The sequence below is a fragment of the Streptomyces sp. NPDC002779 genome, assembly GCF_042888685.1.
Taxonomy (GTDB): Bacteria; Actinomycetota; Actinomycetes; order Streptomycetales; family Streptomycetaceae; genus Streptomyces.
The window spans coordinates 57672-113383 of sequence record NZ_JBIAQC010000014.1 but is presented as its reverse complement, the minus strand read 5'-3'; the positions used below and the strand labels follow the sequence as shown (position 1 = coordinate 113383).

The window sequence follows — 55712 nt, the reverse complement described above, 5'->3', positions numbered from 1 at the left end:
CCGCGCGTCGCCGACGCCGACACCCGTCCGCGGCGCGCTGCCAGATCGCCCAGGACCGCCCCCACGCAGTCCTCCGGCACGGTCACCGTCACCTCGGCTACCGGCTCCAGCAGCCGCAGCACGCAGGCCCGCAGGGCTTCCCGCAGTCCGAGCCGGCCGGCGGCACGGAACGCGAGTTCCGAGGAGTCCTTGGTGTGCGTGGCTCCGTCGGTGAGCGTGACCCGCACTCCGGTCACCGGATGACCGCCCAGCGGACCCTCCGTCAGCGCGTCCCGGCAACCGGCCTCGACCGCGCGGGCGAACTCCCGCGGGACCCGGCCACCGACCACCGTCGAACGGAACACGAAGCCGGCATCGCCGTCCGCAGAGTCCAACGGCTCCACGTCCAGCACCACATGGGCGAACTGCCCGGCGCCGCCGTCCTGCTTGACGTGCCGGTACAGCAGACCCGTCACCCCGCGGACCACGGTCTCCCGGTACGACACCTGCGGGCGGCCGACCGAGACCTCCAGGCCCCGGTCGCGGCGCAGTTTCTCCACCGCCACCTCCAGGTGCAGTTCACCCAGGCCCGACAGCAGCGTCTGGCCGGTCTCCGGATCGGTACGCACCACCAACGACGGATCCTCCTCCGCCAGCCTGGCCAGCGCCGAGGCCAGCCGGTCGGTGTCCTGGCCGCGTCGGGCCTCGACGGCCACCGACACCACCGGGTCGGCCGTGCCCGGCGGTTCCAGCACGATCGGCGCCGAGGGGGCGCACAACGTCGTACCGGCACGCGCCGACTTCGGACCGATCACGGCGACGATGTCCCCGGCCACGGCCAGGTCCGTCTCGGTGTGCCGGTCGGCCTGCACCCGCAGGATCCGGCCGACCCGTTCGGTGCGCTGGGCTCCCGTGTCCAGCACCGTGTCCCCCTTTCGCAGGACGCCGGAATAGATCCGCAGGTACGTCATCCGGCCGGTGGGCGCCGCGTGCACCTTGAAGGCCAGCGCGGCCAGGGGCGCGGCCGGATCGGCGGGACGCTCCTCTTCGGTTCCGTCGATCGTGCCGAGCACGGCGGGCACGTCCGCCGGCGAGGGCAGGTACGCCACCACTGCCTCCAGCAACGGCTCGATGCCACGGTTGCGGTACGCCGAACCGCACAGCACCACCACGGCCTCACCAGTGCCTGTGCCGGTCAGTTCGCGCAGCGCCGTACGCAGTGTTGTCTCCGCGATCGCTCCGACCGTGCAGTACTCCTCCAGCGCCCGCGGATGCAGTTCGGCGACTGCCTCCTCCAGCGCCCGGCGGCGTCGCAGGGCCTCGGCGCGCAAGTCCTCGGGCACCGGGCGTTCCTCGTACGCGTCCGTGTCCGGGGGCCACACCACGGCCCGCATCCGGACCAGGTCGACGACGCCCTCGAACCCCTCCTCGCGGCCGATCGGCAACTGCACCACCAGGGGTGTGGTGCCCAGCCGTTCCCGGATCGATGTAACCGCCGTGTCGAGGTCGGCGCCCGCGCGGTCCATCTTGTTGACGAATGCCAGGCGTGCGACCTGGTGCTTGTCGGCCTCTCGCCACACGGCTTCGCTCTGCGGTTCGACGCCGGCGACGGCGTCGAAGACGGCCACCGCGCCGTCGAGGACGCGCAGCGAGCGGGTCACCTCGTCGGCGAAGTCCACGTGTCCCGGGGTGTCGATGAGGTTGATGCGGTGTCCGTCCCAGTCGCAACTGACCGCCGCCGCGAAGATGGTGATGCCCCGGTCGCGTTCCTGGGAGTCGAAGTCGGTGACGGTGGTGCCCTCGTGCACCTCGCCCCGCTTGTGGACGGCACCGGTCAGGAACAGGATGCGCTCCGTCACGGTGGTCTTCCCGGCATCGACGTGGGCGAGGATGCCCAGGTTGCGGACGGCTTGGAGCGCGCGGAATGTGAGGTCGGTACGCACGGCCTTGAGGCCCTTCTACGTGTGTCGTGAGTGGTGAGAGGCAGCGCGATGGGCGGACGAAGCCTGCGGGGCGCACGCCTGCGCCGGGCCGCGACAAGTCACGGCGCGGCAGGGCAGGGGTCAGCGACGGTCTTCGACCGGGATCTCCAGTGCCGGCCGCGCGGCGGGCACCGGGCTCACGAAGACACGAGGATCACGTCGAACCGTGCCCAGGGGGAGACGACAGCGATGGCGGTACGCACTGTCGGCCTCCCCTCACATCTGAACTCGGAACACGTAGGACGCACGGGCCAGTTCGGGCCGGACGCGTACCGAGAGTGTAGGGACCGGAGTGAGCCTGGGCACGGGAATATTCCAGCAATGCGCATGCCAGGCCCAGCGTCTCCCCCGCCTCTGCGGACGGGAGCCGCTTGGTCCCGACGGTCCTGCGGTTTGCGACCGCAGCGGGTGGCCCGCCCCACGCACCGCCGGGCCACCAGGTACGGACCGCACCCTGGTCGGTACTTCGGACTACTGAGGCGCTGAGGAGGTCTTCGCGCCCGTCGCCCCCCGGGCCGCCCGCAGGGACCGCATCACGAGCGGGACCTGCAACGGCACCCGCGCCCAAGCCGCGGCACGCAGCGCCGGTGAGCGGCGCTGCCAGTCCACCGCCATCTGCACGTTGGCGGGGAGCACCGCGAGGAACAGCCCCGCCGCCAGCCAGCCGCCCGCGCGCCGGGTGCGTGGCACGGCGAGCGCCGCGGCGACAGCGAGTTCGGCCGCGCCGCTCAAATGGGTCCAGGTCCGCGGGCTGCCGGGCAGCCCGCGCGGCACGATCGCGTCGAAGGGCTTCGGCACGGCAAAGTGCGCGGCCCCCGCCACGGCCAGAAGTCCGGCAAGCTGGAGTGCGGACCGGTCGGCGCCGAGAGCGGCGGCGCGGTCGGGCGTACGGGAGGCGGTGGAGTCCACGAGTACCTCGCAACGTCGGGCGGAAGCTGACGGACAAGCTTCTTACTGGCCGGTAGGTTAGCGGACGCTCGGCGTCCCGAGCGGGCCGACCCCGCGGACCATGCTCTCCATCGGCGATGACAACGGCCGCGCTGACGGCCCTGGCCCGGCACAGCCCGCCCACACAGCGCGGCGTACGATCACCCGGATCCTCGCCCGGCAAGCTACAGGAGCCCGTCCGGTGACCGCCCTCGATCCGCCGACCCGCCACCGTGCGGGCCTGCCCGGCATGCAACACCTCACCCGCGTCGAGGACGGTGAGCGCCTGCACAGCCTGCTGTGGCGGCTGGGCGACGGCTGGCGGATGATCAGCAGCGCAGTGCTCGGCGGCGGCATCGGCGAACGCGCCTGGATCCTGAACGCTCAAGTCGGCCATGGCTACCGTCGAATCGACCCGGACCGCCACCTTGCCAGCCTGGCGCGGGCCGCCGGTGCTCATGGCCCGGGCGTCGGGTTGATGACCGCGGCCGATGTCCGCGCCTACGGGTACGCCCTCGACGGCGGGGTGCACGCCGTGGCCACCGCGGGGCTCGGGGTACGCGGATGGGCTGCTTCCCCGGCTGAGGGCACGGTCACGGCACCGCACGCCGGCACGATCAACATCGTCGCGACACTCCCCGTCGCCCTGACCGACGCGGCACTGGTCAACGCGGTGGCCACAGCCACGGAAGCCAAGGTGCAGGCACTGCTCGACGCGGGGTACGACTGCTCCGGCACCCCCACGGACGCCGTCTGCATAGCCGCCCGTTCCCCGCGCGCCGAATCCGAGGTCCACGCCTTCGCAGGCCCTCGCTCCCTATGGGGCGCCCGCCTCGCCCGCGCCGTCCACGAAGCCGTACGCGCCTCCGCCGGCAAGTGATCTGCTCCCCTGAACCCGGGCTACTGACCTTTCGCATGGAAGTGATCCCCCTCGACCCTGCCGGCCAGGCGAGGCAGGGGGCAGCCGGGTCATCCGCACCAGGAAGATCTCCTCACCTATGAGGCAACAGCGCCCAGAATCGTGCATCTCGCTATGAAAGGGCTCGTCGAGTGCGATAGAAGGGCGAGCGTGATCGAAGGTCTCGTCCAACATCTGCTCAAGCACGGCGCTATCCATGGTCGTGCACCACGGATATACCAACTACATACGTGATTACGATGGCACGCCCTGTACCCGGGAGCCAAACTCCTCCCTGAGTCCGAGGTGCGCATGGAAACCGACGCGCACAACGTGACCTTGCTCTTCTCGGAGCTTCAGGTGAGCGAGGTGGCGGTCGGATATGCACCTTTCGTCACCGAGTAAGTCCGTGTCAGTCGGAAACAGGCTCATCCGGTCAGGCAGCAGTCTCCGCATTTCGTGCCCGCCGGAGTGCGGTAGAAGAGGCAGCAGCTGCGGCGGCGGAAGCTGAGGTCGGCGGCGGTGAAGTGGCCGGTGCCGGACAGGCGTCCGGTGGCCAGGAGACCGGTGGTGAGCTCGGTGAGCGGGCCGCGCAGGTCCGGCCGTGCCGTCAGAAGCACCTGGGCGGTGCCGGCCAGTGCTGAAGCGGCGTTGCCGTCAAGGAGTCGGGGCGAGATCTTGACGCGGCTCCCGGCGGCCAGCGCGTCCAGGTGCTGCTCGACCACCACCTCGTACAACTTCTCGGTGAGGTGCGGGATTCGGTCGGCGGGCCAGCCGCTGGGGTTGGGCAGCCTCAGCGTGGGGCCCTCGTCGGCCCGGTGCAGTCCGGTCAGGTCGGGGACGATGCCGTGGAGGAGGGTGCAGGCCAGGACCGGGGACCACAGGCGGGCGGCGTGGCCGAGCTGCGCGATGGAGAGGCCGATGCGCGTCTCCCGGGTGTCGTACCGGTCGGTGATCACCTGCGCGAGGTCGGCAAAGCCTCGGGCGTAGGCATCGGTGACCGGGTGCCATCCCTGGTCGGGGCCGCCCAGGGTCAGGGTGAAGAAGCCTCCCAGCGCCGCTACGTCCTGCAGCGCGGCGGCGACGGCCCGGGCGGGCGCACGAGCAGGCACAGGTACCGGTGCGGTCATGTCTGCGTGGCTTCCTGTTCGGGTGCGGGCTGGTGGGCGGTGAGCGGGATCACCTGTGGCAGGCCGGTGCGGGGATGCTCGGTGATGTCCGCCTCGACGCGGTAGACGTCCCTCAACAGGGCGGGCCTGAGGACATCGCGGGGTGTGCCGTGGGCGACCACACGTCCGGCGTCCATCACGCAGAGGCGGTCGCAGAACGAAGCGGCGAGGTTGAGGTCGTGCAAGGCGACCACGGCGGTGACCCCGAGGCGGCGGACGAGGCGGAGCGCGTCGAGCTGGTGGCGTAGATCGAGGTGGTTGGTGGGTTCGTCCAGCACGATCGTCCCGGCCTGCTGGACGAGTGCGCGGGCGATCAGGACGCGCTGCTTCTCACCGCCGGACAGCCGGTCGAAGGGTGCCTGGGCGAGGTCGGTGACGTCCAGTTCCGTCAGGGCGGCCGTGACGATGGCGCGGTCGTCGGCGTCATCGCCCGCAAAGGGGCGCTTGTGGGGGGTGCGGCCCATGGCCACCACCTCATACACGGTGAGCTCGAAGTCCCCGGCGTGCTCCTGCAGGACAGCCGCCAACTGCCGGGCCAGTTGCTTGCCGGGCATCCGCCAGACGTCCGTCCCGTCCAGCAGCACACGACCCGACGTGGGGCGCAGTGCCCGGTAGACGGTGCGCAGGAGGGTGGACTTGCCGGCGCCGTTGGGGCCGACGAGCCCGACCATCTCTCCGGCGGACACCGTCAGAGAGACCTGATCGACCAAGGGCGCGCCGTCGACAACCACCGACACGTCGTCAATGTGCAGAATCGCGGGTGCCGTTGGCGGCCGTCCGGTCATCCCGGTCATCGCGCGCTCCTTCGCATCAGCCAGAGGAAGAAGGGGCCGCCGACCAGAGCGGTGAGGATGCCGACGGGGATCTCCTCGGGGCTCATCAGGGTGCGCGCGGCCAGGTCGGCGGCGATCAGGAAGGCCGCGCCGAGCAGAGCCGCGGCCGGGAGCGCTCGGCGGTGGTCGGCCCCGACCAGGAGCCGTACGACGTGGGGCAGGATCAGGCCCACGAAGCCGATCTGGCCGCTGACCGCGACGATCGTGCCGATCATCAACGCGACCAGGGTGAACAGTGCGGCACGGAAGCGGTGGACGTCCAGGCCGAGGGCGGCTGCGGCCTCTTCACCGGCGAGCAGCAGGTTCAGCGGACGGCTCACCCCGAGCAGGACGGCCGTACCGATCAGGACCACGGCGGCCGGGATCCACACGATCGTCCAGGTGGTACCGGCCAGTCCGCCGAGCATCCAGCGCATCGCCGACTGCGTCTTGTGGGGGTCGTTGGAGGTGACCACGAGGAAACTCGCCACCGCCGACAGCACCTCCGCCATCGCCACGCCCGCCAGGACCAGCCGTACGGTGGTCATCCGTCCGCCGGAGCGGGCCAGGAAGTACACCGCGACCAGGGCCGCCAGCGCGCCGCAGAACGCCGCCAGCGGCAGCGAGAAGGCTCCGAACAGCGTGACGTTGAGGACGAGGACCAGGACCGCGCCGACGCTCGCGCCCGACGACACTCCCAGCAGCATCGGGTCGGCGAGCGGGTTGCGGACCAGTGCCTGCAACGCCATGCCCGCCACCGTCAGGCCGGCTCCCACCACCGCGCACAGCAGTACGCGGGGCAGCCGGACGTCGGTGACGATCGTCTCCCGTACCGGGGGCCACGTCTCATCGGCGAGGGCGGGGTGCAGGTGGTGGAGCAGGATGCCCCACACCTCGTCGGCCGGGATCGTGACCGAACCGGCCGCGATCCCGAACGTCGCCGCCACCGCCACCAAGGCGGCGAGCCCGGCCAGCACCAGGGAGTAAGGGAGCCTGCGGCGGCCGGTGACGGCCTGCGCGGTCCCGGTCCTGGCAGAGCCCTTGCCGACCGTGTCGGCGGTTACCGGCGTCCTGCCCGTTGCGACGGCGTCGGTGCCGGCGGCGGCCGGTTCGCTCACGCCGGTCACCGGAAGCGGTCCGGGTGGAGCTGACGGGCCAGCGACGCAACGGCCGCGGGCACCCGTACGCCCACGACGGTGGAGGACAGCGGCAGCACCGCGAACCGCCGGTTCTTGATGGCGGGCACGTCCTTCAGCGCCGGATTGGCGAGCAGGAACTCCTTCTTCTTCGCCACGCTCTGGTCGCCGTAGTCGTAGATGACGATGACCTCGGGCGCCCGCTCGGCCACCTGCTCGAACGACACGTCACCGAACGGCTTGTCGAGGTCGGCGAAGAGGTTGACGCCTCCGGCGCGCTCGATCATGTCGTTGCCGATGCCCGCGCCGCCCGCGGTGAAGGCGCTCTTGTCGCCGCTGTCGTAGACGAACAGCTTTACCGGCTCCGCTCCGTCGAGTTTGCTGTCCACCTCCTCCAGGGTGGTGTGCAGCCGTTCGATCTGCCGTTCTGCCCGCTCGGGGACGCCGAAGACCTTGGCGACCTCGCGGATCTCCTTGTCCATCGCGGTCATCGTCACCGGCCCGGCCGGGCATTCCTCGATGTTGAGGCGGGTGTTGATGCCGGCCTGGGTGAAGGCGTCACGGGAGCGGCCCTCCTTCTCGTCGAAGGTGGAGGCCCAGCCGCCGTAGACGAAGTCGGGCTCGGCGGCCAACAGCGTCTCGTACGACGGGTACTGCTCCGACAGCACCTTGACCTTGTCGTAGGCGGCCCGGTACTCGGGGAGGATCGCGTCGTCGAGGTAGCCCGTGCCGACCATCGACTTCTCCAGCCCGAGCGCCAGCATCACCTCGGTCGCGTGCTGGTTCAAGGACACCGCGCGCTGCGGCGGGCGCTGAAACGTCGTTGTCACCCCGCAGTTGGACACGGTGACCGGGAATCCCTTCACGGCCGGTCCGTCGGAGCCCCGGGCGTTGTCCTGGGCGTTTGCACCGCAACTGGTGATGAGCACAGCGGTGGCCGTGGCCAGCAAGGGGGACAGCAGACGTCTGCCCGTCATGGGGAAGGTCCTCTCGTACGGGTGCTACGGACGGTCGGCGCGCAGGCTGCCGGTCTCAGCGGGCCGCGCGGCGCCGGGGCGGGGTGAAGGCGTAGAGGTCGAGGATCTCGGGCCGGGCAGCGATGCCGAGGCCGCCCGCGCTCGCCCAGGCGGCGATGTCCTCGGTCGCGGCGGGGTCGTTGACCAGGCCCAGCCGGACCGGCCGCGCCCCGGCGGTCCGTCCGGCGGAGGAGGGCTGCACGACGATCACGTTGGCCTGATCGCACACATCCAGGCAGGCGGAGACGCGTACGGGAGCGACCTCGCCCAGGCGCGCGGTCTGCGCGGTGTGATCGACGCCGGTCACCTCGGGACTGCCGCAGCAGCAGTCCCGGCACACAACGACCCGGCACGGCACCGGAGTTACCGGTCTTGTACCGACTGCGCCCACTGGGCTGCCGTACGCCTCCTCGGCCGGCCTCACGGGCATGCCGAACCACCCTCCTCCGGGGAAATCCGCCCCGGGTTCGTCGAGGAGGCGACCGCGTGAGTCTCCTGGCTCTCGGGTCGAAGCGCGTCCCGGCCTTCCCACCCGGCTTGGGGCAGTGGCCTGTTCGGGACTGGCTCGCCGATCACAGTGGCGGGACCGCGCCGGATTCACACCGGCTTCCTCGTCCGCCGTCGCCTTGTCGCCGGACATCATCGCACAGGGCTACCTGCATATGATGCGCAGATGCAGAACTATCGCATCAGGGCCGCCATGGCCGCCGACCTCGACGAGGCGCGGGCGGTGATGCTCGACACCGTCTACCGCGACTTCGGCACCGGCTACGTGCCGCGCTGGCACGCCGACATCATCGATCCGGGGTCGTTCTACGTCGCCCCGCCCCGGCACACCCTGCTGGTCGCCGTCGACGAGGAGGACGGGACGGTGGCCGCGACGGCCGCGCTCGACGCGCGGGGGCCGGTCCATCCGCCGAACCCGCGGTGGCTGGCCGAGCGGTACCCGTCGGGTGAGACCGCGCAGCTGCGGCGCGTGTACACGCGCCCGGAGCACCGGCGGCGCGGGCTGGCCCGGCAACTGGTGACAGAGCTGCTGGACTTCGCGCGGACGGACGGCGGTTACCGGTCCGTGTACCTGCACACCGACCCGCACTCCCCCGGCGCGATGGGTCTGTGGCGGACGCTGGGCAAGGCCGTCTGCGACGAGAGGGAGGACCTGCCCGGCGGCGGCAACGGCGTGGTGCACTTCGAGATCCCGCTTGCTTAAATGAAAATCATATTCATATGATGCTGGTCGTTGCCGGCCGACCGACCCGTAGGGGAACGTCCGCCCTATGGAAAGACAGAACGAGGACCATGAGATCTCCCCGCCGTCGACTCATAGCCGGCCTGCTGCTCGCCCCCGTGCTCTCCGGCTGCTTCGCCTCCACTGACGACGACTCGTCCTCGGACTCCTCCGGCTCGGGTGAGGCCGGGCGCCTGCGGGTGGCGTTCGCCTTCCAGCCGACGGAGAATTACTCGCCGTACGGCGGCCAGGACTCCTTCATCCTGTCCCGGCTCGGTGTGAGCGAAGGGCTGACCCGGCTGGACGCCAACGGCACCGCGGCCCCCGCGCTCGCCGAGTCGTGGAGCAGCCAACAGGGCGGAAAAAGCTGGGTGTTCACGCTGAGGGACGCCACCTTCCAGGACGGCAGTGAGGTCACCGCGAAGGCCGTCGCCTCCGCCCTCACCCACGCCGCCGCTGCCGACCCGGCGCCGACCGCGATCTCCGGCGTGAAGCTGACCGCCGAGGCCGTCGGGGAGGACCAGGTCAAGGTCGGCACGGGCGAGGCCGACCCGGTGCTGCCGCTGCGGCTGACCAACCCCAGCCTGGCGGTGTTCTCCCCCAAGGCGTACGGCAAGGACGGCGAGGTGAACCCGGCCGGCACCGCCACCGGCCCCTTCGAACTCACCCGGACCACCGGGGACACGGCAGCCGCCCTGGACCGCTACGACGACTACTGGGGCGGGCGCGCCCAGGCGTCCGGCATCGACGCGAAGTTCGTCTCGGACGGCACCGCCCGCGCCAACGCGCTGCGCACCGGGGACGTGGACATCGCCGAGGCTCTGCCCGTCGCGCAGGTCGCCTCCCTGGACGCGGACACCGTCCACGAGATCAACACCGCGCGGAACACCAGCCTGTACCTCAACACCCAGCGAGGTGCCTTCGAGGACGCGGGGCTGCGGGCCGCCGCGCGCGAGGCGATCGACACCTCCGCCGTCGCCAAGGGCGTGTACGAGGGGCACGCCGAGCCCGCCCAGGGCATCTACGGCCCCGCCCTGACCTGGACCGCGGGCAAGAGGACCGAGCCGACCGGCCGGGCCGAGGCCACCGACCCGGACGGCAAGCCCCTCACCATCGCCACCTACAACGACCGGGCCGAGCTGCCCGAGACCGCCCAGGTGCTCCAACAGCAGCTCCAGAAGGCCGGGTTCACGGTGAAGCTGGAGGTGCGCAGCTACGCACGCCTCGAAAGCGACCTGCTGGCGAAGAAGTTCGACGCCGCCGTCGCCTCCCGCAACATGATGCTCGACACCGGCGACCCGGTCACCGTCCTGGCCGGCGACTTCACCTGCGACGGCAGCTACAACCTGTCGTTCCTGTGCGACAAGGACGTCGACCGGCTGGTCGAGAAGGCCCGGGCCGAGGCCGATCCGGGCAGACGGCAGGACGCCGCGATGAAGGCGGAGGCCGCGATCATCGGCACCGACGCGGTGATCCCGCTGGTGCACCTGAAGGTCGTCACCGGCCTCGGTGCGTCCGTCCAGGGCGCGCTGCTCGACCCCTACGAGCGGCAGTTCGTCGGCACCGGGACCCGGCGCTGAACCCCTTGGCCAGTAGGCCCCTTGCCGCCGCCCTGCGCACACTCGCGCGGGGCGGCGGCCTCACCCTGCTGTGGCGGGCCCTTCTGACGGGTGCCCTGGTGTGCGCGATCGGTCTGCTGCCGTGGCTGTCGCGCACCGACCCGGCGCTGACCGTGCTCAAGGCCCGCTCGGCGGAACGCGACCCCACCCCCGAGACGCTGCGGGCCATCCGGGACGAACTCGGCCTGGACGACGGCCCGGTGGCACTGCTCGGCCGCTGGCTGGGCGGTCTGCTGCGCGGGGACGCGGGCCGGTCCTGGGTGTCGGACACCGAGGTGCTGCCCGCCGCCACGCAGGCCCTCGGCGCCTCCCTGCTGCTGATGGCGGGGGCCGTCGTCATCGCCCTGGTCACGGTCGCGGCGGTGTGCGCCCGCACCCTGTGGCTCGGCTCGCGGCGCCGCCTCGGCACCCGCGGCCCCGGCGGTACCGGATCGGCGGTGCTGGCCGCGCTCCCGGAGTTCCTCATCGCCTCTGTGCTGGCCTCGGTCGTCGGCGTACAGCTGGGCTGGCTGCCCGCCCTCGGCTGGTACGGCCCCCAGTGGATGATCCTGCCCTCGCTCGCCCTCGGCCTGCCCGCCGGAGCCGTCCTCGGGCGGATGCTGGACGACCTGCTGCCCGCGGCGTTCACCGAACCGTGGGCGCTGGCCGCCGCCGCGCGCGGCATACCGCCGGGTTCCGTCGCGCGGCAGGCACTGCGCCGGTGTGCGCCGGGACTGCTGCCCAACGCGGGACTGTTCGTGGTCGGCCTGACCGGCGGCTCGGTCGCCGTCGAGCAGATCTTCGACATCCCGGGACTCGGCCGGCTCACCCTGCGCGCGGCGCTCGCCCAGGACCTGCCCGTCCTGCAGACCGGCACACTCGCGCTCGTCGCGCTCGCGGCAGCGGCGGCTGTGCTGGCCCGGCTCGGCGTGCGACGGCTGATCGGGCCGGCACTGCGCGACGGCGCCCTGCACTCCCTGCACCGGCCCACCCCGCCCGCCGCACGCGTCGTACCCGTCGTCTACGCACTGCTGCTCGCCGGCGTCATCGGCCTCGGCCTGCCCCGCGACCCGCTCGCCCTGGACACGACCGCCAAACTCCAATCCCCTTCCGTCACCCACCCCTTCGGCACCGACGCGCTCGGCCGTGACGTCCTCGCCCGCGTCGCGCACGGCGCACTCGACACCCTCGGCACCGCCCTCGCGGTCGCCGCCGCCGCTCTGCTGACCGGCATGCTGCTGGGCCTGCTGCCCCGCCTGTCCGGACCCCTGGTCGACACCGTCAACGCCGTACCGCCGGTACTGGCCGCCCTTCTCGTCACCGGCATCGCGGGCAGCGGCCCCTGGACACCCGCCCTCGCCATCGCCGTCGTCGCCTGGTCCCCGCTGGCCACCCACTTCTCCGCCCTCCTGCGACAGGAGCGCGCCACCCTCCACCTGACCGCCACCCGCGCTCTCGGCGCCGGCCGCTGGTACCTGCTCCGGCACGAACTGCTCCCCGCCGTCCTGCCACCCGTCGTCCGCCACGCCCTGCTCCGGCTGCCCGGCATCGCCCTGAGCCTCGCCGCCCTCGGCTTCCTCGGCCTCGGCTCCCAGCCACCCTCCCCCGAGTGGGGCCTGCTGCTCGCCGAGAACCAGCCGTACGCCGAACGCGCCCCCTGGGCCGTCCTCGCCCCCGCCGCCGCCCTCGCCCTCCTCGGCGCACTTGCCGTGACCGCGGCGGGCGGGGTGCGTCTGTCCCGGCACAACCCGCCTCGCCCGCCGCGCTCCCGGCCTGACCCTCCCGCCCCCTCGGTCACGTCGAGCACCCGGCCTCCGCGTGCCGACACCCCCCTCATCGCCGTATCCGCCTCCCCCACAGAAACCCCATGACCAACCTGCTCCCCCGCACACACCCCCGCCGTCCGGCCGCGAAGCCTCCGCGCGAGCGGACCTGGAAGCACCTCTCCCCACTGCTGCGGCTGCTGATCCTGACCCAACTCGCCTTCAACGTCGGCTTCTACGCCGTCCTGCCGTTCCTCGCCGCACACCTCGGCACCGCCATCGGCATGGCGGGCTGGATGGTCGGCTTCGTCCTCGGACTGCGCACCTTCAGCCAGCAGGGCCTGTTCGTGGTCGGCGGCTGGCTCGTCGACCGCTACGGCGTACGCCCGGTCGTCCTCGCCGGGTGCCTGCTGCGCATCGCCGGGTTCGCCTGGCTCGGATACGCGCAACAGACCTGGGCGGTGATCGCAGCGGTGCTGCTGATCGGATTCGCCGCCGCGCTGTTCTCCCCGGCCGTGGAGTCGGAGGTCGCCCGGCAGGCCGTGGCGTGGGAGGCGGAGGGCCACGGCCCGCGTACCCGCGTGCTGGCCCTGTTCTCCGCCGCCGGACAGGCGGGAGCCTTCGTCGGACCGCTGCTCGGCGCCCTGCTCCTCGCCGTGGACTTCCGTACCGCCTGCCTCGCCGGGGCCGGCGTCTTCGTACTCGTCCTCACCGGGCACGTGCGGCTGATGCCGCAGCACATACCGGGCCGGATCCGCACCCTGGGGCGGGGCGGGCTGCGCACGCTGCTGCGCAACCGCCGCTTCCTCGCCCTGTGTTGCGCCTACGGCACCTACCTGCTCGCCTACAACCAGCTCTATCTCGCCCTGCCCGACGAGGTGCAGCGTGCGACGGGCTCGCAGTCGGCCCTGTCCTGGCTGTTCGCCCTCTCCTCTCTCCTGGTCGTCTTCACCCAACTCCCCCTCACCCGCTGGGCCGGTGACCGGCTCGACCTGCGCCGCTCCATGACGGCCGGCCTCCTTCTCGTCGCCGCGGGATTCGCGGTCGTGGCCGCTGCACGCCCCGCCGGCTGGACGGGCATCGCCGGGTTGCTGCCCGCCGCCGGGTACGTCGTCCTGCTCACCCTCGGCCAGATGCTGATCGTCCCGGCCGCCCGGGCCTGGGTCCCCGACCTCGCCGAGGACGGACGCCTCGGCCTCTACACCGGCGCGCTGTCCTCCGTCTCCGGCCTGATCGTCCTCATCGGCAGCTCCGCCACCGGATCCCTCCTGGACCTCGGCCTCCCTCCCGCGGTGCCGTGGCTGCTTCTCGCCGCGGTTCCCGCCGTGGCGGTGGCGCTGGTGCCCCGCTGCGCGGAAGGCGCCGGGGGCGCGGACCCGCAACGTTGAGGCCCACTCCTCCGCCGCGTCGCGCAGAGAGTCCAGCCAAGCCACCGAACTTATGAAAACGATTGTCATTGTGTTACGGTCATCGCACATCCGATCTTGACCGAGCACCACCCCGGAGTGTCCCCGTGCGCCCCCCTGCCCGTCCCCTCTCGCTCACCGCGGCCGCGACCGCCGGCTTCGTCCTCACCGGCTGCTTCTCCGCGGCGTCGGACACCGACGGCGCTTCGGGGGGCGAGAGCCGCCGGATACGCGTCGCGATGATGCAGCCGCCGCGCTCCGGGCTCTCCCCGCTCTCCGACGACGCGTTCAAGCTGTCCCGCTGGTCGGCCGCAGAGACCTTGGTGAAGCTGGACGCGGACGGCGACGCCGAGCCCGCGCTCGCCACCGAGTGGCAGCGCTCCGGGCGCAGTTGGACCTTCACCGTCCGGGACAGCGTCACCTTCCACGACGGCACCGACCTCACCGCCGAGGCCGTGGCCAACTCCCTCACCCGGGCCGCCACCGCCTCCCCCAAGCCACGCATCCTCGACGGCGTCGACATGTCCGTGAAGGCCGACGGTGACCGGGTCACCGTCACCACCACCGAGGACGACCCGCTCGTCCCGCAGCGACTCAGTTCTCCGCAGCTCGCCATCCTCGCCACCAAGGCGTACAAGGGGAAGACCGTCAACCCGGTCGGTGCCGGTACGGGTCCCTTCGAACTGACGAAGGTCAACGGCACTTCCTCCGCCACGCTCGACCGCTACGACGACTACTGGGGCGGCAAGGCGAAGGCCCCCGGTATCGACGTCAGGTTCGTACCCGACGGCACCGCACGCGCCGCCGCCCTGCGCAGCGGCGAGGCCGACATCGTCGAGGCGGTCCCCGTCTCGCAGGCCGCCGTGCTGGACCAGGACTTGATCACCGAGGTCCCCATGCCCCGCACCAACACCCTCTACCTGAACACGCAGAAGGGCATCTTCAAGGACGCCTCGCTGCGTGCGGCGGCGCGGGAGGCGATCGACGCGAGATCCATCGTGGACGGTGTGTACGAGGGACGCGCCGACGTCGCCGAGGGACTCCTGGGTCCGGCGCTCCCGTGGGCGGCCGCATTGCGCGAGCCGGTCGAGGAGCGGGCGAAGGCCGGCGACCCGGCCGGTAAGACCCTCACCATCGGTACCTTCACCGACCGCGCCGAACTTCCCGAGGTCGCCGCCACCCTGCAACAGCAGCTGCGCGAGGCGGGCTTCGAGGTGAAGCTGGAGATCCGCGAGTACGCGAACATCGAGTCCGACGCTCTGGCCGGCGAGTTCGACGCGTTCATCCTGTCCCGGGCGACCGTCCTCGACTCCGGCGACCCGGCCGCCTACCTCTACAGCGACTTCGGCTCCGAGGGGTCCTTCAACATCTCCCAGTTGGCCGACCCGGCCGTCGACAAGGCGCTGCAGAAGGCGTCCTCGGCGGCCACCGGTGACGCGCGGCGCAAGGCGATCATCGAGGCGGAGGCCGCCGTACTCGCCACGGACGCCGCGGTGCCCATGCTGCACGAGCGCGTCATCCAGGGTGACGCGGCCGGCGTCACGGGCGCGGCCCATGACCCGCGCGAGCGGGAACTGGTCACGGTCGACACCCACGTCAAGTGAGGTCCCGCATACGGTGGCAGGCCGGTGCGGCCACGCTGACGCGACTCGTCTGCCTCACCGCCGTACTGGCCGCCGTCGGCCTGCTGCCCTGGCTCTCCGGTCGCGATCCCGCGCTGACCGTGCTGCGGGCCCGGTCGGCTGAGCAGGAGCCCACCAAGGAGGCCCTGGACGCGGTGCGCCGCGATCTCGGCCTGGGCGCGGGTCCCCTGGCGCTGCTGGGCGACTGGCTCGCCGGACTGGTCCGCGGCGACCTCGGCACGTCGTGGGTGTCGGGCGCCGACGTACTGCCTTCCGTGCTTTCCGGTCTGCAGGTGTCGTTGAGTCTGATGGCCGCCGCCCTCGCCGTCGCGGTGCTGCTCGCGTGCGCGCTGGTCGCGCCGGTGCTCGTGCGCGGCCGGGGGTCGGCGGGCGCGTTCGGCGCCATGCTCGCCGCCGTTCCCGAGTTCCTGCTCGCCACAGTCGCGCTGCTGGTGTGCGGAGTGTGGCTGGGGATACTGCCGACCTCCGGCTGGCAGGGCCCGCAGTACCTGATCCTGCCAGCCGTTTCCCTGGGCGTCCCGGCGGGCGGACTCCTCGGCCGCCTGGTCGCGGACGCGCTGCCGCCCGTGCTGGACGAGCGCTGGACGGAACTGTGGCGGGAGGCCGGGGTCAGCAGGGCGCGCACCGCGGCGGCAGCGCTTCGGCGCGTCCTGCCGCCGCTGGTCCCGCAGTTCGGCATGGTGGCCGTCGGCCTGACCGGTGGTGCGGTCGCCGTGGAGACGGTGTTCTCGGTGCCCGGCATCGGCCGTACGGCGCTCGGGGCGGCGAAGTCCCAGGACCTGCCGCTGCTCCAGGGTTCCGTGCTTGCCCTGCTGGTGCTGGGACTGGCCGCGGGCGCGCTGGCCGCGCTCGTACGGCGTCGTCTGCTCGGCCCGGCACTGCGCGACGCGGGCCTCACGTTGCCCGTGCCGCGACCCGTACGCGCTCACCCTGCGGTCCCCGTGGCGCTGGGCGCCGTACTGCTGGCCGCCGTCGGCTGGGGCCTGCTGCGCGACCCGTACACCGTGGACATGACGGCCCGGTTGCTGCCCCCGTCGTGGACACATCCGCTCGGCACCGACGGGCTCGGCCGGGACGTGCTGGCCCGGCTCGGGCACGGCGCGACCATGACGGTCGGCACGGCCGTCGCCGTGTGCCTCGCGAGCCTGCTCCTCGCGCTGGCCCTGGGATTCCTGCCGCGCGTGACCGCCGGGGCCTCCGACATCGCCAACTCACTGCCGCCGGTGATCGTCGGCATATTGGTAGCCGCCGCCGTGGGCCCCGGTACGGGCGGCGCCGCCCTCGCGGTCGCGTTGGTCTCCTGGCCCCCGCTCTCCGCGCACGCGGCGGCCCTGGTGCAGGAGGTGCGCGCGTCGTCGTTCCTGACCGCCCAGCGTGCCATCGGCGCCACCCCGTGGTGGATCCTGACCCGCCACGTCCTGCCGTCGGTGGCCGGCCCCGTCGCCCGGCACGCGGTCCTCCGCCTCCCCGGCATCGCCCTCGCCCTGGCCTCCCTGGGCTTCCTGGGACTCGGCGCCCAGCCGCCCGCCCCTGAGTGGGGTCTGCTGCTGGAGGAGTCCCGCGCGTACGTGGAGCGGGCCCCGTGGGCGGCGCTCACCCCAGCGGTCGCCCTCGCACTGCTGGCCGGTCTCGCCGTGGCGACCTCGGCGTACACGCAGGGAAGCACCGTCCGCGCCCGCCGCACGGCATCCGACCGCGCAGCCGCTCGACCCGGCTCCCCCGCCCACCCCTCACGGAAGGAGGCCTGCCTTGACAGCGACGCCACCTGACGCCGACGTCCTTCTCTCGGTACGCGAACTCGGTGTCACCCTGCACGGCGTCCCGGCCGTCAGTGGGCTGGCCTTCGACGTGCGCGCCAGGGAAGTTCTCGCCGTGGTCGGCGAGTCCGGCGCGGGCAAGTCCCTCACGGCACGTGCGCTGCTGGGCTCGGCCCCACGAGGCGCCCTGGTGACGGGGAGTGTGCGGCTGCGCCGCACGCCGGGCTCGTACGACGAACTTGTGGGGGCCCCGGCCTCGGTCCTCGCCGCCCTACGGGGCCGCCGCACGGCGCTCGTTCCGCAGGACGCCCTGTCCGCGCTCTCACCGGTGCACTCCGTGGGTGATCAACTCGTCGCGGCCGTACGGTCCGTGGCACGCGTCTCGCGGATGGAGGCGCGCGCGCGAGCGGTCGCCGCGCTCGACCGGGTGGGCATCGCGGACGCCGCACGCAAGGCGCGGGCGTATCCGCACGAGTACTCCGGCGGGATGCGCCAGCGCGCCGTCATCGCCATGGCCACGATCAACGAGCCGGACCTGCTGATCGCGGACGAGCCGACGACCGCGCTGGACCCGGGCCTCCAGGAGCAGGTGCTGCGCGTCCTCGGGGAGCAGCGCGAGGCGGTGGGCGCCGCCCTCGTCCTGGTCACGCACGAACTGGGGACGGTCCGCGACCATGCCGACCGCGTGCTCGTGATGTACGCCGGACGCCAGGCCGAACAGGGCCCGGCCCGACGCGTATTGGACCACCCCGCGGCTCCGTACACAGCGGGGCTGCTGGCGTCACTGCCGCCGGGACGATCCGGTGGGCGCAGCGCGCGTCGGCGTCTCCCCACCATCCCCGGAGCCCCGCCCGCCTTCGACCGTCTCCCGCCCGGCTGCGCCTTCGCGGCCCGCTGTCCGCTGGCCGACGACCGTTGTCGACGCGAGGAGCCGCGGGCCCGCACGGTGGGCGACGGCCACGAGGTCTCCTGTCACCGCTGGGAGGACGTACCCCGTCCGGCGACCGAGTTGTTCCTGGAGCGGTCCGTATGAGCACGCCTGTGATCCCCCCGCAGCGCCGTACCGGGGACGATCCGCTGCTGGACGTTCGCGACCTGGTCGTGCGCTACGGTCCGGTCACCGCCGTGGACCACGTCTCCTTCGCCCTGGAGGCGGGCGAGACCCTCGCCCTGAACGGCCCCTCTGGATGCGGCAAGTCCTCGACGATCACCGCCGTGCTGCAATTGCGTCGCCCGGACGGGGGTGAGGTCCGCTTCGAGGGCCGGGAGCTGACCGCGCTCACCGAACGCGAGCTCCGTCCCCTCCGCCCCCGGATGCAGCCGGTGTTCCAGGACCCCTACGGATCACTCAGCCCTCGCCACCGCGTCCGGGACGCGGTGGCGGAACCATTGCGCGTCCAGGGACGCTGGGACGACACGGATGGCCCCGCCCGGGTCGCCGAGCTCCTCGAACGGGTCGGCCTGGACAGCGCCCACGGCGACCGCTTCCCGCACGAGCTGTCCGGCGGGCAGTGCCAGCGCGTGGGCATCGCACGGGCGCTGGCGTCCCAGCCCCGGCTCCTCGTCCTCGACGAGCCGGTCTCCGCCCTCGACCCGTCCGTCCGGGCCGGCATCCTCAACCTGCTCGCCGGACTTCAGGAAGACCTGGGGCTCGCCTACCTGTTCATCTGCCACGACCAGGCAGTCGTACGCCACTTCGCGGACCGTGCGATCGAGATGCGGGACGGGCGGCTCGTGGCGGGGTAGCCGTCAGCCGGTGCGACGGCCTGCCGGTCACCCGGAAGTTCGTAATGGGATCCATTTTCATGTAGCGTTCTGCTCGCACCCCCGAAGAGGGAGCACCATGGCCGTCCCCAAGACTGAGAGGAGCCCAGGATGACGCACGACCGGCTGCCGGTGACCGTTCTGTCCGGGTTCCTCGGCGCGGGGAAGACCACGCTGCTCAACCACGTGCTCGGTAACCGTGAAGGGCTGCGCGTCGCGGTCATCGTCAATGACATGAGTGAGGTCAACATCGACGCGGCGCTCGTGCGCGGCGGTGAGGCGGCGCTGTCGCGGACCGAGGAGCGCCTGGTCGAGATGACCAACGGGTGCATCTGCTGCACGCTCCGCGACGACCTGCTGGAGGAAGTGGAGCGGCTGGCCCGGGAAGGACGGTTCGACTACCTCCTCATCGAGTCCAGCGGCATCTCCGAGCCCATGCCGGTCGCGGCCACCTTCGCCTTCGCCCGCGACGACGGTGCCACCCTCGGTGACCTCGCGTGCCTGGACACCATGGTCACGGTCGTCGACGCCGCCAACTTCCTGCCCGAACTGGCCAGCGGCGATGAGCTCATCGAGCGCGGCCTCGACCAGTACGAGGACGACGAACGCACCGTCAGCGATCTGTTGATGGACCAGATCGAGTTCGCCGACGTCATCGTGCTCAACAAACTCGACCTGGTCGACGACACCGCCGCCGAGCGCCTGACGGCCACGCTCACCCGCCTCAACCCGGCGGCCCGGATCGTGCCCGCCGTGCACGGTCAGGTGGAGCTCAAGGAAGTACTCGGAACCCGGCTGTTTGATCTCGAACGCGCCCAGCAGGCCCCCGGCTGGGTCATGGAACTCAATGGCGACCACGTCCCGGAGACCGAGGAGTACGGTATCTCCTCCACCGTCTTCCGCTCCGAACTGCCCTTCCACCCCGGGCGTTTGTGGCAGTTCGTGACCGCGGAGATGGACAGCGGCGCGTACGGGCAGATCCTGCGCTCCAAGGGGTTCTTCACCCTGGCCAGCCGACCGCATGTGACGGGGCTGTGGTCGCAGGCCGGCTCCGTCGCCCGCTTCGAGCCCTCCGCCGCCCGTGACACCGACAGTCCGGCAGGCCAGGAGCTCGTCTTCATCGGCACACACCTGCACGCCGAGGTGCTCCGATCGGCGCTCACCGACTGCCTGATGGCGGACGGCGAGAGCCTCCCGGCCGACGATCCGTTCCCCGCCTGGGACACCTACGGCATCGACGACACCTGCGACCACGACCATCCCGAACACGCCGCACTCGTGGCGCGCCCCTGAGACTCCGGGCGGACGGTGGTCGCAGCCACGGCACCGCCCGCCCGGTACATCCCGTACCCACGGAGACCCAACCGGAAGGCGCGCATGACCTGCTGCCCCTGACTGGCGCGGTACTGCCCCCAGCCTGTTCGAGCGGTAAGTCGCGGACTTACTACGAGCCTTCACGCCCCGTCCGTGCTTGGCCTGAGGGCAAATTGCCGCGACAGAGTGCGGTGGCCCTGACATGCTGCCCGTGAGGCGGCTGCGTGGTGAGTGCCAGCCGTGTGCGGCGATACGGGAGTGCTGACTGATGAGTTGCACCTGGGGCCGGGAATGGTCGTGCTCGTCTACGGCTGCACCTTGGTGCTGGGACTGAGCCCGCACCGGCGGTTGCGCGTCCGTGCCGCCTAGCCAGCCTGCCACCGTGGCCCCGGCCCTGCTCGCAGGGCACCGCGGGTCAGGAGACGCAGAGACAGAATTCGTTGCCTTCAGGGTCCTGCCAGACTTGCCACAGGTCCTCGTGCATCTCTCCGACCGCCGTGGCTCCCAGCGCCGCGGCACGGGCGACGGCCTCAGGGAAATCATCGGCGACCAGGTCCACGTGGACGCGGTTCTTCGCCGTCTTCGACTCGGGGACGCGCTGGAGGGCAAAGCCAGGGCCGAGACTGATCCAGTCCTCCTCACGACGGGTCACCTCCAGATCGAGCAACCCACTCCAGAACCGGGCCAGACGATCGAGGTCCACAGCGTCGACGACGATGCCGCCAAGACGAATGCCCATGTTCTTTCCTTGTGTTGACGACCGACGACCTGGCCAGGACGACCAGGGTATCGATCTCCTCCGAACCGAGGAGTGCAGAGGATGATGGAGGGAATGACCAACGTGACCAGACGAGCCGAATTCTTCACGGGCAACGACGATGACCCCCGCTTCAGCGGCCCTGCGACCGGCGACGAGCGGCAGATGCTCGTCGGCATTCTCCAGGCACAGCGTGCGACTCTGGAGCTGAAGTGCGCCGGCCTGGAAGAGGAGTTGTCACTGCGGGCCGTCGAGCCGTCCACGCTCTCTTTGCTCGGTCTGGTCCGGCACCTCGCGGATGTGGAACGCCGATGGTTCCGGAAGGTGCTGGCCGGAGAGGACGCAGCACCTCTGTTCTCGTCGAAGGCGGACCCTGACGGGGACTTCGACGGTGCAGTGTCCGACCCCGCGGTCATCGCGGCGGCGTGGGAGGCGTGGCGCTCGGAAGTGACCTTCGCCGACCACTTCGTCGCCGAAGCACCTGACCTCGACGTCGAGGGCAGCGACGAGTGGCGCGGCACTGTCTCGCTGCGCTGGGTGCTCATACACATGGTGGAGGAGTACGCCCGACACAACGGCCACGCCGACCTGCTTCGGGAGCGGATCGACGGAGCGATAGGCGTGTAAGCGCAAGTCCCGATCCCGGCGAGGGAGGGTACGGAGCAGGACGGTGTGGAATCCGATGAGCGAGGAAGTCCTGCTCCGGTAGCCACGATGGGGCCGCTGTACAGGCACACCCACACCGCCCGTGTCACACTCCAGCACCACTGCGTAACGGTGCGTCGTGATCCGGGCGGTGTCCGCCTTCCGACGCGGGGCTGATCGTGAGCCGGACACGTGGCCCATTACGGTTGTCTCATGGGGACACCTAGAGGGCCGCGTGGCTCGTACGCGGCGGGGCAGGCGAGGCGGCCGCAGATCCTGGAAGCGGCCATGCGGCGGTTCGGCCAGGACGGCTACCACAACACCTCGCTCGCCCGCGTTGCGCGGGACGCCGGTCTCACCGACGCGGGGTTGCTGCATCACTTCGGGGGCAAGCAGCAGTTGCTCCAGGCAGTCGTCGAGTACTGGCACCACCAGATGGACGAACGGTGGCTGCGGGTGACCGGCTCCGTACGGGACGCCTTCCGGTGCCATGTCGAGGACATGGAGGAGGCGCTGCGCATGCCCGGCATCATCGAACTGTCCGTGGTGCTCGCCGCCGAGGCCACCGCGGAGGGCCACCCCGCGCACGACTTCTTCTCCGAGTGGCAGGAGAAGGGAGTCCGGGAGCTCACCGACCGGCTGCGCGCGGCGAGCGAGTCCGGTGAGCTCAAGCCCGATCTCGACCACGAGGCGATCGCGCGGGAGTGCGCGGCCGTCGACGCGGGGCTGCGGTTGCAGTGGCTGGCCAGCGGCCGTGCCTTCGACCTCGCCGGGGTCGCGCGTTCACATCTGGACCACCTGCTGCGGACCATCTCGGCCGACGGCAAGGGGCTGTGAACAGGCCGGGGCCAAGCTACACCCCCGGTTCACTCCCGCGGTGCGTAACGCAAGCCGTGCCCGAAGGCGAACAGCGGGTCGCGGCTCTCCTGCGGCACATCCGGCCGGCCGGCCCTGACCTCTGCCATCGACCGCGGCAGCTGGAACGGCAGCCGCCCCACGGGCTCGGCCCGGCCGAACAGTACGTCCAGCAGCGCCCGGTCGCCCGCGCCGAACGCGGCGAGCAACGCCGCGCAGCGGTCGGCGATCTCCGGGATGACGGCCGGCCGCTCCAGGTGGACGGCGACGACGGTGGGCACCGTGTCCAGCAGCGTGAGGATCTCCTTCAGCCGGTCCTCGTCGAAGTCGAGCCGCCCCGCGTGGAAGAAGGACTCGAACAGACCGGGGCGCGGCTCGTGCGGGGTGGCCAGCCGCAGCACCGCGAGGTCGGCGTCGGCGGGGTCGGCGACGAGTGAGGCGTACTCGGCGGCCACGGCCGGGTCGACGCCTTCGACGTACAGGCGCGGGGTCCCGGTCAGTGGCAGCAGGGCGTCGCCGTTCTTGATTAGCGTGAGGCCGGAGCGCTGGGCTGCCTCGCCGGCGGCGCGGAAGTCGGTGCGGCCGACGACGGCCTCGGCCGCGTCCACGTCGACGTAGCGCCGCTCGTCGAACAGGCCGAGGCGGAACTTCTCGGCGAGCAGCCGGGCGGCTGAGGCGTCCAGGCGGGACTCCGCGAGCTGTCCGTGCCGGACGAGGTCGGCGACCAGCTCGGAGCAGGATTCGCCGCCGATCTGGTCGGCGCCCGCGTGGAAGATCCGCAGGACGCGTTCGGCCGGGGTCAGGTCCTCCACGCCCCAGGCGCGGGCCAAGTGCGGTTCGCCCATGACGAGTTGGTCGGTGACCAGGCCCCAGTCGGTGCAGACGATGCCGTCGAAGCCGAGCTTGTCGCGCAGCAGTCCGGTGATGATGTCCTTGTTGAAGCCGAAGCCGACCTCCTCGTGGCCGGTGCCGACGGGCTTGCCGTAGTACGGCATCACCTGCGTCGCCCCGGCGGCGATGGCCGCCTCGAACGGCTTGAGGTGGTAGTCGAAGAAGCCGCCCGGGTACACCTGCTCCTTGCCGTAGGGGAAGTGCGGGTCCTCGCCGTCCTTCTGCGGGCCGCCGCCCGGGAAGTGCTTGACCATCGCGGCGACGCTGTCGTGACCGAGACCGCCGCCCGGTCCGCGCAGGCCCTCGATGTACGCGGCGACCAGGCGGGACGTCAGGTCGGCGTCCTCGCCGAACGTGCCGGAGATGCGGGCCCAGCGCGGCTCGGTGGCCAGGTCGATCTGCGGGTGCAGCGCGACGCGCAGGCCCACGGCCAAGTACTCGCGGCGTACGGTGTCCGCGTACCGGCGCACCAGGTCGGCGTCGCCGACGGCCGCCAGGCCGAGCGTCTCGGGCCACTGGGAGAAGGGCCCGGCCATCATCGCGGTGCCCGGGTTGTCGGTGAAGGCGTGCCGCGGGTCGGTGGACAGGGTGACCGGGATGCCCAGCCGGGTGTGGGCGGCCCGTTCCTGGAGCCGGTTGTGGAAGGCGGCCATCTCGCGGGGGGAAGCGGCGCCCAGGACGTTGAAGTGCGTCATCCGGCTCTCGGAGAGCATCTGCTCGGCGGTGCGCCCGGCCGGCGCGGCCTGCGGGCCGGGGCCGATCACGTGGTGGAAGACCAGCCCGGCCTTCTCCTCCACCGTCATGCGGGGCAGCAGGTCCGCGACGCGCTCCTGCACGCCGCGGGCGGGGTCCTGGTACGGGTGGGTCACTGCTGCTCCTCGGCGGCTGCGGGGATGGGGTGGGGGATGCAGAAGCTGTGGCGGCCCGGTCCGGCCTCGACGGGCTCGGCGCCCGGCAGGTGGACCTCGGCGGTGGTGCCGGGCGGTACCAGGACATCGGCGTGCAGGGAGGGCCCGGCGATGCGCCAGAACACCTCGGCGCGGCCGTACGGCGTGTCGTGTGCGGCCTTCGCCCAGGTCAGGCCGCCGCCGGGACGGGGCCGGACCAGCAGGCGCCGGTAGCCGGGCGCGGCCGGGGCGAGTCCGGCGACCGTGCGGTGGACGAAGTCGGCGACCGCGCCCAGCGCGTAGTGGTTGAACGAGGTCATCTCACCGGGGTTGACGTGCCCGTCGGGCAGCATGCTGTCCCAGCGTTCCCAGACGGTCGTGGCGCCCATGTCCACCTGGTAGAGCCAGGACGGGCAGGACCGCTCCAGCAGCAGCCGGTACGCCGTGTCCAGGTGCCCGGTGGCGGTGAGCGCGTCGCACACGAGCGGGGTGCCGAGGAAGCCGGTGCCGATGCGGTGGCCGCGTGCGGCGACCAGGGCGGCGAGCCGGTCACCGGCGGCGGCCCGCTCGGCCGGATCCTCCAGCAGACCGAAGCTGAGGGCCAGCGCGTACGCGGTCTGCGTCTCCTCGGTCAGCCGACCGCCTCCCGCGTGGAAGCGGCCGCGGAAGGCGTCGCGCACCGCGTCGGCGAGGGTGTCGTAGCGCAGCGCGTCGTCGAGGTCGCCGAGGACTTCGGCGCTGCGGGCGAGCAGGCGGGCGGAGCGGGCGAAGTAGGCGGTGGCGACCAGGGCGGAGGAGGTCACGGCCTTCCCCGGGGCCTCGGGAGGGGCCGTGGGGTCCAGCCAGTCACCGAACTGGAAGCCCTCGCCCCAGATCCGGTCCGGCCCGGCGATCTCCTCGACGGCGTCGACCCACGCCCGCATCGAGGGGTACTGCTCGCGCAGTGCGTCGGTGTCGGCGTACCGCTCGTACAGCACCCAGGGCACGATGACGGCGGCGTCGCACCACCCGGCCATCGGCAGGTTGCCGGGCGGCAGCGGGACGTCGGCGATGACCGGGATGGCGGGGGTGAACACCGGTGGTATGCCGTGCTCGTCCTCGCTCTGGTCGGCGGCCAGGTCGCGCAGCCAGGACCGCAGGAAGGCGCGCACGTCGTACAGGAACGCGGCCGTGGGGGCGAAGACCTGCACGTCTCCGGTCCAGCCGAGGCGCTCGTCGCGCTGCGGGCAGTCGGTGGGTACGTCGAGGAAGTTGCCGCGCATGCCCCATACGACGTTCTCGTGCAGCCGCTGCAGGGCAGGGTCGGAGCAGGAGAACCAGCCGGTGCGGCGCAGGTCGCTGTGGAGGACTACGGCGGTGACGTCGTCGGGTGTCACCGGGCCGGGCCAGCCGTCGATTTCGGCGTAGCGGAAGCCGTGGAAGGTGAAGCGCGGCTCCCACTCCTCCGCGTCCGTGCCGCCGCGCAGGGTGTACCGGTCGGTGGCGGCGGCGGTGCGCAGCGGCCGGACGCACAACTCGCCATCCTGATCGAGGACTTCGGCATGGCGCAGGGTGACCGTGCGGCCGGCCTCGCCGCGCACCCGGATGCGCAGGCGCCCGACGAGGTTCTGTCCGAAGTCCAGCAGCGCGCGACCGCCGGGCAGCGCGGTGACCGCGACGGGCCGGACGGTCTCGACGCGGCGCACGGGCGGGCTGTCGGCGGGGAAGAGGACGGTGGTGTCGAAGTCGAGGACGCGCACCGGGTGCCAGGCGCGGTCGTCGAAACCCGGCTCGCTCCAGCCGGGCTGTTCGCGGCGCGCGTCGTGGTGCTCGCCCTCGTACAGGCCGGCGGAGAGCACCGGGCCGTAACAGGCGCGCCAGTCGGGGCCGGTGGTGACGGTCTGGGTCGTGCCGTCGGCGTACTCCACGCGCAGTTCGGCGAGGAGGCCGGTGTCCGGGCCGTAGATGTCGCGGGTGCCGCCGTTGAAGCCGAGCCGACCCCGGTACCAGCCGTCCGCGAGGTGGGCGCCCCAGGCGTTCGCGCCGGTGCGCAGCAGCCCGGTCACGTCGAAGGAGTGGAAGCGGTGGCGGTGGCGGTAGCTGGTCCAGCCCGGGGCCAGGACGTGGTCGCCGACCACGCTGCCGTTGAGCTCCAGTTCGTAGACGCCCAGCGCGGTGACCGTCAGCCGGGCCGCTCGCACGCCTGGCCGTACGGCGAACTCGCCACGCAGCAGGGCGGCCGGGCGGGCCGCCGCCTCGGCGGACGGGCTCTCCTCGGGCGGGCGGGGGCTGATGACCTGGGCGGTCCAGTGGTGGTGCGACATCGGTGCCTTTCTCAGGGCCCGGCGCACACGGGGGTGTGGCCGGGCCGGACCAGGAGGGGTGCGTCAGACCGCGGAGGGTGCCTCTTCGGCCTCCTCCTCGGGTTCGCGCAGCGGGGGGATCAGCAGGCCGATGGCGAGGGCCAGCGCACTGAACAGGGCGCCGACCCAGAAGGCCGAGGTGTAGCCGCTGTCGCCGTAGAACGCGGTGCCCTCGAGGACCGTGCTGTCGGAGGCGAGGGCGGCGAACATCGCGGCGCCGAACATCGCGCCGAAGACGTGGGTGAGCATGGTGAGCATGCCGCTGCCCAGGCCCTGCTCGTCCGGGGAGACCGCACCGACGACCAGTACCGGCGCGGCGGCGACGACCAGGCCGCTGCCCAGGCTGGCCACGCACATCGTCCACGTCAGCTGGACCGCACCGTCGTGGTAGAGGCCCGCCAGCAGGTAGCCGAGGCCCATGATCGCGACTCCCGCCCACCAGATCAGGCGGGTGTCCACCCCGCGCAGGAAGCGGCTCGCGACCAGGCCGGTGACGAACAGCAGCAGATTCCAGGTGACGCCGACCGTGGCGCTGTGCTGGGCGGTCCAGCCGAAGCCGGCCGAGACGCCGGGGATGTGCGGATAGAGCGCCAGCAGGATGGCAACGACGGGGGCGGTGTAGGCGGCCGCCTGGGCGAGGGCGCCGGAGACGACGGTCGTCGCGACCGAGCGGCGGCGCAGGACCCCCAGGTCGAGGATGGGGTGGCTGCTCGCCCGTTCCACGAGGAGGAAGCCGGCCAGGGCGGCAACTCCGGCCGCGAGCCAGGCCAGGGTCTTGGCGCTGTCCCAGCCCCAGGACTGCCCCTGTCCGACGGCGTAGACAAGGATGGCCAGGCCGCTGCCGAGGACGATGCCACCGAGCCAGTCGAAGCCGGATTCGAAGGCGTGCTTGGGGGTCTCGGGCACGAGCGTCGCCACGAGGACGAAGGAGACGGCGGTGGCCCCGGCCAGGAACCACATGGCGCCCTTGTAGCCCCAGTCGTCGATCAGCCAGCCGGCCAGGAAGGGCGAGCCGAGGGCGACCAGGCCGAGGCTGCTGCCCAGGATGCCGCTGGCGGACTTGACCAGCCGGCCGGGGAAGATGTCGCGCACCGCGGGAAAGGCGAGTGCCGGGAAGGGGCCGTAGCAGGCGGCCAGGCCGCGGCCGACCAGCACCATCTCGAAGCTGCCCGCGGTTGCGGCGATGACGTCTCCCACGACGCCGAGGGCGATCATGCCGAGCATGATCCGCTTCTTGCCGTACAGGTCGCCCAGCTTGATGACGAACGGGCTCAGCAGGGCGGAGACCAGCGTCACGATGAGGGAGAACCAGGCCACCTGCGTCGTGTGGAAGCTCTGTGCCACGTCGGCGGTGGCGTTGGAGCCGAGGATGCCCACCGTCACCAGCAACTGCGTGGGCCAGATGAGGGCGATCAGGACGCCCACCAGTCGCGGGGTCCACTTCTGGCCATGCGGGGCGGGTGCTGTATCGAGCGAGGGGCTCGCTGACGTCGGTGTCACGAGTCCGCTCCTTTCAGGGATCAGCCGGGCGCAGGTGGGGGTGGTGAGGGCAGCGCCGTCGAGGGAAAGGCCATGTGGCCGCAACACGACAGAAACGTTTCAGCCGTGCGCTCGATGATGAATCCCAACACTTAGTGTGCACTAGGCTTTCACGGTGTGACTCACGTCACTCCGGGAGGCGTGGTGGGTTACTCGTGAAGGTGAGTGACCCGGCCACCACCGCACGACTCACGGCTTGCGGAACTGCTCCACCAGCGCCACGTATCCGCTGGCGCCGTGACCGGCGGCCGCCGCTCGCTCGGCCAGCGCCTTGACGAGCCTCGGCAGTTCGGCGTTGACGCCGAGCGACTCGCTCTCCTGGACCACCTGCGCCATCGCCGTCAGGTGGGTGTCGATGGTGCCGTCGTCGGCCGGGTAGACGCCGCTGTCGGCCTGCCGCGCGTAACCCGGCAGCCAGCCGGCCACCGTGTCGATCGCCGTCTGCGCGATGGGGAGATACGCCGTGGCGGACACACCGGTCGTGCCGAGTATCGCGGCGGCGTTGAGGAATCCGTCGAGCATGCCCCACATGAGGACGAGCGTGGCCATCTCGTGCGTGGCCGACAGTCCGGGGTCGTCGCCGAGGTGGAGGCCCGTACCCAGACTGCCCAGGGTTGACTCGTGGGCGTCGTACAGCGGTCGCGGCCCGCTGTAGGCGAGCACGGCGTCGGCCGTGCCGACGGCCTCCGTGACGGCCATGATCCCGCCGTCGAGATAACCGCCGCCGCGGCGCGCCACCTCCTGGGCGAGTGCTCTGGCGCGCGAGGGCGTGCCCGAGGTCAGGTTCACCACGACCCGACCGTCGAGCGGTCCATCGAGGACGTCCGCCACGGCGTCGTAGTCCGACACGCAGACCACCACGAGCGGGGCGGACGCAATCGCGGCCGCCGGGGACTCGGCGAGCACGGCGCCCCGAGCCACGAGGTCGTCGGCCTTGGCCGCCGTGCGGTTCCACACGGTCGTCGGGTGCCCCGCGCGCAAGAACGCCCCGGCGAGGGCGCCGCCCATCAGCCCGAGACCCAGAACCGTGACGGGTGTGCCAGTGCGCATCATGTGCTCCTTCGCTGATCGGTGGCACAATCGTCAACCTTCACACCGGTATGAAGGTCAAGGGGGAACGCGCATGCTGATCGGGGAGCTGAGCTGGCGGACCGGAGTGAACTCGCACCAACTGCGGTACTACGAGGCGCAGGGCCTGCTGGTGCCCGACCGCGCCGACAACGGCTACCGCGAGTACGGCGAGGACGCCGTGCTGACCGTGACCCAGATCAGGAAACTGCTCGACGCCGGGCTGTCGACCCAGGAGATCGGGTACCTCCAGCCGTGCGTCACCGGCGCGGCCCCCGATCTGAAGCCCTGCCCGGAGACCCTGGACCTGCTGCGGGCACGCATCACCGGACTGGACGAGCAGATCGACACGCTCGTCCAGTCCCGTCAGACATTGCGCGAGTACCTGGCGATCACGGAGCGGCGGATGGCTAGTTAGCACTCCACCTTGCAGTTCGGTGTCTCTGCTGGTCAGAAGCAGAGCTAAGGGCGCTGCCTCAAGCGGTCGACGATCGCCCAGTCCACCACGTGCGACAGCTGGACGTACGTCTTCTTCCCCGAACGCGAGGTCCGCTCGGCGCGGAAGCCCAGGAACTCATAGGACTCCGGGTCGAAGATGAGGTACTTGCCCTTCTCGGACGGGCCGTCAGGGTAGGAGATCCCCACCCCGCGGCGCCCGGCGGAGTCCTTCATCCGCGGGGTGGCCTTGACCCCTGGCACCAGGGCCAGCGCCGCGTACGCGGCCGGACGCAGGCCCTCGGGCAGCACCGGCCACTTCAACAGCTCGCCGAGCATGAAGTAGGCGTCGTACCAGTCCCAGGCGGTGAATTCGTCGATCGGCTTGTCGGACGTGCCGACGGCGATGATGCCCTGGATGAGCTGCTCGGGGTCAGTGGGCAGCTTCTTCAGCGCGCTCCATTCCCGAGGCGGCCACACGCCCTCGTTCTTCCCCATGGGCTCCTCCCAGATCACCCGGCCGAGCTCCATGGTCAAGGATCGCTGGGAACCGTCCACCGAGTCCCAGTTCACGTCCACATACGACTTGACCGCACCGGTCTGCTGCTCCGTCTCCTGGATGACGCGCTTCGAGTAGATGAACTGGTCATCGCGCGGCGCCACAGGCTTCTCATGCCTGCTCGCCAGCGCTGCTGCCCCGTTGAGCACCGTCACGGCGCCGGCGTTGCGCATCCGCGGGGCGTTCGAGCCCGGGTGGTCGGTGCGGCCGCCCTCGTCGGCGCCGTCCGGGGCGATCAGTACCGCCGTGCCCGTAACCGCCATGGTGACCACCGCGGCTGCCGCGAGGCGCAGCACATGGCGGCGGCCGGGTGCGGTGTCAGGGTGCCGCTGGGTGCGCGTCATCGAGTTGAGCAGTCGGTGGCGGGCCTGCGCCCGGGCCTCTTCGGTGAGCGGGGCCGCGTCCGCGTTCCAGTCCCGCAGGAGTTCAAGTTCGTCACTCATGGCCGGATGCCTCTCGCAAGATGGTGGGATCGGATCCGCCCAACGCTTCGCGCAGTTTGCTGCGAGCCCGGTGCAGCCGTGATCTGACCGTGCCGATGGGCACACCGAGGGCCTGGGCCACCTCCTCGTAGCCGAGACCGCCCCACGCCACCAGCAGCAGTACGTCCCGGTGCCGCGCGGGCAGCGCGGCCAGGGCCGCCGCCAGTTCACGGCGTACGGCCTGTGCCCCTACCCGGGCCGCGGCCCGGTCGGCCAGCGGCTCCTCGTGGTCGGCGGGAGCCGAGACGCGGGCCAGGGTCTTGAACCGGCGGGCCTCGGCGCGCCGGTGCCGGCCGACCAGGTTGGTCGCTATGCCGAACAGCCAGGGCCGGGCGTCGTCGCCCGTGGCGCGCGCGGGGTCGTACCGGTGCCGCTGCTGGAACGCAGTGGTGAAGGTGTCCGCCATGAGGTCGTCGGCCGGCTCGCTGCCGAGCCGACGGGCCAGGTAACGGTGTACCGCATCCGCGTGCCGGTCGAAGAGCACGGCGAATGCCTCGGGCTCATCCCGGGACCGCGCAATGACCAAGGCATCGCTCTCCGCCCCCGTGCGGACGCCTGGTTCGACGGTCATCGGGGCTCCTCTCATCTTGGGAATGCTTCGAAGGCTTGGGCTTTCACCTCTCTTTCGCCCCTCGCCCCGATCCAGTTCCCTCAGGCCCCTTGGCCCCTGACCGCTGGCCCCGCTACGGCGCCCGTGTCGGGCAGGCACTGCGGCTGAAGCGGGCAGCTCTGGGGGTGGACCGCGAACGCGTGGTGCCCCAGGGGCACTTCCCGGGACGGGCATCCCGGGGGCAGTGCGCGTGGCACTGGCGGTGGTACGGCAGGCAGCTGAACGGCGCGCGGCCACGGAGGCTGCTACGGGCACCCCGCCGCGATCGTCACGTCACGCCACTGAGGGAGCGTCGCCGGGGCGGGGCGGTCTCGTCGGTACTGGCAGATCCGCTGTCCGATCGGCCATGTTCAACACCCCGGCAGACGCGGAGGCGCGGGAGGTCCCAGCTCTCAGACAGCGGCCCTCGGATTCGTAGAGTGAGCGGCGCGGCGGTATTCGGCGTTGATGCGCTGGGCTTCCTCGAGCTGGTCTTCGAGAATCACGATGCGGCAGGCGGCCTCGATGGGCGTGCCCTGGTCGACGAGTTCGCGGGCGCGGGCGGCGAGGCGCAGTTGGTAGCGGGAGTAGCGGCGGTGGCCGCCGGCGGAGCGCAGCGGGGTGATGAGGCGGTGCTCGCCGATGGCACGGAGGAAGCTCTGGGTGGTGCCGAGCAGGTCGGCTGCCCGGCCCATGGTGTAGGCGGGATAGTCGTCGTCATCAAGACGGTCGAGGGTGGCGTCTGCTGTCATTGCACCTCTTTGCTCTTTTTATGGAACGCGTCGAGGGGTCCGGGTGCCGATACCGGCACCCGGACCCCGAAGGAACTGCTACACCATCCGCCGGCCTTGGTACTGCGCCGGCCTTCTTCTTCCGCCGACCCGACTGAACTGCTGTCGGGGACGCGGGGATCGCGGTTGCTTGACCGGAGACCACCTCACTATCGATGTCCTGCGGTACCCGGGCTCAGCAGTTCCGCCCGGGCGATCCTGATGGTGTCTTGCTCCTCCGTTCTTCCTCGGGTCAATCACTTGCACATACGGGGTACTGCGTACTGCTGGTGATGCGAACTGCTCCCGGTGCGCGCGTCCGCAGCCAACGCCTTCACCGAGGTACTGCTCACTGACTTCACTGCGGGGTCCTGCTCACGGAGGCCCCTGATCACTGCGGGCCACCCGGTCCGGTCGTCAGTCCCGTCACCGTCCTGCACAGCCCTGGCTTCGGAACTCCACCACCGCACCGTCCTGCGTACTGCAACTGCGGGTACTGCTGCCGGCAGTTCATCTCTGCCAGGCCTTGCTGTCTCTCTGGGTTACGAGAGAAACCATAACCAGACGGCAGGCCAATGTCTACTCCCGCCACGATAGATTTCTGCGCGTTCGACAGGGAGGTAATCCGCCTCGAACAGTGACGAGGGCGGCGCCTGTTGTCAGATGGGGGACCAAATCCTCGTTGTCAGAGGCCTGCTGGCAACAGCACCGCCATGAACGCCACCCGTACCACCCCGCCGCGGCCGGTCGACGTGCGCGCGGTCTTTCCTCAACTGGCCCCTCTGGCACGCACGGCGATCCGGTTGCACCCCCGGCCGGGCGCACCCTCACCGCAGGACAGTTCGATCGGCGGGCCGCTGCTGTGGCCCACCGACGAGCCGTGGCCGCATTGCGACGTCCCGCACACCGAAGCGTCCGACCTGCTGGCGGAGGTACGGCTGCGACGGCGACACCAGGCGAGGGTGGCGATGACCACGGACGGCGATCCGCGCGCCGCCCAGCACACGCCGGAGGAGCAGGCGCTCCTGGAGCAGATCGACGAGGACATCCAGTGACCCGACGGCCCGGTCCCCATGCTGCCCGTGGCCCAGTTGTACGTGCGGGACATCCCCCTGCTGCGCCCGCCCGGCCAATCCGGCGCCGATGTGCTCCAGGTGCTGTGGTGTCCCTTCGACCACCCTCCGGAGAGCTACATGCCCAGGACCGCACTCTCCTGGCGGTCCACGGCCGATGTCACCGACATCCTCACCTCACCGCCGGAACCGCCCGTAGTTGAACTCGACGTCTACGTGCCCGAGCCATGCGTGCTCGCGCCGGAGCAGGTGACCGAACACCCCAGCCCCATGGAGTTGAGCACGGAGCTGCGCGAGCAACTGGGCGACTGGAGCAGGTGGCAGGCGGCCGGTTCCGGGGTCGACGACGCTTACGCCTCCCACCCGGAGTCGTTCTACGACAGCCACCTGTCCGTCTCCCCCGGCTGGAAGGTCGGCGGCTGGCCCCAGTGGGGCTACACCGACCCGGTCCCCCGGCTCTGTCAGGCCTGCGGCACCGAGATGGACCCGCTGCTCACACGCGGTCCGGATCGGCAGCGGTTACAAGCAGCAGCTCTCCATCTGTCCGGCGGCGCTGCACCATCCCCACACCGAGCTGATGCAGTAGCCGGCCGCATTGCCCAGGTGGGTCCGCGGCAGCTCTCCGGTCCGCGATCCGACCTCGCTGTCGTTTCCGTCCAAGACAGCCGACACGGCCGCGCACTAGCTTGAACCCATCAGCTCGCCCGATCTTGAGGAGACAGCACCATGCGTGACCTGGTCTACACCGGCTTCATGTCGCTCGACGGCGTCGTGGACTCGCCCGGCGGGACGGAGGAGGGCCACCGCAGCGGCGGCTGGGTCGTCAACGACCTGGAGTTCGTCCCCGAAGCCTGGTCGCTGAAGGGCGAGGAACTCGCCGACACGACGGCGCTGATGTTCGGGCGCCGCAGCTACGAGGCGTTCGCGCAGGTCTGGCCCGACTCGGAGGACCACGCCGCCTACAAGGAGCTGCCCAAGTTCGTGGTGTCGTCCACGCTGCCCGACGACGACCTCGTCGACGGGTGGGGACCGACGACGATCCTGCGCTCGACCGAGGACATCGCCGCACTCAAGAAGAGCGAGGGCGGCGCGATCTTCATCCACGGCAGCGCCGAGCTGGCCCGGCGGCTGTCGGACGCGGGCCTGATCGACCAGTACAACCTGCTCGTCTTCCCCGTGCTGCTCGGCGCCGGGAAGAGCGTGTTCGGCCGGGCCGACCGCGCCAAGCAGATGCTGACGCTGCGGGAGTCGCAGAGCTACTCGAACGGGATCTTGAAGCTGGTCTACGACGTCAAGCGCTGATCCGTATCGAGGGCGATCGCGCCACCGGCGCCCTCACGCAGCTGCTTGGCGGTGCGCCCTACGTAGGAGCGCAGCGCCCGGGCCAGGTGCGGCTCGTCGAAGTAGTCCAACTTGGTGACGACATCGGCGGCCCCGCTGCCGGCCGCCAGCAACTCGGCCGCGGTGCGGGCGCGTTCGATCTGCCGGACGGCGCCGCGCGTCAGCCCGGTCGCGGCACGGAACCGGCGTTCGACCGTGCGCTCCGAGACAGCAGGGTGGTGGCCTCGCAGCACCTCGGCGATGAGCGGGTCGCGGACCACGATCCCGGCCCGGACGAGACGCTCGACCAGGGCCTCGGCGTCGTCGGGGCCGGGCGTCTCCCAGCGCACGCCGTCCAGGCGGAACGCCCGGCGCGTGGTGTCGGGGAGCTCTAGGCCGCCGTCGACCAGCGTTGCCATGGGCACGGCCCGCAGCGAGGTGCCCACGGCGAACTCGATGCCCGTGAACTTCGCGCCCTGGGGCACCGATGCCGTGCCGGTCCGAGTCTCGGGACCGGTGATGGCCGCGTACGCCTGGCCTTCCTGCTCCCAGAACACCAAGCCCCAGCGCACCCCCGCCACCGACGTCATCGCCGTGACCTGCTCGCTCGTGCAGGTCCACACGGTGTCGACCCACGGCGAGTCGGATTGGCGTATCTCGAAGCGCAGTTTCACGGGCGCAGGATATGCCGCGTCGCCGGATCCGAGGGCCCACCGAACAGATTGCGACGCTCCCTGGCAAGGGCCCTCAAGGGCTGGCAGGCGGCACAGCGCCGACCGACCCGGCTACAGGCAGAAGACCGCCTTGAGCCTCCTCCGTCCAACCGACCGCGGCGACATGACAGGACAAATGCCTGTACGGACAGGCTCTAGCATGGCGCCCATCGGGTGGTGGGCGGTCCTGCGGTGCGCGTGGTCGTGCTCATGGGCGGCTCTGCCCGTCCGGCTGCGACTGACAGCAGTGACTACGGGGGAGCTTCAATGTTCGGAATCATCAGGCCATGCCGTCATCGCCTGGGCGAGGGCATGCGTACTGAGTGGATGGCGCATCTGTGCGGGCTGTGCCTGGCGCTGCGCGGCGAGTACGGGCAGTTCGCACGGGTGGCCACCAACTACGACGGACTGATCGTCTCGGTGCTGACCGAGGCGCAGTCGGAGCGCACCGGCGACTGGCGGCGAGGCGTCGGCCCGTGTCCGCTGCGCGGGATGCGGTCGGCGGACGTGGCGCAGGGTGAGGGCGCCCGGCTGGCGGCGACGGTGTCGCTGGTGCTGGCCGCGGCGAAAGTACGTGACCATGTGGCCGACGGCGACGGTCTGTTGGGCCGCCGCCCCGTGACGCTGGCGGCGCGCCGGATCGCCCAGGGCTGGGACCGTGCGGGTGCCGTGGGCGGCGAACGGCTCGGCTTCGACACGGCGGTCCTCATCGCCGCGGTCGAACGGCAGTCGGAGATAGAGCGGCTGACCGGCTCGGGCGACTCGCTCCTGACGGTCACGGAACCGACGGAGACGGCAACTGCCGCCGCCTTCGCGCACACCGCGGTACTCGCCGGCCGCCCCGGCAACATTGAGCCGCTCGCGGAGGCCGGCCGCCTGTTCGGTCGGTTGGCGCATCTGCTCGACGCGGTGGAGGACCTGGCCGCGGACGAGTCGGCCGGGGCATGGAACCCGATCGCCGTGACCGGCGCGGACCGCACGGAGGTGCGTCGGCTCTGCGACGACGCCGTCCACGGGATCCGACTCGCCTTGTCCGACGCCGAGTTCATCGACGGGCGGCTGGCGCGGGCGCTGCTGGGTGGCGAGCTGGAACGTGCCGTCGAGCGCGTCTTCGACTCGCGGCATTGTCACCACCGGCACCACCACGAGGCACGGGGCCCGCGTGTGCTTCCCTGGCTGGGCCGCCGTACCGCGACCCAGCCGCCCGCGGAGGCTGACACGGGCGCCGCCTGCGGCGTCGGGGCGCTCACCGGCGCGGGGCCGGAAGGCGCCGGGATGGCGTCGGGCCGGCCTGCGGACGGGCAGTGTCGGCGGTGCGATCAGTGGCGCGAGTTGTGCCGCGATTGCGGCTTGTGCCACAGCTGCTGCACCTGCGATCTGGAGGATGCCGCAGAGGAGGCCGCGGATGCCTGGCAGTTCGAAGGCAAGGGGACCTCTCGTCAGGACGACTCCGGCGGTGACGGCTGGTCCGGTGGACGGGGCGGCGGCAACTCGGGCGGGTCCTCCGGCGGGTCGGGTGGGGGCGGCCGGGGATCCGGTGGTTCCGGTGGCGATTCGGGAGACGGCTGCTGCGGTGGCGGGAGCTGCTGCGACTGCTGCTGCTGAAAGCTGACCCGGGATCGGCGTGACCGTCGTGGCGCTTCAAGCCTGCGCCCCGGCGGTCACCGGCGCAGGACGCCCGGCCGGTGGCCGCGACCGCATGGTGCCGTCACGTCCTACGCGACTGCGAACCGCCTCACCCGGACCGGCTCCATCGTGGGCACACCCGCGTTCACGCATCGGCCGTGGCGTTTCACCCGATATGCGAAAACGGGTGTGGGAGTGCCGAACCGCTGCCCCGCGACGTGCTCGTCCTCCACCCACCCTCACCCACCCCGCTTGTGAGCGCTCTCACGCGTCCGTCGGGTGTCGATATCCTGACCGCCCCGCTTCGCCGCAGACCGAACGTGCCCCAGACGAGGGAGTGCCCGCCTTGCCCGAGCCGATCATGGGGTCCCGCCCCACTCTGGAAGCCGTCGCAGCCCGCGCGGGCGTCTCCCGGGCTACCGCGTCCCGTGTGGTCAATGGGGGTGCGGGCGTGCGGGCCTCATTGGTCGACAAGGTGCGCCAGGCGGTCGAGGAGCTCGGCTACGTACCGAATCACGCGGCCCGCACCCTCGTCACGCGGCGCAACGGCGCGGTGGCCGTGATCATCGCAGAGCCGGAATTCCGGATCTTCTCCGACCCGTTCTTCGAGCAGCAGGTGCGCGGCATCAGCCGCGAGCTCACGGCGCACGACACGCAGCTTGTCCTGCTGTGGGTGGAGGGTCGTGGTGATCATGACCGGATCGCCCGCTATCTCGGCGGCGGCCATGTCGACGGGGCGCTCGCCTTCTCCGTGCACAACGACGACGAGTTGCCTGCGCTGATCGACAAGTCCCGCATTCCCACCGTGTTCGGCGGCCGGTCGGTCGTGGACCGAAGTCTTGCGGTGCCCTACGTCGACTGCGACAACCGCGGCGGGGCCCGTCAGGCGGTCCAGCACCTCGTCTCCCTGGGGCGGCGCAACATCGCGCACATCGCCGGCCCGCCCGACCTGACGGCGGCCCTGGACCGGGTCGCCGGCTATCACGACGTCCTCGTCGACGCCGACCCGGCGCTGATGTGCCAGGGCGACTTCACGGAGAAGGGCGGCGCCCTCGCCATGGCCGAGTTGCTGGAGCGGCGCCCTGATGTCGATGGGGTGTTCGTCTCCAGCGACCTGATGGCGTTGGGGGCGCTGCGCACGCTGCGGAAGCGGGGGGTGCGGGTCCCCGATGACGTGGCCGTGGTGGGGTTCGACGACATGGCGTCGGTGGTGGAGCTGTCCGAGCCGGCGCTCACTACCGTCCACCAGGACATCGAGGGCATGGGCCGGCTGATGGTGAAGCTGTTGATGCGGATGCTCGACGAGGCCGGGAGTCCCGCGCCTTCCTGCGTCATCACGCCGACGTCGCTGGTGCGGCGGGCGTCGGCCTGACGCCGGGCGCGTCCCCCTACGCGTACGGGCGCGGTGGGCACCGGCTCGGTTGCCGGTGCCCACCGCGCTCTCTGTGAGGGGTGCAGCGGGTCAGCTGAAGGGGATCACCAGCACGGAGTTGTCCGTGCCGGTCTGGAGCTTGGCCGGGCCGTTGCCGATGGCGCTCCACACCTCCACGCGGACCGTGCCGTTCGCCAGGTTGCCGAGGCTTCCGGTGGCCGACTTCAGGCCGCGCGTCTGGGCGTACTGCTCCCATCCGGCCACCGGGTCGGTGGCGAAGTAGTTGTACGTCTCCATGCGGTCGAAGGAGCCGTTGCCGGTGAGGTCGTAGCTGATCCTCACCTGCTGGCCGAGGCCCACCGTGGTGCCCGCGTCGACCTGGAATCGGAATGCGGTGCTCGCGCCCGCGGTGAGGGTGCCGTTGACGCCGCGGGCCTCGTAGACGAGCGGCTGGTACGGAGTGCCGTCGTGGTTGGTGCCCCCGGCGGACGCGATGGTGTCGCTGCCTGCCGTGCCGCCGGTGGCCGTGGTGAGCGTGCCGCCGGAGCGCAGCTGGAAGGTGTTGCCGGTCGGCGGATCGGGGTCGGGGTCGGGGTTGCCGCCGGTTCCGGTGCCGGTCGCGGTCGAACGGGCGGGCACGGACAGGGTCTTGCCGTCCGAGAAGGTCACCGTGCGCGCGCTGGAGCCGTAGTTGTGGGCGACGTAGGTGCGGTTCGTGCCGTTGGCGAACACGGCCGAGGTGGGCAGGTCACCGGTCACGGCGGGGTCGGGGGCGCCGAGCGTGTGCAGGGTCTGGATCCAGTGGTAGGTGTGCGCCTTGGACTCGCCCTCCTCCGGGGTGTAGGAGGCATGGCCCGCGTCCCACTTGGCTTTCGCCGCCGCCGGGTCGGCGAACGACTGGAACTCCCAGAGGATGTCCCGCCATTCGACGGCCGGGCCGCCGTTCTCGCGTTCCATCTCCGCCAGGTTGCGCCGGATGGCCGCCTTTTCGCCACCGAGGTGCAGGGAACCGCCGGTCACCGGCAGGACGTTGATGCCGTGGATCTCCTCGGGGTTGGCCGTCCACCAGGTGGCGTAGGCCGCGCCGCTGCCCCACACCATGCCGGCGGTGTCGTGGCCGAAGGAGGAGGGGAAGACCTGTTCGTCGGCGTCGAACCAGTACTGGGCGATGGCCTCCGCCTCGGTGGTGAGCAGGTAGCTGCCGAGGTCGCGCAGCGCCGGGTCACCGGTGGCGGAGCCCCACAGCACGAGGGCCGCGCTGAGGTTGATCGACTCGGACGAGGACTCCTGGTTGTTCCCAGCGGCGAAGCCCTGGTGGCCGGAGGCCCAGCTGTGGCCGGCGTAGACGTCGAAGCCGCGCAGGAACGGGTAGGCGCTGTCGGTGCGGCTGGGGTTGGCGGTGTCGCGGATCAGGGTCTTCACCATGCCGCCCCAGGCGGAGTCGGCGGCCCAGGCCGGATCGTACTGGGCGACGATCGCGGCCGCGTAGACGTAGTAGCTGTAGTGGAAGTGGTGGTCGTTGAGCTCGCTGTCGCTGCCGTAGGAGGCGGGGTAGCCGGTGAGCGTCTTCCAGGCCTGGTCGTAGGAGAACTCGTTGGCACCGCCCGCGGTGAACCACGCCTGCATACGGCCCTTGATGAGACCGAGGAGCTTGTCGCGGATCGCGGTCTCGCCGATCTGGTCGGCCAGCGGCACCAGTTGGGCGAGCTTGCCGAGTGCCTTGCCGGTCCAGTACGTGTCGACGGCGCCCGAGAACGGGTCGGAGGCGTTCGCGACGTCGTTGAGGTAGCCGCGCAGCCGGGTGGCATCCACGCCGCTCGTCTTGGGCAGGCCGGGCAGGACCGGGGAGGCCTTCTGCGAGGTGGTGAACGAGGCGGACTCGCGCACCTTCATGGTGCCGCGCGGGGAGACGTAGGTGTACGGGGTGAGCGCGTCCGTGGTGTTGAGCCACTGGTGCCGGTAGAGGGCCTGCAGCGTGCCGCGTTCGGTGCCTTCCTTGGCCTCGGTGGTGAGGGTGTACGTCGCGCGTACGGTGCCGCCGCTGTAGTTCCAGGCGACGGTGGAACCGGTGACGAAACTGAAGGCGTACTTGCGGAAGGTGGCGAGCGCGTCGGTGGAGGGCAGGACGGCGACGGAGAAGTAGTCCTTGCCGCCCAGGCCCGCGGTGACGGCGGAGCCGGAGACGTTCCAGTCGCTGCCGGTGGGCGCGAACAGGGCGTAGTGGTGGCCGGCGACCGTGATGCCGAGGACGTTGCCCTGGTCGGCGAAGACGGTGGGCGCGGAGGCCGTGGTGATCTGGGCGTTGCCGCCGGTGCCCTTGGCGTAGACGAAGGGCATGCCGTGGCCGATGGTGGTGCGCAGGGTGCGGGTGCCGTCGGACCAGTAGGGCGTGACGGTCCAGTCGCTCCACGCATCGGCCTTGGTGTCGGGCGAGTTGAGCCCGGTGAGGCCGAGGGTCAGATCGGCCTTGTGGGCGTACTCGTACTGGCGGCCCTCGCCGACGATCGTGGGAGTGGTCGGGTAGCCGATCTGCAGGCCTCCGGAGACGGCCTGGTAGGTGAGGGGGTGGCCGTACATCGGGGTCGAGTGGGGGTTGTCGCCGTAGCGCTGGAAGGCCAGTGAGGACCACCAGTCGTTGGTGGGCACGGGCTTGCCCTGGGCGGCGGACGTCACCTTGGGGGTGACCGGCGTGCCGGTGTTGGTCGTGGGGCCGACCGTACCGGCGGGGCGGGTGTCGGAGTAGCTGCCGGCGCCGACGGGGATCGTGGCGGCGGCGGCCGGGGTAGCCGCCGGACCGAGTCCGGTGGCGGCCAGGGCAGCGGCCAGGACCAGCACTGCGGCTGGTCTGTTGCGGGGGGATGGCATGGAGGGGCACCTCGTGTCGTCACGACGGATAGGGGGTCTCACGGGGGTGTCCAGAACATTTCGAGAGCGCTCTCAGTTGGCCGGAAACGTAAGACTGTTGAAACCTCGACGTCAATAGATGCGACACAGAAGGCAGTTGGAAGACTGTTGGCGGCGGGTCGCAGCCGCTCTGCGTTCGAGTCTTGACGGATCACCTACGGGACGGGCACGCTTCCCATGCAAATTGAGAGCGCTCTCAGTATTTAGGCGGACAGAGGAGCCGCTGGACGGTCATCCCGAGTTGGCGGGCGTATACGCGACCACCAAAGCGCCGACCCTGCACGGCGGTTCGGGCAAGCTCGTAAGCGGTTCACGCTCGCGACCCGATGAACGAGCTGTACGCGACCCCGCTGGACATGGTCGGCGCTGCTCCGTCGGCGTGCGCCCGGGCGAACACCCGGCCGGCGACGACCTGGAGCGCATCACCCGCACACTGACGCACCTGCGCGCTCAGATGGTGTCCGACCCGCTGGCCTTCTGGCGCCCCGAGTCGCCCAACACCGAACTCGCAGTGGGCGCAGTCGAGATGGATCTCCGCCGACGCCTTTGCCGCCCCCGCACCACGACCGGCCGCTGACAAGGACGACGTCGCCAGGCGGCGGCCGGGAGGACAGCACACTCCCCCACGCATCCCTCGCCGTGGACAGCCCGCCCGAACAGACCTGCCTTCAGTGCGGCATGTGCGAGGAGTGCAACATATTTCAATCCTCAAAAAGGTAGCTGGCCTGCCTTTTGATGTGCGCGATGAGATCATGGCTGAAAAGCCTTGCAGAAACTTGCATGAGTATCCGTGCGTCCTGAGACTTCGGGACATGGCACATCACATGACACGCATATCGCGTCCCGTCACTCTCGCCACCATGACCGCGGCGGGCCTCTTGATGCACCTCACCGCCGCTCCGTCCGCTGCGGCGGCCACTGGATCGCCGGCTCCGGAGTGCGTGGAGCACTTCCAGAGCTGGCGCTACACCGACGTCCATAACGGCTGCAGCGACACCGTCTCCGTCACGGTCGAGTACACGAACGGCCAGTGGGCCCCCTGCCGCGTCATCGAGCCCGGCGGCTGGGCGACCTTCTCCGGCTACGGGCCGAGCGGCAATTACGTCACGGCGCTGCGGACGTGCGACCCCGCCCTCGTCACCGCCGACGGCACCTGAGCCTGGCCTCGGAGATTTCGGGCCAGGCTCCGGTGGCCCGGTGAGCGGCCCTCCCAAAGATCAGGCGGCGTCTTGGTGGTCGGGGCGGATGACGACGCGTACGCAGCCGTCCGACTTGTGCTTGAACATGTCGTACGCCATAGGCGCCTGCTCGAGCGAGAGGGTGTGGGTCGCCAGGTGCGCCGTATCGATCTCACCCGCGGCGAGCCGGTCGAGCAGCATGGGAATGTAGCGCTGGCCGTGCATCTGCGCCCCGCGCACGGTGAGCCCTTTGTTGATCACGGCGCCGAGCGGGAACTTGTCGACGGCGCCCGCGAAGACGCCCAGGATGAAGACGGTGCCGCCCTTGCGGCAGGCGTGGATGGCCTGGCGTACGGCGGTCGGCCGGTCGGTCTGCAGGCGGAGTTGCTGCTTGGCCTGGTCGTACAGGTGCATCGGGCCGTCGCTGTGGGCCTCCATGCCGACGGCCTCGATGCACACGTCGGGGCCGCGCCCGCCGGTGCGTTCGCGCAGTTCCACGGCGACGTCGGTGGTGGTGTAGTCGATGGTCTCCGCACCGACGTACCGTTCGGTCATGGCCAGCCGCTCAGGGATGCGGTCGATGGAGATGACCCGTTCGGCGCCCTTGAGGATGGCCGCCCGGGCGGCCATCTGCCCCACCGCTCCGCAGCCCCAGACCGCGACGACGTCGCCGGGTTTCACCCCGGCCAGGTCCGCGCCCATCCATCCGGTGGGTACGGAGTCGGAGACGAACAGGGCGCTGGTGTCGTCGATGCCCTCGGGGACCTTGAAGGCGCCGTAGTCGGCGAACGGGACGCGGACGTACTCCGCGTGGCTGCCGCGCAGTCCGCCCATGGCGTGCGAGTAGCCGAAGATGCCGGCGGTCTCGTAGCCGAAGAGGGCCTGGCCGATACCGGGGTTGGTGTTGGTGTTGTCGCACAGGGACCACAGGTCGTTGGCGCAGTACCAGCAGCGCCCGCAGCCGACGAAGGAGCAGACCACGACCCGGTCGCCGACCTTGTGCTTGCGTACGGCGGGTCCGGTCTCCACTACCTCGCCGATGAATTCGTGTCCGATCACGTCACCGGCGCGCATCGCGGGGATGTAGCCGCCGATGAGGTGCAGGTCGGAGCCGCAGGTGGTGCCCGCGATCAGCCGCACGATGACGTCCTGGTCGTTGAGCAGCTCCGGATCGGGGACCTGCTCGACGGACAGCTTGTTCACGCCTTCCCAGCACAGCGCCTTCACAGCACTCCCTCCCCACCGGAGCGACGGGTGAGCACCTCGACCAGCTTGCCGCCCGGCGTGGGGCGGGTCGTCGGCGGCGTGTCCGGCCGCAGGACCTCACCCGCCTCCAGCAGGGCCTTGGCGTCACGCAATGCGCGCCGCAGTTCCTGCCGCGGGTCCTGTCCGGCCAGCCGCGCGGGCGCGGAGGTCGACATGGCGGGGACGGGCTCCTTGAACCGTGCGGCCAGTTCCGTGCCGCGGTCCCCCGGTGCCGGCCGTATCTGTACGTCGATCCGCTCCGCCAGCTCGTCCAGGGGTGCCGGCGGCTTTCCTTCGGATCCCACGTCGGCGGGCGTTCGGTTGATGGTCACGGTGAGCCAGCGATCGTGCGCCCGCTCGTCGGTCCGGTGCGAGGGCCGGGACCGCCGTACGGCCGCCGCCCCGGCGGCCGCGACCGGAACCGCCCACCACAGCTTCTTCATCGAATACCCTCCGCTTCGGTCTCCGGCGGCCCCCGTCCCGCGCCGGGTTTCCGTGGCCCCACGAACGAAACGGGGGACGGTGGCGAGGTGCCGGCGGGCACGTGGGATCGCGCAGCCTCGGGTACTCGGCGCAGCATGATGAAGCGCGCGCTATGGCAGGGATTGGTGGCCGGCACGGCCGGTGTGCTGGTGATGACGCTTGGCGAGAAGGCGGAGCAGCGGCTGACGGGTCGCCGTGACTCCCACGTCCCCGCCCGGACCCTGCAACGCCTGACGGGCATGCCGGAGCATCCCGGCCGCCAGCCCGTGCCGGTGAACCTGGCGATGCACGTGGGGCAGGGTGTCCTCTTCGGCGTGCTGCGGTCGGCGATGTCCCAGGTGGGGCTGCGCGGTCCCTGGTCCTCGGGGAAGTTCGCCGTCGTCCGGCTCACCAGCGACCAGATCCTGGAGAACGCCACCGGGGTCGGCGCCCCGCCTCAGACCTGGCCGCGCGGCGAACTCGTCGTCGACCTGCTGCACAAGACGGTGTATGCCTTCGCGACCGGTGTCGTCGCCGATGCCTTGGCCTGCTCGCTCAGGTCCCGGCCCGGGGCAGCGCCACGCGGCGATGCGCACCGGTCGGCAGACGGATGTGGGCCCCCTGCCTCGCCACCAGGCCCCCAGGCCATAGCGCCGCCCGGGCGGCTACTGGCGGTCGTGCCGCCTCGCCGGTGCCGACGGCTGCAGGGATGACGGGGGTTCCTCGGCAGGTTCGACTCGGCCGAGTGTGCCCCAGCGCCCAGGTTGCTCGGTGATGATGCGGCACGCGTCCGTGATCGCCTCGTCGGCGATCCAGCCGAGGGGCTCGATGTCCGTCACCAGCGGTTCGTTGTCAGGTCCGCGTCCCGTCTCACAGCCGTGCAGGACCCAGGGCCGGGTGCGGGCGTCCTTGAGGTGCGGCAGGTGGCAGTAGTCGTAGAGTCGGCGGGCGACCCAGATCCGTACGGGCCGCTTGCCCCACCAGTCCTCAAGGTCGAGCGGGTTGGCGGACAGCCCTGGGAGTTTGATCCCGGTCAGTTCGTCCGTGCTGCTCGGATTCGGCAGGTCGGTCGCCGGGCCGTGGGACCAGCGCACATAGAGGCCGCGGCGGCGGGTGATGAGCCGGGTGAGCTCATCGAGGCTGCGGAACGTCGGCAGGTCAGTGGTTTTGGTCATGGTGCTGGTGGACCGTTGCCGGGGCAGTCAGGTGAGAGTCGTCGTGGGTAAGGGCCCCGGGGGCCGGTCGGCATGCACCACGCGTCGGCGACGCCTGCGGTACGCCGAGGCGCTCCGTGGGTCGGGCGTGCAGTGTCTCGTCCTGCTCGTCGAGGTTCGTCAGCACGACGGAGTGCGCCAAGAGCATCGGGAGCCTCCCTCGTCACCGTCTCTCACATGCGTCATACATCGACCCGGGTGCCCCCGGGCCCCGGCCGCCAATCCGGTGCCATCCACAGCAGCGGCCAGGGGGCCCGGGCAACCGCGTTCGGCTCAGTCGGTGGACAGGGCCTGAAGCAGGTCACCGACCTTGGGGTCGGGCAGGGAGCGGGCCACGTCGGCCTGGGCGACCATGCCGACCAGGTCGTGCCCGTCGATCACCGGCAGCCGGCGCACCTTGTGTTCCGTCATGGTGCGCAGGATCTCCTCCACGTCGTCGTCGGCGCCGATGGTCACGGCCTCGCCCTGGGCCAGCTCACCGGCCTGGCAGGTCGCCGGGTCCTTGCCCGCGCCGAGGACCTTCACGACGATGTCCCGGTCGGTCAGGACGCCCTTGAGCTTGTTGTCCGTGCCGCAGATCGGCAGGGCACCGACGCCGAGATCCTTCATCTTGCGGGCCGCGTCCAGCACCGTCTCCTCGGCCCCGATGCACTCGGCCCCACCCGTCATGATGTCCCGCGCCTTGGTCATCAGATTTTCACTCCCTAGGGGTGTCAGCCGTCCCCGACTTCCGCGTCAGCGGACGGTCGCCTTCGGTGGTTGAGGGCTTGGGTTCCCCATTGCAACTCGCTATAACGTTTGCCGTGGCTTGCCTCACCGCTTCGGCGGCGCGCGGCGTGCGGTCACCTACTGGTGCGGGACAAAGGCAGACGCGGGGCTGCCTCTGCCCGCTGCGCGTCCTGACCGTCCTGAGCCGGATGAGATCTCGTGACAGCTGCAAAGGGGCCCGCGTACCGTGCTGGCACGGGGTGGCGTCAGGCGCCCAGTTTGTCCACGGCATCCTGCAAAGAGGCCGACAGACGTGTGACGTCCTCCTGGGCGGGTGACGGTGTGCCCATCCGCTCCACCAGCTCCCCGCGGGAGATCAGCACGGCCGCCCCGTGGTACTGCTCGCTGCCGAGGGCAGCCTGTTCGACCACCTGAGCACGGCCCTCCAGGAGCACCAGAACGGCGTCGTCCGACGGAGCGTTCAGAAGCTCCCTGACCAGTGACTCGTCGATCCTCATGCGTGCTCTCCTCGGTGCCGTCCGCGGACTGCCGGACCGGGGCCGGGTCATGGGCCCGGCCCCGGTCACGGCTGCTTGGGACCTACTTGCCCATGGCCTGGCGCACGGCGTCCTTGGTGCGGTCCATGAGGGCCGCGACGGGGCCCAGGGCCATGTTCTTCGCCCCCGACTCGACACCCGGGTGGGGCCGGGTGGGCGCCATCGCCTCGGCGGCCTTGAGGGCCTTGGCCATCACGGCGAGGCTGCCGGCGTCGGTGCTGCGGCGGATGTGGGTGAACTCGTAGCGTTCCTCCGCCCGGGCGTGTTCCTGGACGTCCTTGCGCAGCTTCAGCAGCTGGGGCATGAACTTCGGATCGTTCGTGTCCAGCTCGTCGAGGGCGGCCAGCGTCTCCTTGGCCGCCCTCTCCTCGGCGAGACGGTCCTTCACCACCTGCTCGCCGCCGGGGAGGTTCTTCCGGGCGAAGGGGTGGACGACCTCTTCCTCGGCGGTCTCGTGCACGGCCAGCAGGCGCACCAGGCGGCGGAAGGCGTCGCGGCGCTCCTCACCCGTGGCCGCCTCGACCTCGTCGAAGAGATTGCGGATGTCACCGTGCTGGCGCATCAGCAGCGCCACCACGTCGTCGTCCTTGGCCTGGTCGTCCCCGGCGTGCGGGGTGTGCAGCTCGGTCATGTCAGCCCTTCCCTACTTCTCGCGCTGCGCGGGGTCGGGGTGCTCGCCCTCGGTCTGGACGCGGTACTCGCGGCCGAACATCTCGTCGTGCTCGGTCATGACCCGGTCGCTCGGCGGTGCCTCGCCGCCGTGGATCTGCTCCTGCATCTTCTCGAACCGCTCGTGCGCCTCACGGACGTAACCGGCGCCGAGCGTGGTCAGGTCCATCTGCGTGTCGAGCAGCTCACGCACGTAGGCCTTGTTCGGCTCGAACGTCAGTACGTTGGGCAGCTCGGGGGCGAGCACGGAGGCGGGGTCGCGGCCGTCGTGGCGGCGCATCAGGTCGCAGGCGGCGTGCAGGTGCTCCAGCTCCATGTTCAGGTGCAGCTCCCAGATCGCCTTGACCTTGGGGTCGGTCTCCTGCTCCATGAAGGAGTAGTACAGGTAGCACTCGTTGTACTCGTGGTTGACGAGCTGCTCCCACCACGTCTCACCCGGGTCCACCAGGGACTCGTAGTGGGTGACGTGCTCCTCCTCGATCAGGCCGATCTCCTGGTAGAGCTGACGGGCGATCGGCTCCATGTAGGTGGGGCCGGTGTTCATGTAGAAGTTCATGGTCTGCTGCTCGGCCGACATGATCGTCAGCGCGTGCAGCTTCGACAGCGGGTTCGTCTCGTCCTTGGCGTACGGGTCGCGGACGTTGTCGACCGGGTCGCGGTGGTGGAAGCGGGTGGGCCGGCCGGGCATGATCTCGGTCAGGTTGTCGACGATCGACTCGGCCTTGCGGTGCTCGATCATCTCGTACAGGTTCGCGTACCGGTACAGGTGGTCGAAGTCCTCCAGGACGCCGAACTGGTACGCCTGCTTCAGATACGGGTCCGGCTCCATCCGGGCCACCCACGCCGTCAGGTCCACCGCGACCTGCTCGTAGGCGATGGTCGTCTCCAGCACTGAGGAGACGCCCGGGAGCAGCCAGTTCACGACCTTCTGCTGCTGCGCCTCGATGTAGCGCACGCGCGCCAGCTGACGCTTTACCTCGGGATCGACGGTGTTGCGGGCGAGCTGGTGGCTGAAGAGGATCGCCTCCACCTCGATCCCGTTCATCGCGATGATCCGGCAGCGGGTGTAGGGGTCACAGTGGTCCGGGTCGATCGGGTCCACGTTCAGCTCGCGCCAGCTCCGGAGCTGGCGGTCCAGCGGGATGCCCCGCTGTTCCAGGGGATTGAACGTCATGGGGGGTGCCTCCTGATGACGAGGGGGACTCGCGCCGCTGGGGTACCCCGTTTCAGGCGTCGAGCACAGACATGGTTCTCAGTCTGTTCACGAGGGGCGCTTTCCAGCCACCGCTCACACCCGCGAACCGCCGGGTTCCCCCTCGTGGGTCAACCGAGCGGGCGGATGCCGTGCTGTTCGGCGAACGTTTGTCCACGCCGCACCGGACCGGTCGACGGGGAAGCCAATGCGGTCGTTCAGGCGGTTCGTCGGTCGGCTGCCGGTCAGTCAGCGGGCAGGCCGAACCAGCGCAGGAGTACGGGCCGTGCGTCGTCGGGGGCGTCCTCGGGGCCGCGGGCGTAGCGCGCGAGCAGGGCGAGGTAGTCGTCGTGGAACGCGTCCAGCTCACCCTTGGTGAGGTGGATGAGGCTGCGTGAACCGCGCATCCAGCCGTCGGACTCCGCCTGTCCGGCAGTGAACTGCCGGGCGAGCTCGACGTCCTCCTCCATCCTCATACGGTCCAGCTCGACCGACATTGCACGCTCGGCCTCCGTCAGCTCATTCTGCGGCGGTCTGCGGATGTCGAGGCCGCGTACCCCACGCCACCAGCGCTCCCGCCCGGTGGAGCGCTCGGGGATGTCTTCGATGAGGCCGCTACGCTCCAGCATGCGCAGGTGGTAGCTGAGCGTCCCGGTGTTCTCGCCGAGGGCGGCGGCCAGCGTGGTCGAGGTGGCAGGGCCCGTCGCGCCGAGGTGACGCAGGATGCGCAGGCGCAGCGGGTGCGCGAGCGCCTTGAGGACCTCGGGACTGTCGACCGTACGCCGTTCTGCGGCCTGCGCTGCTGGCTCCTCCGTCATGACGGACAGTCTACCCGATCGCAGCGTTTTCTCTGCAGACCTTCCTCTGCAGAGAAATCTCTGCAATGCTGTGGCGTATGACGCCGAACCGAGTGAGCTGGAAACGCACAGTCCGTCACTTCACAGGTGCTGCTGCGGCACTTCTTGCCGGCCTGACCCTGGGCGCCGCACCCACGCACGGAGCTGAAGGGGCGGCGGCACTTCCCGAGTTCGACTTCTCCGCCTGCCCGACCGTCGATGAGCTGCCCGCGGGTGCGGACCCCGGGACCTGGCGCTGCGAGGTCATGCACGCCACGGGACATCTGCGCATGGGCGCCGTCGACGAGCCGCTCACCGAACCTATGAAGATCACCTTTGCGGAAGGCCGGTTGGACGGTGAATTCCGTCAGGTCTTCGGAACCATGACCGCCGCGCCAGTCCGGGTGGGGCGCACCTCGTTGGCCCTGACTCCGCAGTACGGCGGCTATTCGGACTTCCTGTCCGACGACACCCGGCGCGGCGAGTTCGACATCAAGTTCGCCATAGGCCCGGCGCGCGGGCCGCATGCCCTACCGACGTCGGGCTGCTCGGTGGGCAGCGATGAGGACGCGGTCCACCTGGTACTCAAGGACACTGATCCCACCCGGGTGATATCCAAGGACCCCTTGGTCGTCGCCTTCGGCGCCCAGGACGTGGAGTTCGCCGCCCCGGGCACCAGTGGCTGCGGCCCCTTGAGCCGCGCGATCGACCGGGCGCTGGGCCTGCCGTCCGCGGCGGGGGCGAATGCCTTCGACATGGATGTCACGGTGGGCATTCGGCCGTATGTGTAGACGGTTCGGTTACGTAGGTGTCCACGATGCCTTCCAGGTCCTTGGTCTGCCCGGCAGCTGCGCCCTGAAGCGCGCTGCCATGACGACGACGTCGGAGAGTGTCCCTGCGCGCTGACAGATGACCTGATGCGAAGCCCCGGGGCGAGTGCTCCGGGGCTTCGCCGTAGGCCCGGTCACTTGCTCCGCAACCAGCAAGGAGACCGCAGTGACCGTCGTACACGACCACCGCGCACTGGGCCGTGCACTGGGCCTGTTCGACACCGATCCGCTGATCGGCGCGGGCCTGCCGTACTGGCTGCCCGACGGCGCGGCCGTGCGGCACACCCTGGAGGAGTACATCCGTGGCGCCGAGCGGCGGGCGGGCTACTAGCATGTGTACTCGCCGGTGCTCGGCAAGCGGGAGTTGTACGAGATCTCGGGGCACTGGGCGCACTACAGCGACGACATGTTCCCGCCGATGAACCTCGGCGGGGAGCAGGTCGTCCTACGGCCGAGCCTGTGCCCTCATCACGCCGTGATCTACCGCTCCCGCGCCCACAGCTACCGCGAACTGCCGCTGCGCATGGCCGAAGTGGGCGGCATGTACCGCTCCGAACTCTCGGGCGTGCTCGGCGGGCTGACTCGGGTACGGGCCATCCAGCTCAATGACGCACACATCTTCTGCACCCTGGACCAGGTCACCGAGGAGGCACAGGCCGCGCTGGAGATGATCGGCGAGGCGTACGCGGCGCTCGGCATCACCCCGACCCGATACCGGCTCTCCCTCCCGGGCCCCGGTGGCAAATATGTTGCCGCACCCGAGAAGTGGCAGCGGTCCACTGTCCTGCTGACCGACGTCCTCGACCGCTCCGGCCTGCCCTACGAGGCAGCAGAGGGAGAAGCCGCGTTCTACGGCCCCAAGATCGACGTCCAGGTCACCGACGGCGCCGGCCGGGAGTCCACCCTGTCCACCGTCCAGGTCGACTTTCACCAGCCCGAACAGTTCGGCCTGCACTACATCGGCGCGGACGGCGCGAAACACCGTCCGGTCATGGTGCATCGCAGCATCATCGGCAGCGTGGAACGCGCCGTCGCCCATCTCATCGAACAGCACGGGGGTGCCTTCCCCGCCTGGCTCGCTCCTACTCAGCTGGTCATCCTTCCGCTCTCCGACACCGAACTACCGAACGCCGCGTCCCTCGCTGAGCGCTGCACTCGTCTCGGACTGCGTGCCCAGATCGCAGGACCGGACCGCGGCAGCCTGGGCGCCCGTATCCGAGAGGCCCGCCTGGTTCCCTACCAAGCCGTCATCGGCGCCAAAGAGGCCGCTGACGATCACGTCGCACTGCGCTTGCGTGACGGACGCCGACTCGACCCGCAGCCGATCGGTGACGTACTCACCCACATCAGGGCTCTCACCGCGGCCCACAGCACCAACCTGTGGGCCGACTGACCTGTTTTCGCGTCGATCCGGGGACGGAGTTGCCCCTGGAAGTGGATCTGCCTGCCGGGGCCGTGTGTCCTGGCCACGACCTGTTTCGAACCGGACGCCTCCCAGGTGTGAAAGACCACGCGGATATCTGCTGCTGGGACTCAACTGCACTGTTAGCGTTGGCCCTTGAGCGAGGGGGAAGTCAACACGTGACATCGACAGCGTTTTGTATCGGCGGGGATCTGAAAGTACGGCGGCTGGGGTTCGGGGCCATGCACTTGCCGACCTCCCCGGGCCCGGACCGCGAGGCCTCTCTCGCGGTCGCGCGGCGGGCCGTCGAACTGGGTGTCACGCTGATCGACACCGCGTACATGTACGGAAGAGGAGCCAATGAGGAGCTCCTGGCCGAGGCCCTCCACCCCTACCCGGACGGGTTGCTGATCACCACCAAGGTCGGCGTTGCTTTTCCAGGCTCCTCAGGTGAGTGGAAGCTCGACGGGCGGCCCGCCGTGCTGCGGGAACAGGTCGAGCAGGCACTCCGCCGACTGCGGGTCGAGCGGATCGAGCTTCTTCAGCTGCACCGCATCGACCCCGACACGCCGCTCGCCGACCAGGTCGGCACGCTGCGGGACTTGCAGGCTGAGGGCAAGATCGGACGGATCGGGCTCTCCGAGGTCACTGTCGACGAACTCGACCAGGCACGGGCCATCGTCGACATCGCGAGCGTGCAGAACCGGTACAACCTGCTCGACCGCGAGCACGAGCCCGTGCTCGCGGCCTGCGAAGCGGAAGGCATCGCGTTCCTGCCGTGGCGGCCCGTCGCCTGGGGCAATTCAGGAGCGCGGGCCGAGGTCGCCTCCGTGGCCGCCGAACTCGACGGCACCCCTACGCAGGTCGCGCTCGCCTGGCTCCTCGGCCACTCCCCCGTGATCCTTCCGATCCCTGGCACCGCTCGGATCGAGCACCTGGAGGAGAATCTTGCTGCGGAGCGTCTCGAGATGACCCAGGTGCACCGCGAGCGCCTCGACCGTCTGGCCGCAGTGGCGTAAGGCTCGTGGGAGTCTTCCTCCGTAGAGGGGTGGGTTGATCGCGGAGAGCGGGCTCACGGAGCTGATGGAATCGGTGCGGCCGATGTCAGCCGGCCTGCCGTGGCACCTCCCGTGCGGCACGGCACCGGTCGGCGGACATCAGCCATGCCTCCGCGTCCCGCCGTATCCGCGGCACGTCGGAGCTCTCGTACTCCCAGATCACCGACCGGATCGTCCCGCGTTCCCGGTATGCGTCCATGATCGCGACATGCTCCGGCAGCCGAACGAACTCCGCCATGGCCCGCCGTCCGGTCCACACCGAGACCGCTCCGCAGCGCCGGGTCAAGGGCGTGGCCCATAACCACATGCCGACGGCTCCGTCGAGATGCGGCCAGCGCCGCCGCAGCGCGAAGCCGCGACGCATGATGCCGGGCAGGTCCCGGTACGCGTCGCTGGTGAAGTCGGTGACGCTGACGATCAGCGGGCCGCTCCGGCGACCGGGACTGTCGCTGCCTGCCGTATGCGCTGCGGAGTGGTTGGCAAGACAGTCCCCGGCGGGACCCTGGATCCAGCGGCTGCTCAGCACGGCACCGGCGTCCACGACGGGTCGCGGCCGACCAGGGCGAGCAACCGATCACCCTGCGAGGCGTCGTCGGCGACGGCGATCCGTCGGCGGAACGCTGCACCGGCCCCGCGGCCTTCGTCCGGGACCAAGGCGGCGACGCGCAGTGCGGCGGTGGTGAGTTCGGCGGAGGGCTCCCACGGGGCGCCGATCGTCACCGCGACGTCCCAGGCATGGACTACGCAGTCGAGCAGGTGGAAGCCGATCGCTGTCCGTCCGGGAACAGTGAAACCCTCGCCGATCTCCGGCAGCGCGAACGGCCGCTCCAGTGCGTCGTCTTCGGCGAACGCTGCGCTGACCTCGTCCATCGACGCCTCATACGCTCCGGCCGGGTCATCGCCGAGGTCGCCGTCGCACCATACGGCCCACGTCTCACCCGCGCCCCGGGCCGAGGCGGCGAACCCCTCGTTCTGACTGACCAGATGACGAACAAGGCCGCAAAGGGTCCAGTCCGCGCACGGAGTCGCCAACCTCGAATGATCGGCCTTCACCTGGGAGACCAACTCCCTGCTGAGCAAAAGCGCCTGGCGGTCCAGTCGTCGTATGTCCATGGCCGGAGCCTAGATTTCGCAATGGCTCAGCTCCAGAGCCAATATGCTGCCAAGTGATTGAGCCAATTCCCGGGTTGCCAACCAAGAACAGGTCGCGATGGATGTGCACGTCAGGCTGGACGGGCAACGCGATCTGTCCGGCCAGATCTACCGCCAACTGCGTGCCGCGATCCACGACGGACTGCTCAGGCCCGGCGATCCCCTGCCCCCGACCCGGGAGTTGGCCCGCCGCCTCGCGGTGGCCCGCAACACGGTCGGCGTCGCATACGAGCGACTCGTCGCCGAGGGTTACGCGGGCAGCCAGGTCGGCTCCGGGACCTTTGTGCGTACGACGGGCCTGCCGACGCAAGGCGCCGCGACCGCCAACGAAACTGCCGCCTCGGGACTGCGCCCCCGCGCCCTGTGGGCGGACTTGACCCCATGGACAACGCCGGAGACGACCGGACCGACCACGGCGACCCACGACTTCCGGGTCGGCCTGCCGGATGCCCGCCTCTTCCCGTACGAGGTGTGGCGTCCCCTGATCGCGCGGGAACTGCGCCTTTCGGGGGCCGGGGCGGTCGGATACGGCGATCCGGCCGGCCACGCGGGGCTGCGGGCCGCGCTCGCCCGGCACGTCGGGCTCTCCCGTGGCGTTCGGACCGGCCCGGACGACGTGCTGGTGACCACCGGCACGCAGCAAGCCCTGGATCTCATCGGGCGGGTGCTGCTCGAACCGGGCGACCGGGTGGCCGTAGAAGAGCCCGGCTACCCACCGGCCCGGCTGCCCTTCCTGGCACAGGGCGCCGAGGTCACGGGCATACCGGTGGACTCCGAGGGCCTGCGGGTCGAAGCCATCCCGCCGGACACTCGCGCCGTGTACGTCACTCCCGCCCACCAGTTCCCGCTCGGCATGCCTATGTCGCTGCGGCGCAGAACCGCGCTGCTGCAGTGGGCGCGGCGGCACGGCGCGGCAGTGATCGAGGACGACTACGACAGCGAATTCCGGTTCGGCGGGCGGCCGGTCGAGACCTTGCAGAGCCTGGACCGGGACGGACACGTGATCTATGTAGGGTCGTTCTCCAAGGTGATGATGCCCTCGCTGCGCGTCGGCTTCCTGGTGGCGCCCGCGCCGCTGCGTACAGCGCTGCGCACCGCCAAGTACGCTGCCGACTGGCACACTTCGGTCCCCATCCAGGCGGCGCTCGCCCGCTTCGTCGATGACGGGCTGCTCGCCCGGCACATCCGCCGGATGCAGCACACGTACGCGACCCGGCACCAAGCCGTCACCCACACGCTGACCGGCCACTTCGCGGACCTGACCGAGCTGGTGCCGTCCACGGCGGGTCTGCACGTCACCACCTACACCCGAGGGCACCTCGCCGACCCCGGCGCCCTGACGGACCTGGCCCGTCAGGCCCGGGCATCCGGCGTGGCGGTCCACACCCTGGCGGAGGTCGCGGCAAACCGCTCCGCGCGCCCGGGGCTCGTCTTCGGCTACGGCTCGATCAGCGCCGCGGACATCGAGACGGGACTGCACCGTGTACTCGGCCCCACGTAAGACTGCTGTGATGGGTTGTTGAAGATATTCATTCGCTGTCCGAGGTCATCGCTTCTAGCCTGCTTCGCGTGATGACGGCTGAGGACGTGTTGTCTGTCCTGACTCTGCTGCGACGGGCAGAGGTAGATGTCTGGATCGGTGGTGGATGGGGCATCGACGCTCTGCTCGGCGAACAGACCCGAGAACACCGCGACTTGGACCTGATGCATCGGCAAGACCAGGAAGCCGCTGTAGTGGCAGCTCTCTCTGAGGCGGGTTTCGTGGAGAGCCTGAACTGGAGGCCCATCCGCTTCGTCGTCACGGCTCCGGATGGCCGCGAGATCGACCTCCATCCCCTCGTCTTCGGAGAAGACGGCTCGGCGGTACAGGCGTCAACCGAACCGGAGCGTCCCTTCATCTATTCCTCTGCGTGTTTCGTGACGGGCACTGTGGAGGGGACGGCTGTCCCCTGCCTGTCCGCCGAGCAGCAGGTCTACTTTCATCAGGGCT

At 70.7% G+C, this 55712-nt stretch carries 51 protein-coding genes, 2 pseudogenes and 1 riboswitch (2 of these 54 cut by a window edge); of the genes and pseudogenes, 26 read left to right on the top strand and 27 right to left on the bottom strand.

Annotated elements, in window-relative coordinates; genetic code table 11:
• Together fusA and ACFYW5_RS31040 are read right to left on the bottom strand one after the other, a co-directional pair.
• On the bottom strand, nt 1-1922 hold the 5' portion of the coding sequence (gene fusA, locus ACFYW5_RS31045; protein WP_389420434.1) for an elongation factor G. 160 nt of this gene lie to the left of the window's left edge; the window shows 1922 of its 2082 coding nt (coding positions 1-1922); its start codon is at nt 1920-1922; its stop codon lies off the left edge, out of view.
• 510 nt (nt 1923-2432) lie between these two features.
• Entirely contained in the window at nt 2433-2870 is a 438-nt protein-coding gene (locus ACFYW5_RS31040; RefSeq protein WP_389420433.1) for a hypothetical protein, read from the bottom strand.
• Between the two features lie 220 nt (nt 2871-3090).
• Here ACFYW5_RS31040 and ACFYW5_RS31035 point away from each other — a divergent pair, with 220 nt between their 5' ends.
• Entirely contained in the window at nt 3091-3768 is a 678-nt protein-coding gene (locus ACFYW5_RS31035) for an adenosylcobinamide amidohydrolase (RefSeq protein ID WP_389420432.1), read from the top strand.
• 446 nt (nt 3769-4214) lie between these two features.
• On the opposite strand, the gene ACFYW5_RS31030 is transcribed toward ACFYW5_RS31035, so the two are convergent.
• Genes ACFYW5_RS31030 through ACFYW5_RS31010 form a run of 5 tightly spaced genes read right to left on the bottom strand, consistent with a single transcriptional unit; the run spans nt 4215 to nt 8277 of the window.
• Nucleotides 4215-4916, bottom strand: coding sequence for a (2Fe-2S)-binding protein (locus ACFYW5_RS31030; RefSeq protein ID WP_389420431.1), 702 nt, complete (start codon nt 4914-4916; stop codon nt 4215-4217).
• Nucleotides 4913-5740: an ABC transporter ATP-binding protein gene (locus ACFYW5_RS31025; protein ID WP_389420474.1), complete on the bottom strand. Its 828-nt coding sequence runs from the start codon at nt 5738-5740 to the stop codon at nt 4913-4915. The genes ACFYW5_RS31030 and ACFYW5_RS31025 overlap by 4 nt, the downstream gene beginning before the upstream one ends.
• 5 nt (nt 5741-5745) lie before the next feature.
• The gene (locus ACFYW5_RS31020) at nt 5746-6885 is read right to left on the bottom strand and encodes a FecCD family ABC transporter permease (RefSeq protein ID WP_389420430.1); all 1140 of its coding nucleotides are present in this window, start codon (nt 6883-6885) and stop codon (nt 5746-5748) included.
• Nucleotides 6886-6890: 5 nt separating this feature from the next.
• The gene (locus tag ACFYW5_RS31015; RefSeq protein ID WP_389420429.1) at nt 6891-7880 is read right to left on the bottom strand and encodes an ABC transporter substrate-binding protein; all 990 of its coding nucleotides are present in this window, start codon (nt 7878-7880) and stop codon (nt 6891-6893) included.
• A gap of 55 nt (nt 7881-7935) precedes the next feature.
• A complete protein-coding gene (locus tag ACFYW5_RS31010; protein WP_389420473.1) occupies nt 7936-8277 on the bottom strand; it encodes a (2Fe-2S) ferredoxin domain-containing protein in 342 nt (113 codons plus the stop codon).
• A 109-nt stretch (nt 8278-8386) separates the two neighbouring features.
• A riboswitch (cobalamin riboswitch) is annotated at nt 8387-8586 on the bottom strand.
• 6 nt (nt 8587-8592) lie between these two features.
• On the opposite strand from ACFYW5_RS31010, the gene ACFYW5_RS31005 reads away from it, so the two are divergent.
• From ACFYW5_RS31005 to ACFYW5_RS30965, 9 genes are all read left to right on the top strand, one after another.
• Nucleotides 8593-9129: a GNAT family N-acetyltransferase gene (locus ACFYW5_RS31005; RefSeq protein WP_389420428.1), complete on the top strand. Its 537-nt coding sequence runs from the start codon at nt 8593-8595 to the stop codon at nt 9127-9129.
• 89 nt (nt 9130-9218) lie between these two features.
• Nucleotides 9219-10727, top strand: coding sequence for an ABC transporter substrate-binding protein (locus tag ACFYW5_RS31000; protein WP_389420427.1), 1509 nt, complete (start codon nt 9219-9221; stop codon nt 10725-10727).
• A 32-nt stretch (nt 10728-10759) separates the two neighbouring features.
• Nucleotides 10760-12616, top strand: a complete 1857-nt coding sequence (locus ACFYW5_RS30995) for an ABC transporter permease subunit (RefSeq protein WP_389420472.1) — start codon at nt 10760-10762, stop codon at nt 12614-12616.
• Nucleotides 12613-13896, top strand: coding sequence for an MDR family MFS transporter (locus ACFYW5_RS30990; protein ID WP_389420426.1), 1284 nt, complete (start codon nt 12613-12615; stop codon nt 13894-13896). Before ACFYW5_RS30995 ends, ACFYW5_RS30990 begins: the two co-directional genes overlap by 4 nt.
• Nucleotides 13897-14021: 125 nt before the next feature.
• Nucleotides 14022-15518: an ABC transporter substrate-binding protein gene (locus ACFYW5_RS30985; RefSeq protein ID WP_389420425.1), complete on the top strand. Its 1497-nt coding sequence runs from the start codon at nt 14022-14024 to the stop codon at nt 15516-15518.
• Nucleotides 15515-17326 carry an ABC transporter permease subunit gene (locus tag ACFYW5_RS30980; protein WP_389420424.1) on the top strand — a complete coding sequence of 604 codons (1812 nt, stop codon included), beginning with the start codon at nt 15515-15517 and terminating at the stop codon, nt 17324-17326. Before ACFYW5_RS30985 ends, ACFYW5_RS30980 begins: the two co-directional genes overlap by 4 nt.
• Nucleotides 17307-18347 carry an ABC transporter ATP-binding protein gene (locus ACFYW5_RS30975; RefSeq protein WP_389420423.1) on the top strand — a complete coding sequence of 347 codons (1041 nt, stop codon included), beginning with the start codon at nt 17307-17309 and terminating at the stop codon, nt 18345-18347. The genes ACFYW5_RS30980 and ACFYW5_RS30975 overlap by 20 nt, the downstream gene beginning before the upstream one ends.
• The gene (locus ACFYW5_RS30970) at nt 18344-19060 is read left to right on the top strand and encodes an ATP-binding cassette domain-containing protein (protein ID WP_389420422.1); all 717 of its coding nucleotides are present in this window, start codon (nt 18344-18346) and stop codon (nt 19058-19060) included. The genes ACFYW5_RS30975 and ACFYW5_RS30970 overlap by 4 nt, the downstream gene beginning before the upstream one ends.
• Before the next feature lie 129 nt (nt 19061-19189).
• Nucleotides 19190-20371, top strand: coding sequence for a GTP-binding protein (locus tag ACFYW5_RS30965; RefSeq protein ID WP_389420421.1), 1182 nt, complete (start codon nt 19190-19192; stop codon nt 20369-20371).
• Nucleotides 20372-20807: 436 nt separating this feature from the next.
• Here ACFYW5_RS30965 and ACFYW5_RS30960 read toward each other — a convergent pair whose 3' ends face one another.
• Nucleotides 20808-21131: a VOC family protein gene (locus ACFYW5_RS30960; protein WP_389420420.1), complete on the bottom strand. Its 324-nt coding sequence runs from the start codon at nt 21129-21131 to the stop codon at nt 20808-20810.
• 93 nt (nt 21132-21224) lie between these two features.
• On the opposite strand from ACFYW5_RS30960, the gene ACFYW5_RS30955 reads away from it, so the two are divergent.
• Together ACFYW5_RS30955 and ACFYW5_RS30950 are read left to right on the top strand one after the other, a co-directional pair.
• Nucleotides 21225-21776, top strand: a complete 552-nt coding sequence (locus tag ACFYW5_RS30955) for a DinB family protein (protein ID WP_389420419.1) — start codon at nt 21225-21227, stop codon at nt 21774-21776.
• 231 nt (nt 21777-22007) lie between these two features.
• Entirely contained in the window at nt 22008-22631 is a 624-nt protein-coding gene (locus ACFYW5_RS30950) for a TetR/AcrR family transcriptional regulator (RefSeq protein ID WP_389420418.1), read from the top strand.
• A gap of 29 nt (nt 22632-22660) precedes the next feature.
• Here ACFYW5_RS30950 and ACFYW5_RS30945 read toward each other — a convergent pair whose 3' ends face one another.
• The 4 genes from ACFYW5_RS30945 to ACFYW5_RS30930 all read right to left on the bottom strand — a co-directional run bounded on the left by ACFYW5_RS30945 (nt 22661) and on the right by ACFYW5_RS30930 (nt 29361).
• On the bottom strand, nt 22661-24409 hold the full coding sequence (locus ACFYW5_RS30945) for a glycoside hydrolase family 3 N-terminal domain-containing protein (RefSeq protein ID WP_389420417.1): 1749 nt from the start codon (nt 24407-24409) through the stop codon (nt 22661-22663).
• Nucleotides 24406-26730, bottom strand: coding sequence for a family 78 glycoside hydrolase catalytic domain (locus ACFYW5_RS30940; RefSeq protein WP_389420416.1), 2325 nt, complete (start codon nt 26728-26730; stop codon nt 24406-24408). The genes ACFYW5_RS30945 and ACFYW5_RS30940 overlap by 4 nt, the downstream gene beginning before the upstream one ends.
• A gap of 63 nt (nt 26731-26793) precedes the next feature.
• Entirely contained in the window at nt 26794-28269 is a 1476-nt protein-coding gene (locus ACFYW5_RS30935; RefSeq protein WP_389420415.1) for an MFS transporter, read from the bottom strand.
• A gap of 228 nt (nt 28270-28497) precedes the next feature.
• Nucleotides 28498-29361 (bottom strand): NAD(P)-dependent oxidoreductase, encoded by an 864-nt coding sequence (locus tag ACFYW5_RS30930; protein WP_389420414.1) that lies wholly within the window; start codon nt 29359-29361, stop codon nt 28498-28500.
• 70 nt (nt 29362-29431) lie between these two features.
• Here ACFYW5_RS30930 and ACFYW5_RS30925 point away from each other — a divergent pair, with 70 nt between their 5' ends.
• Nucleotides 29432-29794, top strand: a complete 363-nt coding sequence (locus tag ACFYW5_RS30925) for a MerR family transcriptional regulator (protein ID WP_389420413.1) — start codon at nt 29432-29434, stop codon at nt 29792-29794.
• A gap of 44 nt (nt 29795-29838) precedes the next feature.
• Here ACFYW5_RS30925 and ACFYW5_RS30920 read toward each other — a convergent pair whose 3' ends face one another.
• The 3 genes from ACFYW5_RS30920 to ACFYW5_RS30910 form a co-directional block, all read right to left on the bottom strand.
• Entirely contained in the window at nt 29839-30813 is a 975-nt protein-coding gene (locus ACFYW5_RS30920) for a CU044_5270 family protein (protein WP_389420412.1), read from the bottom strand.
• Complete coding sequence (locus ACFYW5_RS30915; protein WP_389420411.1) at nt 30806-31423, bottom strand: RNA polymerase sigma factor; 618 nt, start codon at nt 31421-31423, stop codon at nt 30806-30808. Before ACFYW5_RS30915 ends, ACFYW5_RS30920 begins: the two co-directional genes overlap by 8 nt.
• Nucleotides 31424-31854: 431 nt before the next feature.
• Nucleotides 31855-32193: a MerR family transcriptional regulator gene (locus tag ACFYW5_RS30910; protein WP_389420410.1), complete on the bottom strand. Its 339-nt coding sequence runs from the start codon at nt 32191-32193 to the stop codon at nt 31855-31857.
• A 731-nt stretch (nt 32194-32924) separates the two neighbouring features.
• Between ACFYW5_RS30910 and ACFYW5_RS30905 the strand changes: the two genes are divergently transcribed.
• The 3 genes from ACFYW5_RS30905 to ACFYW5_RS30895 are packed head-to-tail and all read left to right on the top strand — an operon-like array spanning nt 32925 to nt 34586.
• Nucleotides 32925-33266: a hypothetical protein gene (locus ACFYW5_RS30905; RefSeq protein ID WP_389420409.1), complete on the top strand. Its 342-nt coding sequence runs from the start codon at nt 32925-32927 to the stop codon at nt 33264-33266.
• A gap of 27 nt (nt 33267-33293) precedes the next feature.
• Nucleotides 33294-33974, top strand: a complete 681-nt coding sequence (locus ACFYW5_RS30900; RefSeq protein ID WP_389420408.1) for a hypothetical protein — start codon at nt 33294-33296, stop codon at nt 33972-33974.
• A 36-nt stretch (nt 33975-34010) separates the two neighbouring features.
• Nucleotides 34011-34586, top strand: coding sequence for a dihydrofolate reductase family protein (locus ACFYW5_RS30895; RefSeq protein ID WP_389420407.1), 576 nt, complete (start codon nt 34011-34013; stop codon nt 34584-34586).
• Here ACFYW5_RS30895 and ACFYW5_RS30890 read toward each other — a convergent pair.
• Nucleotides 34568-35278 (bottom strand): helix-turn-helix domain-containing protein, encoded by a 711-nt coding sequence (locus tag ACFYW5_RS30890; RefSeq protein ID WP_389420406.1) that lies wholly within the window; start codon nt 35276-35278, stop codon nt 34568-34570. The two genes, ACFYW5_RS30895 and ACFYW5_RS30890, sit on opposite strands and share 19 nt — an antisense overlap.
• A gap of 351 nt (nt 35279-35629) precedes the next feature.
• Here ACFYW5_RS30890 and ACFYW5_RS30885 point away from each other — a divergent pair, with 351 nt between their 5' ends.
• Together ACFYW5_RS30885 and ACFYW5_RS30880 are read left to right on the top strand one after the other, a co-directional pair.
• Complete coding sequence (locus tag ACFYW5_RS30885; RefSeq protein ID WP_389420405.1) at nt 35630-36922, top strand: DUF5685 family protein; 1293 nt, start codon at nt 35630-35632, stop codon at nt 36920-36922.
• 367 nt (nt 36923-37289) lie between these two features.
• Nucleotides 37290-38315: a LacI family DNA-binding transcriptional regulator gene (locus ACFYW5_RS30880; protein ID WP_389420404.1), complete on the top strand. Its 1026-nt coding sequence runs from the start codon at nt 37290-37292 to the stop codon at nt 38313-38315.
• A gap of 90 nt (nt 38316-38405) precedes the next feature.
• Here ACFYW5_RS30880 and ACFYW5_RS30875 read toward each other — a convergent pair whose 3' ends face one another.
• Nucleotides 38406-41180: a glycosyl hydrolase gene (locus ACFYW5_RS30875; protein ID WP_389420403.1), complete on the bottom strand. Its 2775-nt coding sequence runs from the start codon at nt 41178-41180 to the stop codon at nt 38406-38408.
• A gap of 301 nt (nt 41181-41481) precedes the next feature.
• Between ACFYW5_RS30875 and ACFYW5_RS30870 the strand changes: the two are divergent.
• Both ACFYW5_RS30870 and ACFYW5_RS30865 read left to right on the top strand, forming a co-directional pair.
• Nucleotides 41482-41706, top strand: a pseudogene (locus ACFYW5_RS30870) (hypothetical protein); the annotation flags it as partial.
• A gap of 337 nt (nt 41707-42043) precedes the next feature.
• Nucleotides 42044-42376 (top strand): alpha-amylase, encoded by a 333-nt coding sequence (locus tag ACFYW5_RS30865; protein WP_389420402.1) that lies wholly within the window; start codon nt 42044-42046, stop codon nt 42374-42376.
• A gap of 60 nt (nt 42377-42436) precedes the next feature.
• Here ACFYW5_RS30865 and ACFYW5_RS30860 read toward each other — a convergent pair whose 3' ends face one another.
• Entirely contained in the window at nt 42437-43624 is a 1188-nt protein-coding gene (locus ACFYW5_RS30860; protein WP_389420401.1) for a zinc-dependent alcohol dehydrogenase, read from the bottom strand.
• On the bottom strand, nt 43621-44085 hold the full coding sequence (locus tag ACFYW5_RS30855; RefSeq protein ID WP_389420400.1) for a hypothetical protein: 465 nt from the start codon (nt 44083-44085) through the stop codon (nt 43621-43623). Before ACFYW5_RS30855 ends, ACFYW5_RS30860 begins: the two co-directional genes overlap by 4 nt.
• A 135-nt stretch (nt 44086-44220) precedes the next feature.
• On the opposite strand from ACFYW5_RS30855, the gene ACFYW5_RS30850 reads away from it, so the two are divergent.
• The gene (locus ACFYW5_RS30850; protein WP_389420399.1) at nt 44221-44817 is read left to right on the top strand and encodes a hypothetical protein; all 597 of its coding nucleotides are present in this window, start codon (nt 44221-44223) and stop codon (nt 44815-44817) included.
• Here ACFYW5_RS30850 and ACFYW5_RS30845 read toward each other — a convergent pair.
• The 6 genes from ACFYW5_RS30845 to ACFYW5_RS30820 all read right to left on the bottom strand — a co-directional run bounded on the left by ACFYW5_RS30845 (nt 44770) and on the right by ACFYW5_RS30820 (nt 49262).
• Nucleotides 44770-45279, bottom strand: a complete 510-nt coding sequence (locus tag ACFYW5_RS30845) for a DUF6098 family protein (RefSeq protein WP_389420398.1) — start codon at nt 45277-45279, stop codon at nt 44770-44772. The two genes, ACFYW5_RS30850 and ACFYW5_RS30845, sit on opposite strands and share 48 nt — an antisense overlap.
• 312 nt (nt 45280-45591) lie before the next feature.
• The gene (locus ACFYW5_RS30840) at nt 45592-46008 is read right to left on the bottom strand and encodes a CBS domain-containing protein (RefSeq protein WP_389420397.1); all 417 of its coding nucleotides are present in this window, start codon (nt 46006-46008) and stop codon (nt 45592-45594) included.
• 284 nt (nt 46009-46292) lie between these two features.
• Nucleotides 46293-46544, bottom strand: coding sequence for a hypothetical protein (locus tag ACFYW5_RS30835; protein ID WP_389420396.1), 252 nt, complete (start codon nt 46542-46544; stop codon nt 46293-46295).
• A gap of 82 nt (nt 46545-46626) precedes the next feature.
• Nucleotides 46627-47214: a hemerythrin domain-containing protein gene (locus ACFYW5_RS30830; RefSeq protein ID WP_389420395.1), complete on the bottom strand. Its 588-nt coding sequence runs from the start codon at nt 47212-47214 to the stop codon at nt 46627-46629.
• A gap of 12 nt (nt 47215-47226) precedes the next feature.
• Nucleotides 47227-48426, bottom strand: coding sequence for a hypothetical protein (locus ACFYW5_RS30825; RefSeq protein WP_389420394.1), 1200 nt, complete (start codon nt 48424-48426; stop codon nt 47227-47229).
• A gap of 263 nt (nt 48427-48689) precedes the next feature.
• On the bottom strand, nt 48690-49262 hold the full coding sequence (locus ACFYW5_RS30820; protein WP_389420393.1) for an ArsR/SmtB family transcription factor: 573 nt from the start codon (nt 49260-49262) through the stop codon (nt 48690-48692).
• Between the two features lie 77 nt (nt 49263-49339).
• On the opposite strand from ACFYW5_RS30820, the gene ACFYW5_RS30815 reads away from it, so the two are divergent.
• The 3 genes and pseudogenes from ACFYW5_RS30815 to ACFYW5_RS30805 all read left to right on the top strand — a co-directional run bounded on the left by ACFYW5_RS30815 (nt 49340) and on the right by ACFYW5_RS30805 (nt 52531).
• Nucleotides 49340-50071 carry a hypothetical protein gene (locus ACFYW5_RS30815; protein ID WP_389420392.1) on the top strand — a complete coding sequence of 244 codons (732 nt, stop codon included), beginning with the start codon at nt 49340-49342 and terminating at the stop codon, nt 50069-50071.
• A 205-nt stretch (nt 50072-50276) separates the two neighbouring features.
• Nucleotides 50277-51503 (top strand): annotated as a pseudogene (gene thrS, locus ACFYW5_RS30810) (threonine--tRNA ligase).
• Between the two features lie 188 nt (nt 51504-51691).
• Nucleotides 51692-52531, top strand: coding sequence for an aldo/keto reductase (locus ACFYW5_RS30805; RefSeq protein WP_389420391.1), 840 nt, complete (start codon nt 51692-51694; stop codon nt 52529-52531).
• An 85-nt stretch (nt 52532-52616) separates the two neighbouring features.
• Here the strand turns inward: ACFYW5_RS30805 and ACFYW5_RS30800 are convergent, their stop codons facing one another.
• Together ACFYW5_RS30800 and ACFYW5_RS30795 are read right to left on the bottom strand one after the other, a co-directional pair.
• Nucleotides 52617-53096: a hypothetical protein gene (locus tag ACFYW5_RS30800; protein WP_389420390.1), complete on the bottom strand. Its 480-nt coding sequence runs from the start codon at nt 53094-53096 to the stop codon at nt 52617-52619.
• Nucleotides 53090-53683, bottom strand: coding sequence for a TIGR03086 family metal-binding protein (locus ACFYW5_RS30795; RefSeq protein ID WP_389420389.1), 594 nt, complete (start codon nt 53681-53683; stop codon nt 53090-53092). The genes ACFYW5_RS30800 and ACFYW5_RS30795 overlap by 7 nt, the downstream gene beginning before the upstream one ends.
• Before the next feature lie 97 nt (nt 53684-53780).
• Between ACFYW5_RS30795 and ACFYW5_RS30790 the strand changes: the two genes are divergently transcribed.
• Nucleotides 53781-55223: a PLP-dependent aminotransferase family protein gene (locus tag ACFYW5_RS30790; protein WP_389420388.1), complete on the top strand. Its 1443-nt coding sequence runs from the start codon at nt 53781-53783 to the stop codon at nt 55221-55223.
• Between the two features lie 71 nt (nt 55224-55294).
• On the top strand, nt 55295-55712 hold the 5' portion of the coding sequence (locus ACFYW5_RS30785) for a nucleotidyltransferase domain-containing protein (RefSeq protein WP_389420471.1). The gene runs 74 nt beyond the window's last position; 418 of the gene's 492 nt are visible here — the first part of the coding sequence; the start codon lies at nt 55295-55297; the stop codon falls past the right edge of the window.

Coding starts and splice junctions, on each gene's coding strand:
- ACFYW5_RS31030 (WP_389420431.1), bottom strand. CDS start 4,916: ATGACCGCACCGGTACCTGTGCCTGCTCGTGCGCCCGCCCGGGCCGTC.
- ACFYW5_RS31025 (WP_389420474.1), bottom strand. CDS start 5,740: ATGACCGGACGGCCGCCAACGGCACCCGCGATTCTGCACATTGACGAC.
- ACFYW5_RS31015 (WP_389420429.1), bottom strand. CDS start 7,880: ATGACGGGCAGACGTCTGCTGTCCCCCTTGCTGGCCACGGCCACCGCT.
- ACFYW5_RS31005 (WP_389420428.1), top strand. CDS start 8,593: ATGCAGAACTATCGCATCAGGGCCGCCATGGCCGCCGACCTCGACGAG.
- ACFYW5_RS31000 (WP_389420427.1), top strand. CDS start 9,219: ATGAGATCTCCCCGCCGTCGACTCATAGCCGGCCTGCTGCTCGCCCCC.
- ACFYW5_RS30990 (WP_389420426.1), top strand. CDS start 12,613: ATGACCAACCTGCTCCCCCGCACACACCCCCGCCGTCCGGCCGCGAAG.
- ACFYW5_RS30970 (WP_389420422.1), top strand. CDS start 18,344: ATGAGCACGCCTGTGATCCCCCCGCAGCGCCGTACCGGGGACGATCCG.
- ACFYW5_RS30965 (WP_389420421.1), top strand. CDS start 19,190: ATGACGCACGACCGGCTGCCGGTGACCGTTCTGTCCGGGTTCCTCGGC.
- ACFYW5_RS30960 (WP_389420420.1), bottom strand. CDS start 21,131: ATGGGCATTCGTCTTGGCGGCATCGTCGTCGACGCTGTGGACCTCGAT.
- ACFYW5_RS30955 (WP_389420419.1), top strand. CDS start 21,225: ATGACCAACGTGACCAGACGAGCCGAATTCTTCACGGGCAACGACGAT.
- ACFYW5_RS30950 (WP_389420418.1), top strand. CDS start 22,008: ATGGGGACACCTAGAGGGCCGCGTGGCTCGTACGCGGCGGGGCAGGCG.
- ACFYW5_RS30940 (WP_389420416.1), bottom strand. CDS start 26,730: ATGTCGCACCACCACTGGACCGCCCAGGTCATCAGCCCCCGCCCGCCC.
- ACFYW5_RS30930 (WP_389420414.1), bottom strand. CDS start 29,361: ATGATGCGCACTGGCACACCCGTCACGGTTCTGGGTCTCGGGCTGATG.
- ACFYW5_RS30925 (WP_389420413.1), top strand. CDS start 29,432: ATGCTGATCGGGGAGCTGAGCTGGCGGACCGGAGTGAACTCGCACCAA.
- ACFYW5_RS30920 (WP_389420412.1), bottom strand. CDS start 30,813: ATGAGTGACGAACTTGAACTCCTGCGGGACTGGAACGCGGACGCGGCC.
- ACFYW5_RS30915 (WP_389420411.1), bottom strand. CDS start 31,423: ATGACCGTCGAACCAGGCGTCCGCACGGGGGCGGAGAGCGATGCCTTG.
- ACFYW5_RS30910 (WP_389420410.1), bottom strand. CDS start 32,193: ATGACAGCAGACGCCACCCTCGACCGTCTTGATGACGACGACTATCCC.
- ACFYW5_RS30905 (WP_389420409.1), top strand. CDS start 32,925: ATGAACGCCACCCGTACCACCCCGCCGCGGCCGGTCGACGTGCGCGCG.
- ACFYW5_RS30895 (WP_389420407.1), top strand. CDS start 34,011: ATGCGTGACCTGGTCTACACCGGCTTCATGTCGCTCGACGGCGTCGTG.
- ACFYW5_RS30885 (WP_389420405.1), top strand. CDS start 35,630: ATGCGTACTGAGTGGATGGCGCATCTGTGCGGGCTGTGCCTGGCGCTG.
- ACFYW5_RS30875 (WP_389420403.1), bottom strand. CDS start 41,180: ATGCCATCCCCCCGCAACAGACCAGCCGCAGTGCTGGTCCTGGCCGCT.
- ACFYW5_RS30865 (WP_389420402.1), top strand. CDS start 42,044: ATGACACGCATATCGCGTCCCGTCACTCTCGCCACCATGACCGCGGCG.
- ACFYW5_RS30855 (WP_389420400.1), bottom strand. CDS start 44,085: ATGAAGAAGCTGTGGTGGGCGGTTCCGGTCGCGGCCGCCGGGGCGGCG.
- ACFYW5_RS30850 (WP_389420399.1), top strand. CDS start 44,221: ATGATGAAGCGCGCGCTATGGCAGGGATTGGTGGCCGGCACGGCCGGT.
- ACFYW5_RS30845 (WP_389420398.1), bottom strand. CDS start 45,279: ATGACCAAAACCACTGACCTGCCGACGTTCCGCAGCCTCGATGAGCTC.
- ACFYW5_RS30840 (WP_389420397.1), bottom strand. CDS start 46,008: ATGACCAAGGCGCGGGACATCATGACGGGTGGGGCCGAGTGCATCGGG.
- ACFYW5_RS30835 (WP_389420396.1), bottom strand. CDS start 46,544: ATGAGGATCGACGAGTCACTGGTCAGGGAGCTTCTGAACGCTCCGTCG.
- ACFYW5_RS30830 (WP_389420395.1), bottom strand. CDS start 47,214: ATGACCGAGCTGCACACCCCGCACGCCGGGGACGACCAGGCCAAGGAC.
- ACFYW5_RS30825 (WP_389420394.1), bottom strand. CDS start 48,426: ATGACGTTCAATCCCCTGGAACAGCGGGGCATCCCGCTGGACCGCCAG.
- ACFYW5_RS30820 (WP_389420393.1), bottom strand. CDS start 49,262: ATGACGGAGGAGCCAGCAGCGCAGGCCGCAGAACGGCGTACGGTCGAC.
- ACFYW5_RS30815 (WP_389420392.1), top strand. CDS start 49,340: ATGACGCCGAACCGAGTGAGCTGGAAACGCACAGTCCGTCACTTCACA.
- ACFYW5_RS30795 (WP_389420389.1), bottom strand. CDS start 53,683: ATGGACATACGACGACTGGACCGCCAGGCGCTTTTGCTCAGCAGGGAG.
- ACFYW5_RS30790 (WP_389420388.1), top strand. CDS start 53,781: ATGGATGTGCACGTCAGGCTGGACGGGCAACGCGATCTGTCCGGCCAG.